51 protein-coding genes and 2 pseudogenes (1 of these 53 running past the window's edge) are annotated in these 57,671 nt (G+C 68.6%); 32 read left to right on the top strand and 21 right to left on the bottom strand.

Features of this window, described 5'->3' with window-relative positions:
* The 14 genes from fadD5 to AWB92_RS29095 all read left to right on the top strand — a co-directional run.
* Positions 1-1,005 carry the 3' portion of a fatty-acid--CoA ligase FadD5 gene (gene fadD5 / locus AWB92_RS29160; protein ID WP_085191912.1) on the top strand. 642 nt of this gene lie to the left of the window's left edge, so only the last 1,005 of its 1,647 coding nucleotides appear in the window; its start codon lies off the left edge, out of view; its stop codon occupies positions 1,003-1,005.
* A 248-nt stretch (positions 1,006-1,253) separates the two neighbouring features.
* A complete protein-coding gene (locus tag AWB92_RS29155; protein WP_067157750.1) occupies positions 1,254-2,060 on the top strand; it encodes an ABC transporter permease in 807 nt (268 codons plus the stop codon).
* A gap of 1 nt (position 2,061) precedes the next feature.
* A complete protein-coding gene (locus tag AWB92_RS29150; RefSeq protein ID WP_068176836.1) occupies positions 2,062-2,931 on the top strand; it encodes an ABC transporter permease in 870 nt (289 codons plus the stop codon).
* Between the two features lie 2 nt (positions 2,932-2,933).
* A complete protein-coding gene (locus AWB92_RS29145; RefSeq protein WP_085191910.1) occupies positions 2,934-4,280 on the top strand; it encodes an MCE family protein in 1,347 nt (448 codons plus the stop codon).
* Positions 4,277-5,317 carry a virulence factor Mce family protein gene (locus tag AWB92_RS29140; protein ID WP_068176840.1) on the top strand — a complete coding sequence of 347 codons (1,041 nt, stop codon included), beginning with the start codon at positions 4,277-4,279 and terminating at the stop codon, positions 5,315-5,317. The genes AWB92_RS29145 and AWB92_RS29140 overlap by 4 nt, the downstream gene beginning before the upstream one ends.
* Positions 5,314-6,903, top strand: a complete 1,590-nt coding sequence (locus tag AWB92_RS29135; protein WP_085191908.1) for a virulence factor Mce family protein — start codon at positions 5,314-5,316, stop codon at positions 6,901-6,903. The genes AWB92_RS29140 and AWB92_RS29135 overlap by 4 nt, the downstream gene beginning before the upstream one ends.
* Complete coding sequence (locus AWB92_RS29130) at positions 6,900-8,513, top strand: virulence factor Mce family protein (RefSeq protein WP_085191906.1); 1,614 nt, start codon at positions 6,900-6,902, stop codon at positions 8,511-8,513. The genes AWB92_RS29135 and AWB92_RS29130 overlap by 4 nt, the downstream gene beginning before the upstream one ends.
* 62 nt (positions 8,514-8,575) lie before the next feature.
* Entirely contained in the window at positions 8,576-9,727 is a 1,152-nt protein-coding gene (locus AWB92_RS29125; RefSeq protein ID WP_085191904.1) for a virulence factor Mce family protein, read from the top strand.
* The gene (locus AWB92_RS29120; RefSeq protein WP_085191902.1) at positions 9,721-11,271 is read left to right on the top strand and encodes an MlaD family protein; all 1,551 of its coding nucleotides are present in this window, start codon (positions 9,721-9,723) and stop codon (positions 11,269-11,271) included. The genes AWB92_RS29125 and AWB92_RS29120 overlap by 7 nt, the downstream gene beginning before the upstream one ends.
* Positions 11,241-12,029: an Mce protein gene (locus AWB92_RS30155; RefSeq protein WP_173817519.1), complete on the top strand. Its 789-nt coding sequence runs from the start codon at positions 11,241-11,243 to the stop codon at positions 12,027-12,029. The genes AWB92_RS29120 and AWB92_RS30155 overlap by 31 nt, the downstream gene beginning before the upstream one ends.
* Positions 12,026-13,012, top strand: a complete 987-nt coding sequence (locus AWB92_RS29110) for an RDD family protein (protein ID WP_085191900.1) — start codon at positions 12,026-12,028, stop codon at positions 13,010-13,012. Before AWB92_RS30155 ends, AWB92_RS29110 begins: the two co-directional genes overlap by 4 nt.
* A complete protein-coding gene (locus tag AWB92_RS29105; RefSeq protein WP_085191898.1) occupies positions 13,009-13,563 on the top strand; it encodes a mammalian cell entry protein in 555 nt (184 codons plus the stop codon). Before AWB92_RS29110 ends, AWB92_RS29105 begins: the two co-directional genes overlap by 4 nt.
* Entirely contained in the window at positions 13,530-14,270 is a 741-nt protein-coding gene (locus AWB92_RS29100; protein WP_085191896.1) for a hypothetical protein, read from the top strand. The genes AWB92_RS29105 and AWB92_RS29100 overlap by 34 nt, the downstream gene beginning before the upstream one ends.
* A 23-nt stretch (positions 14,271-14,293) precedes the next feature.
* Positions 14,294-14,983 (top strand): YoaK family protein, encoded by a 690-nt coding sequence (locus AWB92_RS29095; RefSeq protein WP_085191894.1) that lies wholly within the window; start codon positions 14,294-14,296, stop codon positions 14,981-14,983.
* On the opposite strand, the gene AWB92_RS29090 is transcribed toward AWB92_RS29095, so the two are convergent.
* The 4 genes from AWB92_RS29090 to AWB92_RS29075 all read right to left on the bottom strand — a co-directional run bounded on the left by AWB92_RS29090 (position 14,976) and on the right by AWB92_RS29075 (position 19,236).
* Positions 14,976-16,085 carry a phosphodiester glycosidase family protein gene (locus tag AWB92_RS29090; protein ID WP_142282375.1) on the bottom strand — a complete coding sequence of 370 codons (1,110 nt, stop codon included), beginning with the start codon at positions 16,083-16,085 and terminating at the stop codon, positions 14,976-14,978. The genes AWB92_RS29095 and AWB92_RS29090 overlap by 8 nt on opposite strands.
* Before the next feature lie 79 nt (positions 16,086-16,164).
* Positions 16,165-17,583, bottom strand: coding sequence for a YhgE/Pip domain-containing protein (locus tag AWB92_RS29085; protein WP_085191889.1), 1,419 nt, complete (start codon positions 17,581-17,583; stop codon positions 16,165-16,167).
* A gap of 47 nt (positions 17,584-17,630) precedes the next feature.
* The gene (locus tag AWB92_RS29080) at positions 17,631-18,356 is read right to left on the bottom strand and encodes a pirin-like bicupin family protein (protein WP_085191887.1); all 726 of its coding nucleotides are present in this window, start codon (positions 18,354-18,356) and stop codon (positions 17,631-17,633) included.
* 67 nt (positions 18,357-18,423) lie between these two features.
* Positions 18,424-19,236: a MarR family transcriptional regulator gene (locus AWB92_RS29075; RefSeq protein WP_085191885.1), complete on the bottom strand. Its 813-nt coding sequence runs from the start codon at positions 19,234-19,236 to the stop codon at positions 18,424-18,426.
* A gap of 105 nt (positions 19,237-19,341) precedes the next feature.
* Here AWB92_RS29075 and AWB92_RS29070 point away from each other — a divergent pair, with 105 nt between their 5' ends.
* Positions 19,342-20,475: a dihydrodipicolinate reductase gene (locus tag AWB92_RS29070; protein ID WP_085191949.1), complete on the top strand. Its 1,134-nt coding sequence runs from the start codon at positions 19,342-19,344 to the stop codon at positions 20,473-20,475.
* On the opposite strand, the gene AWB92_RS29065 is transcribed toward AWB92_RS29070, so the two are convergent.
* Entirely contained in the window at positions 20,452-21,372 is a 921-nt protein-coding gene (locus AWB92_RS29065; protein ID WP_085191951.1) for a DMT family transporter, read from the bottom strand. The genes AWB92_RS29070 and AWB92_RS29065 overlap by 24 nt on opposite strands.
* 174 nt (positions 21,373-21,546) lie before the next feature.
* On the opposite strand from AWB92_RS29065, the gene AWB92_RS29060 reads away from it, so the two are divergent.
* Positions 21,547-22,398: a LysR family transcriptional regulator gene (locus AWB92_RS29060; RefSeq protein WP_085191883.1), complete on the top strand. Its 852-nt coding sequence runs from the start codon at positions 21,547-21,549 to the stop codon at positions 22,396-22,398.
* A gap of 9 nt (positions 22,399-22,407) precedes the next feature.
* Here the strand turns inward: AWB92_RS29060 and AWB92_RS29055 are convergent, their stop codons facing one another.
* Both AWB92_RS29055 and AWB92_RS29050 read right to left on the bottom strand, forming a co-directional pair.
* Positions 22,408-23,808, bottom strand: coding sequence for an alpha/beta hydrolase domain-containing protein (locus tag AWB92_RS29055; protein WP_085191881.1), 1,401 nt, complete (start codon positions 23,806-23,808; stop codon positions 22,408-22,410).
* A gap of 2 nt (positions 23,809-23,810) precedes the next feature.
* A pseudogene (locus AWB92_RS29050) lies at positions 23,811-24,909 on the bottom strand (sigma-70 family RNA polymerase sigma factor).
* Positions 24,910-24,983: 74 nt separating this feature from the next.
* Here AWB92_RS29050 and AWB92_RS29045 point away from each other — a divergent pair.
* Positions 24,984-25,655 (top strand): TetR/AcrR family transcriptional regulator C-terminal domain-containing protein, encoded by a 672-nt coding sequence (locus AWB92_RS29045; RefSeq protein ID WP_085191877.1) that lies wholly within the window; start codon positions 24,984-24,986, stop codon positions 25,653-25,655.
* A gap of 51 nt (positions 25,656-25,706) precedes the next feature.
* Here the strand turns inward: AWB92_RS29045 and AWB92_RS29040 are convergent, their stop codons facing one another.
* Genes AWB92_RS29040 through AWB92_RS29015 form a run of 6 tightly spaced genes read right to left on the bottom strand, consistent with a single transcriptional unit; the run spans position 25,707 to position 32,269 of the window.
* Positions 25,707-27,182: an MFS transporter gene (locus AWB92_RS29040; RefSeq protein WP_206601312.1), complete on the bottom strand. Its 1,476-nt coding sequence runs from the start codon at positions 27,180-27,182 to the stop codon at positions 25,707-25,709.
* The gene (locus AWB92_RS29035; protein WP_142282374.1) at positions 27,183-28,283 is read right to left on the bottom strand and encodes an alcohol dehydrogenase catalytic domain-containing protein; all 1,101 of its coding nucleotides are present in this window, start codon (positions 28,281-28,283) and stop codon (positions 27,183-27,185) included.
* Positions 28,284-28,326: 43 nt separating this feature from the next.
* A complete protein-coding gene (locus AWB92_RS29030; protein WP_085191873.1) occupies positions 28,327-29,421 on the bottom strand; it encodes a magnesium and cobalt transport protein CorA in 1,095 nt (364 codons plus the stop codon).
* Complete coding sequence (locus AWB92_RS29025; protein ID WP_085191871.1) at positions 29,418-30,353, bottom strand: TauD/TfdA family dioxygenase; 936 nt, start codon at positions 30,351-30,353, stop codon at positions 29,418-29,420. Before AWB92_RS29025 ends, AWB92_RS29030 begins: the two co-directional genes overlap by 4 nt.
* A 9-nt stretch (positions 30,354-30,362) precedes the next feature.
* The gene (locus AWB92_RS29020; protein ID WP_085191869.1) at positions 30,363-32,081 is read right to left on the bottom strand and encodes a carbamoyltransferase C-terminal domain-containing protein; all 1,719 of its coding nucleotides are present in this window, start codon (positions 32,079-32,081) and stop codon (positions 30,363-30,365) included.
* Positions 32,078-32,269 (bottom strand): hypothetical protein, encoded by a 192-nt coding sequence (locus tag AWB92_RS29015; protein WP_085191867.1) that lies wholly within the window; start codon positions 32,267-32,269, stop codon positions 32,078-32,080. Before AWB92_RS29015 ends, AWB92_RS29020 begins: the two co-directional genes overlap by 4 nt.
* Positions 32,270-32,583: 314 nt before the next feature.
* Between AWB92_RS29015 and AWB92_RS29010 the strand changes: the two genes are divergently transcribed.
* Genes AWB92_RS29010 through AWB92_RS28995 form a run of 4 tightly spaced genes read left to right on the top strand, consistent with a single transcriptional unit; the run spans position 32,584 to position 36,827 of the window.
* Positions 32,584-33,423, top strand: a complete 840-nt coding sequence (locus AWB92_RS29010) for an alpha/beta hydrolase (RefSeq protein WP_142282373.1) — start codon at positions 32,584-32,586, stop codon at positions 33,421-33,423.
* 34 nt (positions 33,424-33,457) lie between these two features.
* Positions 33,458-34,207 (top strand): DUF2786 domain-containing protein, encoded by a 750-nt coding sequence (locus AWB92_RS29005; RefSeq protein WP_085191863.1) that lies wholly within the window; start codon positions 33,458-33,460, stop codon positions 34,205-34,207.
* A complete protein-coding gene (locus AWB92_RS29000) occupies positions 34,204-34,713 on the top strand; it encodes a TIGR04338 family metallohydrolase (RefSeq protein WP_085191861.1) in 510 nt (169 codons plus the stop codon). Before AWB92_RS29005 ends, AWB92_RS29000 begins: the two co-directional genes overlap by 4 nt.
* Positions 34,710-36,827: a beta-glucosidase gene (locus tag AWB92_RS28995; RefSeq protein WP_173817518.1), complete on the top strand. Its 2,118-nt coding sequence runs from the start codon at positions 34,710-34,712 to the stop codon at positions 36,825-36,827. Before AWB92_RS29000 ends, AWB92_RS28995 begins: the two co-directional genes overlap by 4 nt.
* A gap of 31 nt (positions 36,828-36,858) precedes the next feature.
* Here AWB92_RS28995 and AWB92_RS28990 read toward each other — a convergent pair whose 3' ends face one another.
* The gene (locus tag AWB92_RS28990) at positions 36,859-37,005 is read right to left on the bottom strand and encodes a metallothionein (RefSeq protein WP_081665563.1); all 147 of its coding nucleotides are present in this window, start codon (positions 37,003-37,005) and stop codon (positions 36,859-36,861) included.
* Positions 37,006-37,092: 87 nt separating this feature from the next.
* Between AWB92_RS28990 and AWB92_RS28985 the strand changes: the two genes are divergently transcribed.
* Positions 37,093-37,752 carry an O-methyltransferase gene (locus tag AWB92_RS28985; RefSeq protein WP_085191859.1) on the top strand — a complete coding sequence of 220 codons (660 nt, stop codon included), beginning with the start codon at positions 37,093-37,095 and terminating at the stop codon, positions 37,750-37,752.
* Positions 37,753-37,756: 4 nt separating this feature from the next.
* On the opposite strand, the gene AWB92_RS28980 is transcribed toward AWB92_RS28985, so the two are convergent.
* Entirely contained in the window at positions 37,757-38,740 is a 984-nt protein-coding gene (locus tag AWB92_RS28980; RefSeq protein WP_085191857.1) for a nitronate monooxygenase, read from the bottom strand.
* Positions 38,741-38,855: 115 nt separating this feature from the next.
* Here AWB92_RS28980 and AWB92_RS28975 point away from each other — a divergent pair, with 115 nt between their 5' ends.
* The gene (locus AWB92_RS28975; protein ID WP_085191855.1) at positions 38,856-39,296 is read left to right on the top strand and encodes an SPW repeat protein; all 441 of its coding nucleotides are present in this window, start codon (positions 38,856-38,858) and stop codon (positions 39,294-39,296) included.
* 48 nt (positions 39,297-39,344) lie between these two features.
* Here the strand turns inward: AWB92_RS28975 and ilvD are convergent, their stop codons facing one another.
* The gene (gene ilvD, locus AWB92_RS28970) at positions 39,345-41,048 is read right to left on the bottom strand and encodes a dihydroxy-acid dehydratase (protein WP_085191853.1); all 1,704 of its coding nucleotides are present in this window, start codon (positions 41,046-41,048) and stop codon (positions 39,345-39,347) included.
* Between the two features lie 75 nt (positions 41,049-41,123).
* On the opposite strand from ilvD, the gene AWB92_RS28965 reads away from it, so the two are divergent.
* From AWB92_RS28965 to AWB92_RS28945, 5 genes are all read left to right on the top strand, one after another.
* Complete coding sequence (locus AWB92_RS28965) at positions 41,124-41,414, top strand: metal-sensitive transcriptional regulator (protein ID WP_067005235.1); 291 nt, start codon at positions 41,124-41,126, stop codon at positions 41,412-41,414.
* A 120-nt stretch (positions 41,415-41,534) separates the two neighbouring features.
* Positions 41,535-42,791, top strand: coding sequence for an MFS transporter (locus tag AWB92_RS28960; RefSeq protein ID WP_085191851.1), 1,257 nt, complete (start codon positions 41,535-41,537; stop codon positions 42,789-42,791).
* Positions 42,792-42,909: 118 nt separating this feature from the next.
* A complete protein-coding gene (locus AWB92_RS28955; protein WP_241523638.1) occupies positions 42,910-43,896 on the top strand; it encodes a L,D-transpeptidase in 987 nt (328 codons plus the stop codon).
* A gap of 129 nt (positions 43,897-44,025) precedes the next feature.
* Positions 44,026-44,613: a TetR/AcrR family transcriptional regulator gene (locus tag AWB92_RS28950; protein WP_085191847.1), complete on the top strand. Its 588-nt coding sequence runs from the start codon at positions 44,026-44,028 to the stop codon at positions 44,611-44,613.
* A complete protein-coding gene (locus AWB92_RS28945) occupies positions 44,610-46,859 on the top strand; it encodes a molybdopterin-dependent oxidoreductase (protein ID WP_085191845.1) in 2,250 nt (749 codons plus the stop codon). The genes AWB92_RS28950 and AWB92_RS28945 overlap by 4 nt, the downstream gene beginning before the upstream one ends.
* 49 nt (positions 46,860-46,908) lie before the next feature.
* Here AWB92_RS28945 and AWB92_RS28940 read toward each other — a convergent pair whose 3' ends face one another.
* Complete coding sequence (locus AWB92_RS28940) at positions 46,909-48,894, bottom strand: M13 family metallopeptidase (RefSeq protein WP_085191843.1); 1,986 nt, start codon at positions 48,892-48,894, stop codon at positions 46,909-46,911.
* Between the two features lie 42 nt (positions 48,895-48,936).
* On the opposite strand from AWB92_RS28940, the gene AWB92_RS28935 reads away from it, so the two are divergent.
* Positions 48,937-49,584, top strand: a complete 648-nt coding sequence (locus AWB92_RS28935) for a hypothetical protein (protein WP_085191841.1) — start codon at positions 48,937-48,939, stop codon at positions 49,582-49,584.
* A complete protein-coding gene (locus AWB92_RS28930) occupies positions 49,581-50,270 on the top strand; it encodes a hypothetical protein (protein WP_085191839.1) in 690 nt (229 codons plus the stop codon). Before AWB92_RS28935 ends, AWB92_RS28930 begins: the two co-directional genes overlap by 4 nt.
* Before the next feature lie 4 nt (positions 50,271-50,274).
* On the opposite strand, the gene AWB92_RS28925 is transcribed toward AWB92_RS28930, so the two are convergent.
* Together AWB92_RS28925 and AWB92_RS28920 are read right to left on the bottom strand one after the other, a co-directional pair.
* Positions 50,275-50,736: an XRE family transcriptional regulator gene (locus AWB92_RS28925; protein WP_241523639.1), complete on the bottom strand. Its 462-nt coding sequence runs from the start codon at positions 50,734-50,736 to the stop codon at positions 50,275-50,277.
* Positions 50,737-50,795: 59 nt separating this feature from the next.
* Entirely contained in the window at positions 50,796-53,813 is a 3,018-nt protein-coding gene (locus AWB92_RS28920) for an MMPL family transporter (protein WP_085191835.1), read from the bottom strand.
* Between the two features lie 321 nt (positions 53,814-54,134).
* Between AWB92_RS28920 and AWB92_RS28915 the strand changes: the two genes are divergently transcribed.
* Positions 54,135-54,656 (top strand): hemophore, encoded by a 522-nt coding sequence (locus tag AWB92_RS28915; protein ID WP_085191833.1) that lies wholly within the window; start codon positions 54,135-54,137, stop codon positions 54,654-54,656.
* Between the two features lie 107 nt (positions 54,657-54,763).
* On the opposite strand, the gene AWB92_RS28910 is transcribed toward AWB92_RS28915, so the two are convergent.
* On the bottom strand, positions 54,764-55,936 hold the full coding sequence (locus AWB92_RS28910) for a YbhN family protein (RefSeq protein WP_085191831.1): 1,173 nt from the start codon (positions 55,934-55,936) through the stop codon (positions 54,764-54,766).
* A gap of 148 nt (positions 55,937-56,084) precedes the next feature.
* Between AWB92_RS28910 and AWB92_RS28905 the strand changes: the two genes are divergently transcribed.
* The gene (locus tag AWB92_RS28905; RefSeq protein WP_085191829.1) at positions 56,085-57,242 is read left to right on the top strand and encodes an AI-2E family transporter; all 1,158 of its coding nucleotides are present in this window, start codon (positions 56,085-56,087) and stop codon (positions 57,240-57,242) included.
* A 7-nt stretch (positions 57,243-57,249) separates the two neighbouring features.
* Here the strand turns inward: AWB92_RS28905 and AWB92_RS29935 are convergent.
* Positions 57,250-57,671: pseudogene (locus AWB92_RS29935) on the bottom strand (hypothetical protein); the annotation flags it as partial.

Here is a 57,671-nt window from a genome sequence, read left to right as displayed (position 1 = left end):
TACACCATGGGCGCCGATATAAATAGCGACGTCGGTTTCGTCGGTGTCCCGTTCTTCCACATCGCGGGCGTCGGCAACATGCTGACGTCGATGTTGCTCGGTGTGCCGACCGTGATCTACCCGCTGGGGGCGTTCGAACCGGGCCAGCTGCTCGACGTGCTGGCGGCGGAGAAGGTCACCGGACTGTTCCTGGTTCCGGCGCAGTGGCAGGCGGTGTGCGCGGAGCAGCGGGCGCGCCCCCGCGATCTGCGGTTGCGGGTCATGTCATGGGGGGCCGCCCCGGCGACGGACGCGCTGCTGCGGGAGATGTCGGCGACGTTCCCCGGGACCCAGATACTGGCCGCCTTCGGCCAGACCGAGATGTCGCCCGTCACCTGCATGCTGCTCGGTGAAGACGCGATCCGGAAGCGCGGCTCGGTGGGCAAGGTGATCCCCACGGTCAGCGCGCGGGTGGTCGACGAGAACATGAACGACGTCCCCGTCGGCGAGGTCGGCGAAATCGTCTACCGCGCACCGACTTTGATGAGCGGCTACTGGAACAACCCCCAGGCCACTGCGGAGGCCTTCGCGGGTGGTTGGTTCCACTCCGGGGACCTGGTCCGGATGGACGAGGACGGCTACGTCTGGGTGGTGGATCGCAAGAAGGACATGATCATCTCCGGCGGCGAGAACATCTATTGCGCCGAGGTCGAGAACGTTCTCGCTAGCCATCCCCAGATAGTCGAAGTCGCCGTCATCGGCCAGGCCCACGAGAAGTGGGGCGAGGTCCCGATCGCGGTTGCTGCGGTCACCGGCGAGGAGCTGCGGCTGGAGGACTTGGGCGAGTTCCTGGCGGAGCGGCTCGCGCGGTACAAGCATCCGAAGGCGCTCGAGATCGTCGATGCACTGCCGCGCAATCCGGCCGGAAAGGTGCTCAAGACTGAGCTACGGGTTCGCTACGGGGCCGTCAATATTAGCGAAAGCGGTTCCGCGGCAAGGGATTTAACCATGCGAGGGGAAGGCTGATGGAAACTGTAACGTTTGCCCGTTGTTGACGAAGGGTTAATTGTGCGGATGCAGTTCACACGCTCAAGACCATCGGGTACATTCCTGTGGTCTCCGTTACTACTTGCGGGTAGGGAGCCGATGGTCACAGACACATGGTCGGGGCGAGCTGGGGGTGCCCCCGACCGCGGGACGGAGAGGGGGCGGCGCGTGCGACTCGTTTCGCTGCGAACCCCCGGGGCACACGAGGTCGAGGTGAGGGGGAGCCGGTGACTTCGACGACGGATCGTCCACACCTGGTCGGCTACCTGCGCGACCAGCTGGAGACGCCGCTGACGCTCATCGGTGGATTCTTCCGGATGTGCGTTCTCACCGGTAAGGCGCTGTTCCGCTGGCCCTTCCAATGGCGCGAATTCGTCCTGCAATGCTGGTTCATCATGCGGGTGGCTTTCCTGCCGACCATCTTCGTCTCGATCCCGCTGACCGTGCTGCTGATCTTCACCCTCAACGTGCTGCTGGCCCAGTTCGGCGCCGCGGACCTGTCCGGTGCCGGCGCCGCCATCGGCGCGGTCACCCAGCTCGGGCCGCTGACCACAGTGCTGGTGGTCGCCGGCGCCGGATCGACCGCGATCTGCGCGGACCTGGGTGCGCGCACCATCCGCGAGGAGATCGACGCGATGGAGGTGCTCGGCATCGACCCCATCCACCGCCTGGTGGTGCCCCGGGTCATCGCCGCGACCCTGGTCGCCACGCTGCTCAACGGCCTGGTGATCACCGTCGGGCTGGTGGGCGGCTACCTGTTCGGGGTGTACCTGCAGAACGTGTCGGGCGGGGCCTACCTCGCGACCCTGACCACCATCACGGGCCTGCCCGAGGTGGTCATCGCCACGGTCAAGGCCGCCATGTTCGGGCTCATCGCCGGCCTGGTCGGCTGTTTCCGCGGCCTAACCGTGCGCGGCGGCTCCAAGGGCCTGGGCACCGCCGTCAACGAAACCGTGGTGCTGTGCGTGGTCGCGCTGTACGCGGTCAACGTGGTGCTGACCACCATCGGCGTCCGATTCGGAACGGGGCGCTGAAATGTCGATCGGCACCGTGACCCGGGGCGTCCATCCCCGCTTAGTCGAGAACCTCAGCCGCTACGGGGGTGCCTTCGGCCGGGGACTCGACGACATCGGCCAGATGGCCTGGTTCGGCGTGGTGGCCCTCGGGCACATCCCGCACGCGCTGCGCAACTACCGCAAGGAGACCCTGCGGCTCATCGCCCAGATCGGCATGGGCACCGGCGCGATGGCCGTCGTCGGCGGCACCGTCGCGATCGTCGGCTTCGTGACCCTGTCCGGCAGTTCCCTGGTCGCCATCCAGGGGTTCGCATCGCTGGGCAACATCGGCGTCGAGGCGTTCACCGGCTTCTTCGCCGCGCTGATCAACGTGCGCATCGCCGCGCCCGTCGTCACCGGCATCTCGATGGCCGCCACGGTCGGCGCCGGCGCCACCGCGGAGTTGGGGGCCATGCGGATCAGCGAGGAGATCGACGCGCTGGAAGTGATGGGCATCAAGTCGATTTCGTTCCTGGCGACCACGCGCATCATGGCCGGGCTGGTGGTGATCATTCCGCTCTACTCGCTCGCGATGATCATGTCGTTCCTGTCTCCGCAGATCACCACGACGGTGCTCTACGGCCAGTCGCACGGCACCTACGAGCACTACTTCCGGACGTTCCTGCGCCCCGACGACGTGTTCTGGTCGTTCGTCGAGGCCATCCTCATCACGGCCGTCGTGATGATCACCCACTGCTTCTACGGCTACAACGCCGGCGGCGGGCCCGTCGGCGTGGGCGAGGCCGTCGGCCGATCGATGCGCTTTTCGCTGGTGTCGGTGCAGGTTGTCGTTTTGGCCGCCGCGTTGGCGCTCTACGGCGTCAACCCCAACTTCGCATTGACGGTGTAGCCATGACCAACCCAGGCGCCCCCGGCAAGGTCAATCCGCCCCGCAACCCGCCGTACAAGTTGGCCGGGGTCGCGCTGATCGTCGCCGCTGCCGTGGCACTCGTCCTGGTGTACGGGCAGTTCCGGGGCGACTTCACCAAGAAAGAACACCTGACCATGGTGGCCGCCCGCGCCGGCCTGGTGATGGACCCCGGCTCGAAGGTCACCTACAACGGGGTGGAGATCGGCCGGGTGGCCAAGATCTCGGAGATCGTCAAGGACGGCAAGCCGGCGGCCAAGTTCAACCTGGACGTCTACCCGCGCTACCTCAAGCTGATCCCGGCCAACGTGAACGCCGACATCAAGGCCACCACGGTGTTCGGCGGCAAGTACGTGTCGCTGACGACGCCGAAAAACCCGTCGCCGCAACGGATCACGCCGCAGACCGTGATCGACGCCCGCTCGGTGACGACGGAGATCAACACGCTGTTCCAGACCATCACCGAGATCGCGCAGCAGGTGGATCCGGTGAAGCTGAACCTGACGCTGAGCGCCGCCGCGCAATCGCTGGCCGGGCTGGGCGACCGGGTCGGGCAGTCGATCGTGAACGCCAACGCGATCCTCGACGACGTCAACCCGCAGCAGCCCCAGGTCCGTCATGACATCCAGGCGCTGGCGGCTCTGGGCGACACCTACGCCAACGCGGCGCCGGACCTGATCGACTTCCTCGACAAGTCGGTGGTCACCGCGCGCTCGATCAACGCCCAGCAAAAGGACCTGGATCAGGCGCTGTTGTCGGCCGCCGGGTTCGGTAACACCGGGGCGGACATCTTCGAGCGCGGCGGGCCGTACCTGGCCCGCGGGGCCAAGGACCTGGTGCCGACCGCCGAGCTGCTCGACACCTACAGCCCCGAGCTGTTCTGCACGGTCCGCAACTACCACGACATCGAACCCATTGCCCGGACGTTCCTCGGCGGCAACGGCTACTCGCTCAACGCCGACACGAAGCTGCTCTCCGGGCTGGGCCTGCTGCTGAACCCGGTGTCGGCGATCACCCTCGTCGGCCTGATCGGGATCTTCGCGCTGCCCACCCAGGGACTGGCGGGCCTGGGTAACATCGCCACGCTGATCGGCGGGGCGCCCAACCCGTACATCTGGCCGGAGAACCTGCCCCGGGTGAACGCGCGTGGCGGACCGGGCGGCGCGCCGGGTTGCTGGCAGCACATCACCCATGACCTCTGGCCCGCACCCGAGTTGGTGATGGACTCCGGCAACAGCATCGCGCCGTACAACCACCTCGACACCGGTTCGCCGTATGCGATCGAGTACGTCTGGGGCCGCCAGGTAGGGGATAACACGATCAACCCATGAAAATCACCGGTACCATCGTCCGACTCAGCATCTTCTCGCTGGTGCTGCTGGTCTTCACTGTGATGATCGTCGTGGTCTTCGGCCAGATGCGGTTCGACCGCACCAACAAGTACTCGGCCGAGTTCACCAACGTCAGCGGGCTGCGGCAGGGCCAGTTCGTCCGCGCGTCCGGGGTGGAGATCGGCAAGGTCGACTCGGTGAAGCTGGTGGACGGTGGCAGGCGGGCGCGGGTGGACTTCAACGTCGACCGCTCGATCCCGCTGTATCAGTCGACGACGGCGCAGATCCGCTACCTCGACCTAATCGGAAACCGGTACCTGGAGCTCAAACGCGGTGAGGGCGAGGGCTCCGAGAAGGTGCTACCGCCGGGCGGATTCATCCCCGCGTCGCGGACGTCGCCGGCGCTTGACCTCGACGCGCTGATCGGTGGGTTCAAGCCGCTCTTTCGCGCGCTTGACCCGCAGAAGGTCAACACCATCGCGACGGCGCTCGTCACGGTGTTCCAGGGTCAGGGCGGGACCATCAACGACATCCTCGACCAGACGGCGCAGCTGACCAACCAGCTCGGCGAGCGCGACCAGGCGATCGGCGAGGTGGTCAAGAACCTGAACATCGTGCTGGACACCACGGTTCGGCATCGCCAGCAATTCGATCAGACCGTCAACAACCTGGAGGTCCTGATCACCGGGCTGAAGGGCCACAGCGAGCAATTGGCGGGCGGGACCGCGCACATCAGCAACGCCGCGGGCACGGTGGCCGACCTGCTGGCCGAGGACCGGGGGCTGCTGCACAGCACGCTGAACTACCTGGACGCCGTTCAGCAGCCGCTCATCGATCAGCGCGAGCAGCTGAACGATTTCATCCACAGGGTGCCGACGGCGCTGAACATGATCGGGCGCACCATCGGCTCCTACGGTGACTTCGTCAACTTCTATGCCTGCGACATCACGCTCAAGATCAACGGGTTGCAGGCCGGTGGCCCGATTCGGACGGTCAAGCTCTTCAACCAGCCGACGGGCAGGTGCACGCCGCAATGAGAACGCTGGAACCCCCCAACCGGATGCGCATCGGCGTGATGGGCATCCTGGTGACGCTGCTGGTCGTCGGTGTCGGCCAGAGCTTCACGAGCGTGCCCATGCTGATGGCCAAGCCGCACTACTACGGGCAGTTCACCGACTCCGGCGGCCTGACCAAGGGCGACAAGGTGCGCATCGCCGGCTTCGACGTCGGCAAGGTGGAGAGCCTCGACATCGACGGCGACCACGTCCTGATCAAGTTCAATATCGGCACCGAAAGCATCGGCACCGAAAGCCGGCTGGCGATCAAGACGGACACCATCCTGGGCAAGAAGGTCCTCGAGATCGAGAACCGGGGCACCAAACAGCTGCGACCCGGCGACTCGCTGCCGATCGGTCAGAGCACCACGCCCTATCAGATCTATGACGCGTTCTTCGACGTGACCAAGGCCGCCAGCGGGTGGGACATCGACACGGTCAAGCAGTCGTTGCACGTGCTTTCGGAGACCATCGACCAGACCTATCCGCACCTGAGCGCCGCGCTCGACGGGGTGGCCAAGTTCTCCGACACGATCGGTAAGCGCGACGAGCAGATCAAGCACCTGCTCGCCCAGTCCAACCAGGTGGCCAGCATCCTGGGTGACCGGGCCGACCAGGTCGACCGGTTACTGGTGAACACGAAGATCTTGCTGGCCGCTTTCAACGAGCGCGGCCAGGCCATCAACGCGCTGCTGAGCAACATCGCCGCCTTCTCCGAACAGATCAAAGGGTTCATCAACGACAACCCCAACCTGAACCACGTGCTGGAACAGCTGCGCACGGTCAGCGACATCCTGGTCCAGCGCAAGGACGACCTCGCCGAAGGTTTCACCGAGGTCGGCAAGTTCCTCCCGTCGCTCAATGAGGCCATCGCGTCGGGGCCGTTCTTCAAGGTGGTGCTGCACAACCTGTTCCCCGGTCAGATCGTGCAGCCGTTCGTCGACGCGGCGTTCAAGAAGCGCGGCATCGACCCGGAGAACTTCTGGCGCAGCGCGGGTCTGCCGGAATTCCGGTGGCCCGACCCGAACGGCACCCGCCAGCCCAACGGCGCGCCACCGCCTGCGCCGCCGGTGCTGGAGGGCACGCCCGACCACCCGGGTCCGGCCGTCCCGCCCGGGTCGCCGTGCTCGTACACGCCGGCCAACCCCGGCGGCAACGTCACCGTCGGCGACGAGGGTCTGCCGCGGCCGTGGAACCCGTTGCCGTGCGCGGGTGCCGGCATCGGTCCGTTCGGTGGGGTCGGCTTCCCGGCGCCGGTCGACGTCCAGACGTCGCCGCCCAATCCCGACGGCCTGCCGCCCACGCCGGGCATCAACATCGCGGGGCGCCCGGGTGACCCGCCGCCCAACGTTCCGGGCACCCCGGTGCCGCTGCCGACGCAGGCGCCGCCGGGCGCGCGCACCGAGAACCTGGGACCGGCCGGCCCGACGCCGCCCCCGTCGACGTTCGCGCCGGCCCTGCCGCCGGGACCGCCGGCACCGCCCGGGCCGGGGATCCAGCTGCCGGCGCCGTTCATCAACCCCGGCGGCACGGGAGGTAGCGGCATCACGGGAGGTAGCCAGAATTGAGCACCATCTTTGATGTTCGCAACATCCGGCTGCCGAGGCTGACGAGGACGTCGGTGATCATCGGCTCGCTGGCGATCGTGCTGGCCCTGGTTCTCGGGTACGCCGGCTGGCGGCTGTATCAGAAGCTGACGAACAACACCGTGGTGGCCTACTTCCCGGCCGCCAACGCGCTGTACGCCGGCGACAAGGTGCAGATCATGGGGCTGCGGGTGGGCGCGATCGACAAGATCGAGCCGGCCGGCGACAAGATGAAGGTCACCTTCCACTACCAGAACAAGTACAAGGTGCCGGCCAGCGCGTCGGCGGTGATCCTCAACCCCACCCTGGTCGCGTCGCGCGCGATCCAGCTGGAGCCGGTCTACAAGGGCGGCCCGGTGCTTGCCGACAATGCGGTGATCCCCGAAGACCGCACCCAGGTACCGGTGGAGTGGGACGAACTGCGCAACAGCGTCACCAACATCATCTCCAAGTTGGGCCCCACGCCCGAGCAGCCCAAGGGTCCGTTCGGTGAGGTCATCGAGTCGTACGCGAACGGGCTGGCCGGCAAGGGCAAGCAGTTCAACACGACGCTGAACAGCCTGTCGCAGGCGCTGACGGCGCTCAATGAGGGTCGCGGCGACTTCTTCGCGGTGGTGCGCAGCCTGGCCCTGTTCGTCAACGCGCTGCACCAGGACGACCGGCAGTTCGTCGCGTTGAACGAGAACCTGGCGGATTTCACCGGGCGGCTCGCGAGCTCGGACGGCGCCCTGGCCGACGCGATCCAACAGTTCGACGGCCTGCTTAAGACGGTGCGGCCTTGGTTGGACCAGAACCGCGAGGTGCTGACCCACGACATCAACAACCTGGCGACGGCGACGAACGCGCTGCTGCAACCGGATCCGCTGAACGGGCTGGAGACCGCGCTGCACGTGCTGCCGACGGCCGCGGCGAATATCAACCAGATCTATCACCCGACGCACGGGTCGGTGGTGGCCGTTCCGGCGATCACCAACTTCGCCAACCCAATGCAGTTCATCTGCAGCTCGATCCAGGCCGGGAGCCGGCTGGGTTATCAGGAGTCCGCCGAGCTGTGCGCGCAGTATCTGGCGCCGATCCTCGACGCGATCAAGTTCAACTACTTGCCGTTCGGTCTGAACATAGCCAGCACGGCCGAGACGCTGCCAAAGGATGTCGCCTACTCCGAGCCGCGCCTGCATCCGCCGGACGGATATAAGGACACGACGGTCCCCGGCATCTGGTCGCCGGACACGCCGACGTCGCACCGCAACACCCAACACGGGTGGATCGTGGCCCCCGGCATGCAGGGGCAGCAGGTGGGACCGATCACCGCGGGCCTGATGACGCCCGAGTCGCTGGCCGAACTCATGGGTGGGCCCAACATTCCGCCCGTGCAGTCGACGCTGCAGACTCCGCCCGGGCCGCCGAACGCCTACGACGAGGGCCCCTCGCCGGTGATCGGTCAGAACCCGCCGCAGGTGCCGATCCCCCCGCCACCGCCTGGGCCCGAGGTGGTCCCCGGCCCGGTCGCTCCGACGCCCGCGCCGGTCGCGGCGCCGGCGCCCAACGCCGGCGGGCCGCCGGTGGCCGCCAACCTCGGAGGTGGGCAGTGAGGCGCGCGACGAGCGCGGTACGCGCGAGGAGCAAGCCGAACCATGGGGCAGTGATCAGGGGGATGAGGCTCCTTCGGCGTCGGGCCTGGCAGGGGTTGGTGCTGCTGGTGGCCGCGCTGGTGCTGAGCTCGTGCGGTTGGAAAGGGATCTCCAACGTGGCGATCCCGGGCGGCCCGGGCAGCGGCAGCGGGTCCTACACCCTCTACGTGCAGATGCCGGACACGCTCGCGATCAACGGCAACAGCAAGGTGATGGTCGCCGACGTGTTCGTCGGCTCCATCAAGGCGATCAACCTGAAGAACTGGGTGGCGACGCTGACGCTGGGCATCGACAAGAGCGTCAAGCTGCCCAAGAACGCCACCGCCAAGATCGGCCAGACCTCGCTGCTGGGCTCCCAGCACGTGGAGTTGGCCGCGCCGCCCAACCCGTCGCCGGAGCTGCTCAAGAACGGCGACACCATTCCGCTGAAGAACTCCTCGGCATTCCCCACCACCGAGCAGACCCTGGCCAGCCTGTCGCTGATCCTGCGCGGTGGCGGCATCCCCAACTTGGAGGTGCTGCAGAACGAGGTCTTCAACATCTTCAACGGGCGGGGAAACCAGATTCGCGCCTTCCTGGGCAAGCTGGACACCTTCGTCACCCAGGTCAACCAGCAGCGCGATGACATCACCCACGCCATCGACTCCACCAATCGGCTGCTGAGCTACGTGGGTAATCGGGCGGACGTCCTCGATCGAGTGCTGACCGACATCCCGCCGCTGATCAAGCATTTCGCCGACACCAAGCAGCTGCTGATCAACGCCGTGGACTCGGTGGGACGGCTCAGCGCGGCCGCCGATCAGTACCTGTCGGAGGCGAGGGGGCCCCTGCACCAGGACCTGCAGTCGCTGCAGTGCCCGCTCAGGGAGCTCGGCCGGGCATCGCCGTATCTGATCGGAGCGCTGAAGTTGATCCTGACGCAGCCCTACGACATCGAGACCATTCCGAAACTGATGCGCGGTGACTACCAGAACATTTCGATCACGCTGGACGTCACCTGGAGCGCGATCGACAACGCGTTCCTGACGGGAACCGGGTTGTCGGGGGCGCTGCGGGCGCTCGAGCAGTCCTACGGGCGGGACCCGGAGTCGATGGTCCCGGACGTCCGCTACACGCCCAACCCGAACGACGCGCCCGGCGGGCCCTTGGTGGAAAGGGCGGACCGGAATTGCTGACTCCCTTCGTCCGACGCCAACTGATCGCCTTCGGGATCCTGACGGTCATTTCGATACTCGTGCTCGGCATCTACTATCTGCAGGTTCCGAGCCTGATCGGCGTCGGCCGCTACACACTCAAGGCCGACCTGCCCGCCTCCGGCGGCCTGTACCCGACGGCCAACGTGACCTATCGCGGCATCACCATCGGCAAGGTCACCGACGTCGAGCCCACCGAGAACGGCGCCAAGGCGACGATGAGCATCGACAGCCGCTACAAGATCCCGGTCGATGCCGTCGCGAACGTGCACTCGGTGTCGGCGGTCGGTGAGCAGTACCTGGACCTGGTGTCGACCGGCAACCCAGGCAAGGACCTCGCCGACGGGCAGACGATCACCCACGGCACCGTGCCCAGCGAGATCGGGCCGGCGCTGGACACCGCCAACCGGGGTCTTGCCGTGTTGCCCAAGGAGAAGATCGGCCAGCTGCTGGACGAGACGGCGCAGGCAGTCGGCGGGTTGGGGCCGGCCCTGCAGCGGTTGGTGGACTCCACGCAGGCGATCGTCGGTGATTTCAAGACCAACATCACCAACGTCAACGACATCATCCAGAACTCCGGGCCGGTCCTGGATAGCCAGGTCGAGTCCAACGCCGCGATCGAGCGGTGGGCACGCAACCTGAACAACCTGGCCGCGCAGGCCGCGCGGGAGGACAGCCATGTGCGCAGCGTGCTGCGCCAGGCTGCCCCGACCGCCGATCAGGTCAATGAGGTGTTCAACGACGTCCGCGACTCGTTGCCGCAGACGCTGGCGAATCTCGAGGTCGTGTTCGACCTGCTCAAGCGCTACCACACGGGCGTCGAGCAAGTCTTCGTGTTCCTGCCCCAGGGCGCCTCGATCGCGCAGACGGTGGCCGCGCCGTTCCCGAACCAGGCCGCGCTCGACCTGGCGTTGTCGATCAACCAGCCACCGCCGTGTCTGACCGGCTTCATTCCGGCTGCGGAGTGGCGGTCGCCGGCGGACACCAACCTGGCGCCGTTGCCGTCGGGCACCTACTGCAAGATTCCGATGGAGACGCCGGCCAACAGCGTGCGCGGGTCGCGCAACATTCCGTGTACCGACATCCCCGGCAAGCGCGCCGCCACCCCGCGGGAATGCCGCGACCCGAGGCCGTACGTTCCGGCGGGCACCAACCCCTGGTACGGCGACCCGAACCAGATCCTGACCTGCCCCGCCCCGGCGGCGCGCTGCGATCAGTCGGTGCGCCCCGGCATGGTGATTCCGGCACCGTCCATCAACAACGGACTCAACCCGGCTCCGTCGGACCGGGTACCGGGCACGCCGCCGCCGACCAGCGACCCCTTGTCGCGCCCGGGAAGCGGCACCGTGCAGTGCAACGGCCAACAGCCCAACCCGTGTGTCTACACTCCGAGCGGGCCCCCCGCCGCCATCTACAGTCCGCAGAGCGGTGAGCTGGTGGGGCCCGATGGAGTGAAATACTCCGTCGAGAACTCGACGAAAACAGGAGACGACGGATGGAAGGAGATGCTGGCGCCGGCCGGCTGAACCCCCCACCCATGCCGAGGTTTCGTCGACTGCGCAAGCCCTCCCAGAGATCAAGTCCGAAGATTCATCAGGAGCCGGCGGCTGCTGACGACGAGACGGCCACGCAGGTGACGGACGAGGAGTCGCCCGCGGACGTGGAGTCGCCGCAAGCCACACCCGAACCCGAGGCCGAATCTGCCGAGGCCGAATCCGCCGAGGCCGAAGCCGACGCTGAATCCGAGGCCGAATCCGCCGAGGCGCCCGCGGGCGTCGAACGTCGTCCCTCACGCTTGGGGCGCGGGTGGCTCTCGGGCATCGCCGCGGCGCTCGTGCTGTCGGCCGCCGGCCTCGGGGTCGGTAGCTACTTCGCGCTGCGTTATCACCAGGAGAGCCAGGTCATCGCGCGCAACGACGCGGCCGCGCTCAAGGCAGCGGTGGATTGTGTGTCGGCGACCCAGGCGCCCGACACCAACGCCATGGTTCAGAGCGAACAGAAGATCATCGAGTGCGGCACCGACGCGTTCCGCTCCCAGGCGCTGCTGTACACCAACATGGTCGTTCAGGCCTATCAGGCCGCGAACGTCCACGTTCAGGTGGCCGATGTGCGTGCGGCGGTGGAGCGCAACAACGACGACGGCTCGGTCGACGTGCTCGTCGCGATGCGCGTCAAGGTCGCAAGCGATCAGTCGCAAAAGGAGACCGGCTACCGCCTGCGGGTGAAGATGGCATACGCCGAAGGGCAGTACCGGATTTCCAAGCTCGACCAGGTGACGAAGTGACGGTGGTGGTCGAGGAGATTCAGGCTCGGGCACACACCACGGCGGCCACACCGGAGTCTCCGCGGGATGCCTTGGCCCCCTGGCACGTTCGCGCGGCCGCGTTCGCCGTCGACGTCGTCCCGTGCGTCGCCGTCGCGGTGACCATGGCGTTGGTCGCCTGGACCGTGGATCAGCATCCGGTGTGGTGGTGGGCGTGCGTCTCGGTCGCCGGCCTCGCCATCCTGCTGATGTTGGTCAACCGGTTGCTGTTGCCGACCGTCACGGGCTGGAGCCTGGGACGCGGCTTGTTCGGAATCGGGGTGGTGCGCCGCGACGGCGCGGCCATCGGCCCGTGGGGATTGCTGCTGCGGGACCTGGCCCACCTGCTGGACACCGTGTCTGTGGTGGGATGGCTTTGGCCGCTGTGGGATTCGCAGCGCCGCACGTTCGCCGACATGCTGCTGGGCACCGAAGTGCGCCGCGTCGAATCCGACGAGGCGCTGCCCAAGTTGCGGCGCTGGACGGCGGTGGCGGTCATGACCGCGGCGGTGGTGTGTGTCGCCGGCGCCGCGGTGAGCTACCTGGTGGTGTTCTCGCGCGACCGGGCCAGCGATCAAGCCAGGGCAGAGATCCAGGCGCAAGGGCCCAAGATGGTGGCGCAGATGTTGACGTACGACCCAAAGTCGTTGCGCGACGACTTCGCTCGGGCCCGGTCGCTGGCGACCGACAAGTACCGGGGTCAGCTGGCGGCGCAGCAGGACGTGGTCGAGAAGGGCAATCCCGTCGTCAACGAGTACTGGCCCACCGACGGGTCGGTCCAATCCGCCACGCCGGACCGGGCGACGATGCTGTTGTTCCTGCAGGGCCGGCGCGGCGTCGGGCCCGACGAGCGCGCGATCAGCGCCACCGTCCGGGTGCAATTCGCCAAAGGCCCGGACCAGCATTGGCGCGTCGACGACCTCACGGTGCTGACCAGGCCGAAACCGCCCGGGAGCGGAAAATGAGCCCCCGCCGCAAGTTTGAGCCGGGCGAGGAACCGCTGCTCGTCGCTCGCCCGGTGCCGCCGGGGCGACCCTGGTGGCAGCCGGCGGCCGGCGTGGCCGCCGCGGTGGTGATGGTCGCGTCGATCGCGGCGTGCACCCTCATGCTGATCTCGCATCAATCGCGGGTGCGCACCGCCGCCAAGGAGCGCCAGGTGCTCAGCTATGTGTCGGGATTCATGGCGCAGTTCACATCGATCGACCCGTACCATGCCAACGACTATGTGACGCGGGTAATGGCCCAGGCCACCGGCGAATTCGCCAAGCAGTACCACGAGAAGGCCAATGAAATCCTGCTGCAGGTGGCCCGGGCCGAGCCCGCGACCGGCACCGTACTGGGCGCGGGCCTGGAACGGTGGAACGACGACGGCACCGCCACCGTGATGGTGGCCACCGACGTGACCTCCAAGTCGCCGGACGAAAAGCAGGTATTCGACAACACCAATCGTTGGATGGCAACCGTCACGCAGGAAGGGAATCAGTGGAAGATCAGCAACCTGATACAGGTGATCTGACCGCCGCCGCGGCAACGACGGACGAATCCAAGAACGAGGACGTCGAAGCCACCGCCGTCGAGGCCGGCGTGGAGCCCGACGCGGAGCCCGACGAAAGCGCCGAGCCGACAACTGAATCCGCTGAATCCGCAGCGAGCGAGGGCGAGGAGGCGGCGGAGACCAAGCCCGCTCGACGCCCTCGACGCAAGATCCTGGCCGGCAAGCGGCTCGCCATCACCATCGCCGTGGCCGCCGTGCTGTTCGTCGGCTCCGCGGCGTTCGCGGGTGCGGCGGTGCAGCCGTATTTGACCGATCGCGCCACGGCCGCAACGAAATTGAAGGTGGCACGCACGGCGGCCAACGCGATCACCACGCTGTGGACCTACACCCCGGAGAACATGGACGGCCTCGCCGATCGCGCCGCCGCCTACCTCAGCGGTGACTTCGAGGCCCAGTACCGCAAATTCGTCGACGCGATCGTAGGCCCCAACAAGCAGGCCAAGGTCACCAACAGCACCGAAGTGACCGGCGCGGCGGTCGAATCGCTGGACGACCCAAACGCCGTCGTCATCGTCTACACCAACACCACGTCCACCAGCCCGCTCACCAAGAACATCCCGTCGCTGAAGTACCTGTCCTACCGGCTGTTCATGAAGCGCACGAACGGCCACTGGCTGTTGACGAGGATGACGACCATCACCTCGCTGGACCTGACGCCGCACGTCTAGCGCCCCGGATCCCCAAGCAGCCCATGGCCGTTGCGTCCCCGGTCTCCGAGCGCTCGACCGTTGCCGCGCTGCTGTTGCTGACCTTCGCCACCGGCCTTGCGGACGCGATCAGCATCCTGGTGCTCGGCCACGTCTTCGTGGCGAACATGACCGGCAACGTGATCTTCCTCGGCTTCTGGCTGGCCCCGAGAACCAGCATCGACCTGACGGCGGTCGTGGTGGCCCTGCCCACCTTCGTCTGCACCACGATCGTCAGTGGCCGGCTGGCCAGGCATTTCGACCAGCGGACGCGGTCGTGGATCAGCACGGTGCTGGCCACCGAAATCGTGTTGTTGCTCGCCCTGTCGATTCTGGCCGGCGCGGGCGTGCTGCACTACCACGACAACACCAAGCTGATCATGATCGGCATGCTCGCGGTGACCTTCGGCCTGCAGCATTCCAGCGCGCGACAGTTCGGGATTCAGGAACTGTCCACCACGGTGCTGACGTCGACCATCGTCAGCCTCGGCCTGGACAGCCATCTCGCCGGCGGCACGGGCGAGCGCGAAAAGCTGCGCTTCAGCGTCGTTTTCACGATGTGCGCGGGAGCGCTAGTCGGGGCCACGATGTCGCGATTCGTCGTCGCCCCGGTCTTCGCGGTCACGGCCGCGGTGGTGGCGACGAGCCTGCTGATCTTTCGCTACGGTCCGAAGGCGCCATCGAAGGCTAGTTGAAGGCCAGCCAGCTGGGCAGCGCGCGCTCGTGGGAGTCGCACAGCACCTGCCGGGTGTCGCACGATCCCCGCGGTGAGCCGGCGCCGGCCCACATGCCGCCGGTGTCACGCCGCAGCACGATCGCCGACGAGCCGCCGCCGTCCAGCAGGACCGCGGTGTCGCTACCCAGCCCGCGGAACAGGTCCTGGATGTTGTCCGGGGTGTAGCTGCCGCCCTCGAAGATGTACATCTCGTCTCTTTGCTTCACGTAGGCAAGGGCCGTGCGCGCCGCGCTGGGGCCGCCGTCGTTAAGCTGCCCGGTCTTGCCGGGCGACAACAGGCCGATCCCCGACACCGCGACGAACCGCTCGTCGCGGTTCAGCAGGTCGGCGACCACCGGGGTGGCGACGTCATAGTCCTGAGGGCTTCTGGCGCGCAACACATACGGCGCGCCACCGGACGGCAGGATCATCGTCGACAGGGCGCTCCAGCTCTCGCCACCGCCGGACAGGCCCTGCTTGCCCGGGTACGCGACCGTGCCGGTGACCGCCTGGTTCGCCCGGCCCTGCCCGTGCGTGTTGTCGACGAACGCGCCCAGCGGAGAGCTGCAGCCCGTCTCGCGCCAGGAGCCGCCCTTCTGCGGGCGGATGTCGAAGAAGTTGGCGTTGATCGCGATCGTCGGCTGGCCCATCCGCTGCCACGCCTGCAGCGGCGCGTAGACCTCCGACGCTTGCCACAGCCCCTCGCCGGTGCGGGCACCGGGATTGTTCTCGCAGCGCGCCTGATCGCCCTGGTGGCTGTCCACCAGGAGGTGCGGCGCGAGCCGGCCCGCCGCGTTCTTGATGACCATCAGGTGGCCACCGTTGTTCATCTCGTACCAGCTGCCGCCGGCGTTGAGCATGGGCGTGGGGTGACCGGGGCCGAAGTTGTAGACCAGGTAGGAGCCCTTGGTGGTCTCGATGGCGCTGGCGAGCAGGTCGCGGCCGTCAGCGGCGTGGGCGACGGGTTGTCCGGTGGTGCCCGCCAGCACGGCGCACGCGAGGACCGCGGTGCAGCAGGCCGCCAGCCGGCGCAAGCTGGCGAGGGGCGTCAGCACGATGGACCTTTCGGCACTGATGGCTATGCAACATAAATAGCATCAGTCACACCAGTCACACTGTCAACTTCGATAACGAACGCGTGACGCTTCGGCCGCACTCGAATTACGTTTGCCTGCTTGGGCTTTCGCTCTCGGCCTCGGCGGGGGTGTCGGTGGGAGCTTCGGCGGGCTCCGCGTCGGGGCGCTCGCGCTTTTGCACCCGCGCCTGGTGCTGGGCCTGGTGTTCCGCGGCGATTGCCAGCTCGACCGCCCCCGGGATGCGGTGGAAGCCCTTGCGGTCGTAGAGGTGCGTGACGATGCCGCCGAGCAGCAGGCCGATGGCCAGCCCGATGCCCGTCAACCACAACGCCTGGGACAGACCGGCATCCGCGCGGCCGTTGAGATAGACCAGCGAGCGCACGCCGAGGAAAACCTGGTGCATCGGCTCGAATTTGGCGGCCCAGCGGAAGAACGGCGGCGTGGCCTCCAGCGGGACGGTGGCTCCCGCGGACGGTAGCCCGAGGATCACGAAGATCAGCATGCTGACCAGCAGGCCCATCGAACCCAGCACCGACAGTATGGAACTCGACGTGATGCCCACCGCGATGATCGCGAAGACGCCGTACGCCCACAGTTGCCATCCCAGCGGGATCGGCATGCCCAAGCCGTGCGCGATGGCCAGGTACACGCCCGACGTCAGCAGCGCCAGCAGCGTCATGATGGCCCATTTCAGTTGCAGCGTCTGGAATCGCGAGATCTTGACCTGCTCGGCGAAGCGGTACACCGGGCCCCACTCCGCCGGCACGTAGCCGAGCAGCGCGTCGACCAGCGTGCTGACCACGACGCTGCCGGTGAAGCCCGCCAGCAGCAGCAAGAGCGCGAAGTAGAACGCCGACAGCCCGTTGCCGGTGCCGTTCGGCAGGGCGTTGTAGACGCCGGACTTGACGTCGATCGGGTTGGCCAGGCCCAGCGCCGACACGCCGGTCAGCGGCACGCCCCCGGTCTCGGCCGCGACGTCCGCCGAAAGCCGTTGGCCCACTCTGCCATTGGCCACCGCCATCGCCTGGGTCAGCGTCTGGCCGGCGATGCTGGCGCCGAGCGTGCCCGCCCGCGGGTTGGTGGAGATGGTGACCGAGGGACGCGTCGTGCGGCCCGGCGTGACCGCGCTGGCGCCGAACTCGTGAAGGTTGGACGAGAAGGTGGGCGGAATGACCAACTCCCCGTAGACGTGTGCGGTGTCCAGCAGTCGCTGCGCCTCGTCGTGGGACACCACCCGGACGTCGAACTTGTTCTTGTCCAACCCGGCAACCAGGCCGTCGGTAATCTGCGCGCCGGCCGGGCCGGCGTCCTCGTTCACCACGGCGATCGGGAAATGCCGGAGGTTGGTCATCGGGTTCAGGATGCCCCCGAGGTACAGCGCGCACAGCGCCGACATGAGCGCCAGCGTGACGACGATGGGGAGCGACCAGAACCGCACGGTCCGAACTGCCTTGATATTTCGCTTAGGGTTCGGCGCCGCGTGCCGCGGCTGCGATTGAGACATGCGGGCTCCTGTCTGTCGTGCCCACTCTATGTGTTGGTCGGGTGCCCTCAAACTCCCAACGCCGCGTGCATCTCCCAGATCAACAGCTCCGATGGCTCGCTCGCCGTCACCCGCGGTGCCTCGGCGCCGGCGAATCGGACCGCGTCACCCTCGGTGAGATCGCCGATTTCCGCCGCTTGGATCCGGCCTCGCGCGGCGAATAGATGCAGGTAGGGAGCCTGCGGCAGGTCAACGGAGTCGCCGGGCCGCAGCCGCGCGACATGCAGCGCGGCGTTGCGGTTGTGCAGAGTGATGGCCGCCTCATTACCCGGCATGCCTGAGGCGATGGTCACAAGTCCGGCGTCCAGCAGCCCGGGGTCGATCTCGCGCTGTTGGTAACTCGGGTCGATGCCGGCCTCGTCGGGGACCACCCACATCTGCACGAAATGGACTGGCTCGGTGCGGGAATCGTTCTTTTCCGAGTGCAGGATGCCGCTACCTGCCGACATGCGTTGGGCCAGGCCGGGATAGATGGTGCCGTGGTGACCGGCGGAGTCGCGGTGGGTCAGCTCTCCGCTCAGCACCCAGGTCACGATCTCCATGTCGCGGTGGGGGTGGGTGTCGAATCCCGTTCCCGGCTCGACGATGTCGTCGTTGTTGACCAGCAGCAGCCCGTGGTGGGTGTTGTCGGGGTCGTAGTGGTCGCCGAACGAGAACGAATGCCGGGATTTCAGCCAGGGCGTCGTGGTGACGGCCCGGTCGGCCGCGCGGCGAATCTCGACGGTGGCGGGCACGGGCTCCAGCCTAGCCAGGTGACGATGCGGTCCGCTTGCGGACCGTTGAGGAGGCTGGCAATTCGGCCTAGGCCAATATTTCCTGCGCGTGCCGCAGCGCGGAATCCAGCGCTTCCAGCGTCAACCCGGCCGGACGGCCCAGGTGGATCTCGATCTGGTACTCCGGTTGCCCGTCCCGGCCGAAGATCGGCAACACGACGAATTCCGTTGTGGCCAGTTCGGTTTCGAGTGCGTCGGTGACCGATCGCAGCGTCACCATGGTCATCAGCGTGGTCAGTTGGCGGGTCACTCGCGCGGTTGGTTCCAGCGAGGCCAGCACGTCGGCCAGCCGGTGATGCAGCGAGCGGTGGGTGTCGTCGAACCGCCACGCGCCGTAACCGCGGGTGCGGATGTCGGCCAGCACCCGCCGATGCTGGGTCACCTCGGTGCGCGTCAGCCGCGGCACGACGCGGTGCAGCCAGGCGTCGACGAATTCGTCGTCGCGCCAGGCCATGGCGACCAGGCCGAACGGCGGGTCGATCGGGAAGCGCTGCCCGACGGCGTGTTCGCCGTCGGTGCCGTGGCCGACCGCGTCGACGGTGGTCAGCTGGCGCTCGCCGATCTTCGACAATGAGCAGCCCGCGCCGAGCGCTTCGTGCAGGAGGCGCAGCGCGTCGCGCCCCCGGTCCAGCAGTGGGAACTGCGTCCGCAGCCCGTGCACCAGGCTAAACAGGCCGCTGCCCAGCACGTAGCGGCGATCCTCGTGCCGCGCCACCCAGGCACGCCGTTCCAGCTCGGCGAGCACCAGGGCGCAGGTCGACGTGCTGATCGAGCAGGCCTTCGCCAGCTGGGCCGACGTGCGCCCGTTCGGTGAATCCGCCAGGGCCGCAAGCACATCCATCACGCGTGCGGTGGGCGGTGATTTGGCGGTTGACTCACCCACGCGAAGCTCCTTACGATCCGTCCGAAATCTAAGGATAAGCGGCCTAATAATAGGAGAAACGTGGTGTTGAAGGTGGGGGTTTGGGGCCCGGGCTCCATGGGCCTGATCGCCCTGCGCGGGGTGATCGACCACCCCGAGCTGGAGCTGGTCGACGTCGTCGTGCACAGCGACGCCAAGGCGGGTCGCGACGCCGGCGAGCTGTGCGGAATCGCGCCGGTGGGGGTGGTCGCGACCCAGGACCCTTCGGCGATGATCGCCGGCGAGGCCGACGCGGTGGTGTACGCCGCCGGGGCCAACCTGCGCCCTCTGGAAGCCGTCGAGGACATGGCGTCGATCCTGCGGGCCGGGAAGAACGTGGTGTCGTGCTCGGTGGTGCCGCTGGTATATCCCGACGGGGTGGACGGCGCGTTCACCGACGCGTTGCGGCGCGCCGCGCTCGACGGCGGTGCGTCGTTCTTCACCACCGGGATCGACTCCGGCTTCGCGAACGATGTTCTGCCGCTAGTGCTTTCGGGGGTCGCCCGGGTGATCGAATCGGTGCGGGTGACGGAGATGTTCAACTACGCCACCTACCCGGACCGGGCCGCCGTCTACGAGATCCTCGGGTTCGGCAAGCCGCCGGAGTACCAGGCCTTCGCGGCGCAGCCCGGAATATTCACCTTCGGCTGGGGGCCGGTGCTGCACCAGCTCGCCGCGGGGCTCGGCGTCAAGATCGACCGCATCGAGGAGGCCAACGAACGCGTCGTCGCCACCGAGTCGTTCGACACGCCCACCGGGCACATCGCGGCGGGAACCATCGCGGCGATGCGCTCGACGCTGACCGGATATGTCGGCGACAAGGCGACGTTCGTCCTCGACCACGTGACGCGGATGCGCGACGACCTCGCGCCGGACTGGCCACAGCCGCACATCAGCATCCCGCCGAAGGACCTCGGCTACGGCCAAGCCTCCGGCCGCGGCCTGTACCGCGTCGAGATCGAGGGATCGCCCACCATGCGTTGCGAATTCGAGATGGCCGAGGATCGCGACCACGACCTCGGCGCGCGCATTGCCGGGGCGTCCCGGATGGTCAACGCGATCCCGGCGGTGTGCGCGGCCCGACCCGGGCTGCTGTCCGCGCTGGAGCTGCCGCTGATCACCGGCGCCGGGCTGGTCCGCCCGGTGCCGGGCCCGTCACCGGACAGCCGCCTCTTCTAAGCGTGGCCGCGGCGCCTCCGAGGCCCGCGGGTCGGTCTCGCGGCGCCGGCGGGACGCCCCGCTGTTGAGCCAGCACGCGAGGCCCCCGACGAGCAGGCCGATCGCGACCCCGATGTCCGGGCGCTGCCCCAGCATCAGCCAGGACAGCACCGCGGCCGCCGCCGGAATGACGGCGAACAGCATCGCCACCGCCGCGGCGCCGTGCAGGCTGATGGCGCGCAGGTAGATGCTGACCGCCAGCGTGGCGTTGATCAGCACCATGCCGGTGATCGCGACGGCGGCCTTGGTCGCGTCGTGCACGGCGAACGGGGTCAGGATCGCCAGCGCGGTCGCGGGAATCAGCGCCACGGCATTCTGCACCGCGCTCATCGCCCGGAAGTCGACGCCGGCACAATACCGCTGCTGGTACACGCCGCCGGCCGAAAGGCCAAGCAGCGCAACCACAAGCAGCGCGATCACCGGGTCGACGCCGTGCGTGCTCATCAACCGCTTGGCGCACGCGGCGAGCACCGCGACCACCCCCAGGGCCAGGGCGAACACTCGCCGCGAGCCGAGCCGCTCGCGCAGGAACATCGTGGCCAGGATCGTCGTGGTGACCGGGTTCATCGCGACGACCACCGCGCAGAGCACCGCCGGCGCGCCGAGCAGCAGCGCCTCGTAGAGGCAGCAGAACTGCACGGCCTGGATCAGCAGACCCGCGACGACGACGTGCCCGAACTGCGCCCCGCGCGGCCACGCCGCTCGGGCCAGGGCGGCCCAGCACGCCAGAATGATTGCGGCCAAACCGAATCGCAGCACCAAGACGGCCATCGGGGTCATCGCGGCCACCGCGAGCGCCCCGATGGGGTAACCGATCGCGTAGGTCAGGGTGACCGCCGAGGCAGTCGTCAACGGCATGCGCGGCAGGTCCATGCCCCCCATGTTCGTCGACGCCGACCCACGCCGTCCAACGATTATTAGCGATCGAAACCGATCACGAATGCTGATCACATCATCGGTGATCGGAACAATTTCGACGTGATCAGGTCGATCGATTGATCGTATTCGCTGATCGGACTATGGTTCGTCGGTATGGCTCAGGTGCTCGATATCGCGCCGCTGCGCAGCCTGGTGGCGGTGGCCGACTGTGGGGGATTTCACCGCGCCGCCGCCGCGCTGCACCTCAGTCAGTCCGCCGTCAGCCAGCACCTGCGCAAGGTGGAGAGCGTGGTCGGCGAACCGGTGGTCGAACGCTCCGGCCGGGGCGTCTTGTTTACCGAGGTCGGCCAAAAGGTGCTGCGGCACGCCCGGGCGATCCTGGCGGCGCACGACGCGGCGCTCGACGACCTCGGTGCCACCGAACACAGGCTGCTGACGATCGGGGCGACCGAGCACGGCGCGGACGTGATGCTGCCCGCCCTGACCAGCGTGCTGCGTGAACGGCTTCCCGAGCGGCGGCCGAGGTTCCGGCTGGACCGCAACGTCTCGCTGGCCGACGCCCTCGACCGGGGCCTGCTGGACCTGGCGATCATGCTCGACGGGTCGGGGCTCGACCGCGCCAATGCGTCGGGAGTCGTGCAGCTGGGGTGGGTTTCGGCGCGGACTTTCGCCGCTCGCCGGGGCGACCCGCTGCCGTTGGTGATCTATGCCGAGCCGTGCACGTTGCGCGAGCCGGCCTTCTCGGTCCTCGAAAGGCACGGCATCGCTTACGAAATCGCCGCCGAATGCGGTGACCTGTCGGGGCTTTACGCCGCCGTGCGCTCCGGGCTCGGGTTGGCGCTGCTGCCGATGATCGGCAAACTTCCCGACGGCCTGTGCCCGGCCGAGAGGCTGCCGGTGGCCAACTGCGCCACGGTCCTGGTGCGCGGCCGCGCCGGCATCGACCCGGACCTGCTGAGCGCCGCCGACGCAGCGGTGCGCGACGTGCTGGCCGCCGAAAGCTGAACGCCCCCTTTAGTTCTGGGGATACGTCGCGGCGGCGAGCTCGAGAATCTCGGCGCGGTCGGCCGGCAGGATGAACCCCGAGCCGATCGCGCGGTCGAGCGCCGCCGTGAAGCCGTCGAGGTATTGCGCGACGCCGCCCGGGTAGAGCCGGTCCCGGGTGGCCGCGTCGAACGGTTCGCCGGAGCCGAAGATCGCCGCCATGATGCTTTCCGCTTCGGCGAGACCGGACGTGCGGGCGATCGGCACGTCCACCCACGGGGTCCGCACGCCGCCCCGGGCCAGGCCGTGCGGATCGAGGACGGGCCGGGGCAGCTCGCCGTGCTGGACCTCGATCGGTGGTCCCACCGGTGCCGGCTCGCCGGTGCGGACCCAGGTGTGCAGCGCGTCGAGGGCCGCCTGCACCACGTAGTGGTGTTGCGGCGCGAAGTTGATGTAGTGGCCCAGCTGCTGACCCATCAGCGTGTTGGTCGGCGCGTAGGCGGCCACGATCGCCTCCAGCGGCGCGGAGCCGTTGTCGATGGGCGCCACCTGGATCGTGTAATTGTCGGCGTGTGCGGCCCCGGCGATCTCCCAGACTCGCAGCCGGTCGTGGTCGGGTTGCCTCGCGAAGTAGTAGCCCTCCCGCGGGCCGCCGAACAGGTCGGTTTCGGTGATGATCGTGATGAGCGGGACGCGCAGGTCGGAGCGGAACGCGACCGCCTCGGGCATGTCGAGGTGTGACTCGTCGAAGACGGAAACGCCGTCCAGCGGCGCGGCCGACCCGAACCGCGAGTGCACCAAAAACCCGTCGTAGCTTTGCGCGAGCGGATCGACGGCGTTGACGTAGGTCGTCAGGAACATGGCCGATTGCGACTCGCCCAGGGCGACCACGTGCCGCACCGGCAGCTCGCCCAGCGCTCCGTTGCGGACGAGGTCGCCCGCCTGGGAAAAGATGTCGTAGGAGTACTCGTCGCCCGGGTGGCTCAGGGCGGCATAGCGCGCCGGGTCCTGGCTCTTCAGGGACATGTCGAAGCCCATCAGGTTCTCGCCGCCGCCGTCCACCCCCACCTTTTGGGCCGATACCGCGACGTAGCAGTAGCCCGCGCGAAGGATCTCGCGGTGCGCCATCATCCACACGGCGGGTGCATCGATGCCGCCGCTGACGTTGAGCCATTCCACCAGCACCGTCCCGTTGAAGTGGGCCGGGTCGGTCGGGGTCAGCGCCACCATCCGCGTGGTGTATTCCGCACTGCCACTTGGTGTTACGCTCCAGTCGCCGTCGGGACCCAGCGCGGTGGTGGGCGCGTAGGACGCGGCCGTTCCGGAGACGAAGAATTCCTCGGCGACATAGCCCAACTCGGCGATGTCGAAGCCGCCCAACAGCAGCAGCGGCTTCCCGGGCGCGGGCGTGACTCGCGGGGCATTCGGCATCGTCACACGGTAGCGGGCAGCCCGAATTTCTCGAATAGTGTGTCGTCGAGGAAGGCCACCACCCGCGACACCCGGCCGTCGCTGACGTCGAGGACGTGCAGCTGAAACGGCACGTGCACGTCACCGGCGCGCATGTACATGGCCGCGCCGGGCTGGCCGTTGGCGACCACGGGGAGCAGGCGCATGTCGCCGGGATGTTCGGCCGGGCACTGCTGGTGGATGAGCGTGATGATGTCCCGCGGGCCGCGGTACCAGCCGGTGTACGGCGGCATCTCCCAGATCGCCTCGGCGGTGAACAACTCGACCAGCCGGTCGATGTCGTAGGCCTCGAACGCCGCGATGTAGCGGTCCAGCAGGTCCTGGGCTTCGGGGGAATCGGGCGGCGTCAGCCGGTCGCTGGAGCTGGGCTGGACGGCCTCGAGCTGGGTGCGGGCGCGCTGCAGCAGGCTGTTGACGGCGGTGGTGGTGGTGCCGATGGCCTCGGCCACCTCGGCCGCCTTCCACTGCAGCACGTCGCGCAGCAGCAGCACCGCCCGTTGCCGGGGCGAAAGGTGTTGCAGCGCCGCGACGAACGCCAACCGCACCGACTCGCGTGACCCGACGATGACCGACGGGTCCGCCGGGTCGTCCGTCAGCTCCGGCAGTGGCTCGAGCCAGGGCACCTCGCTCCGCTCCACCAGCTCCGCGGCGGGGTCGGAGCTCGGCGCCCCCAGCCCCGTCGGCAACGGCCGGCGTTGCCGGCCCTCCAGCGCGGTCAGGCAGGTGTTGGTCGCGATGCGGTGCAGCCAGGTCCGCATCGACGACTTGCCCTCGAAACGGTCGTAGGCCTTCCAGGCGCGCAGCAGGGTCTCCTGCACCAGATCCTCGGCGTCGTGCAGCGACCCGGTCATCCGGTAACAGTGCGCGAGCAGTTCGCGACGGTACGGCTCGGCGTCGGCCGAGAAGTCCCCGCCGAGCGCCGCGGCACCGCCAGATTTCTCTACGTCTTCGGTGAGCAGCCCCATGTCAGACGAGCCTACGCAGAGCCTCCGACACAGGCGCTACCGGCGCACTGATCCCCGAAGCCGCGGTTCGACACCGCAACGACTCAGGCCCTATCATTTAATGGAATATCCATGTTCCTTTGTTGGGGAGGTTTGTGAAGATGGTGTTGCTGTGCGAGATTCGGTTCTGAGATGGCACGCCAGGATGCGTTAGATGACACCGTGCGGCAGCCGCGGCGGCGGGCTTCGGTCAGTCCGGGCCGCCCACCCAATTCCGAGCTGGAGGCGCGCCGTCGCCACATGCTCGAGGCCGCGGCGACGGAGTTCTTGACGCGCGGCTATGCCGACGCCAGCATCGCGCGCATCGCCCGCGCCGCCGGCATGTCGAACAAGACCTTCTACGCCCGCTTCCCCAACAAGGACGCGCTGCTGCTCGAGGTCGCCGGGGAGCTGGCGGCGCTCTCGCTGGACTCGGCGGTCGGGGCGATGGCCGACGCTGCGGCCGATCCCGAACAAGGGCTGCTGGCATTCGGGCTGCAGATCGCGCGCGGCTGGCAGTCGGTACAGGTGGTGGGGCTGTACCGGCTGGTGATCGCCGAGGCCCCCCGCTTCCCGGAGCTGGCCGGCATGTATCACACCACCATGGCGCAGCTGCGCACCGCGCTGGCCGACTACCTGCGGGAGCAAACCAAACGGGGCACCCTCGACATCGCCGACGCCGACGCCGCGGCCCGCCAGTTCGGGATGCTGAGCTTCGGCGAGGTCCGGGAGAGGGCGCTGCTGGGCGAACCGTTCTCCGACACGCAACTCCGCGCCATCGTGCAGCGCGGCGTCCGGGTGTTCCTGCACGGCTACGCCCGTTGACTCCGCGCCTACTGGCGCAAAAGCGCGAGTGGACCAGCCGCCAGCGCGGAGTCAACGGCCGTACGGGAGGTGTTTTTCGCAGCGCTCGTCGGCGGGAAGCGCGAACATCAACCCGAAGGCCACGACGCTGAGGGCGGCGCTTACCGCCATGGCCATGGTCGCGCTGTGACCGAACGCCAACGCGACGCTGTTGGATACGCGGTCGAAGTGAAGCGTGCCGAACAGCACCGTACTGGCAACCGCGGTACCGATCGAGCTGCCCACTCGCTGCGTGGTGCAGACGACCCCGCTGGCCGCACCGGCATCGGCCGGTTCGACCGTGGCGACGATGAAATCGAGGTTCGCAGCGATGAATACACCATTGCCCACACCGGCAACCAGCAGCGGCGCCATCAGTTGCCAGCCGCTGTAGGAGGTGGCCGGAGTCACGGCCAGAACCAGCCACGCCGCCGTCATGCCACCGGCGACGAGGCCTAGCGCGACCACGAGCGCGACCCGCCCGAACCGGGCCGCAAAGGCGCCGCTTCGGGCTGCCCCGATGGTGATGCCGACCGCGAAAGGCATTACCACCAAACCGGATTGCAATGCGCTGTGACCGAGCCCCGCCTGCCACAGCATCGCGATGGTGAAGAAGATGCTCATAAAGGCTGCGAAATCGACGAAGCCGATAAGCAAGCCGCCGGCGAACGATCGGTGATTGAACAATCGCGGCGGCACCACCGGATCGCCGCCCAGGTTTTCGACTCGGCGTTCCCACAACCCGAACAACACGATCGCGGCGAACCCGGCGGCCATCGACAGGTAGGCGCATATCGGCCAACCCAGCTGCTGCCCCTCGATAAGGGCGGTCAGCAGTGCGACCAGCCCGGCCGAGAGCAACCCAAGCCCCGGCCAGTCCGCGGCGATACCGCGATTCTCGGCCGTCCCGGGAAGCAACACCATCGCGGCGACCACGGCGAGCACGCCGATCGGGATGTTGATTGCGAATATCAGCCGCCACCCCGCACCGGCGCCGAAAGCCTGAATGATGAGACCGCCCGCCAGCGGGCCGCAGGCCATGGAAACGCCGATCGTCGCAGCCCTGAGCGAAAAGGCGCGTCCCCGTTGCCGATCAACGAACATCAACTGGATCAATGCGTTGATCGGCGTGTAAAACACGCCACCGGCGAGTCCCTGGACCGCGCGGGCGGCGATGAGCTGTCCGTCCTCTTGGGCCAGGCCGCACGCGAGGCTGGAGAGCGTGAACAACGACAGGCCGCCGATAAAAACCCACTTATGCCCAATCCGGTCACCGATCCTCCCGGCGGGGACCAGCGCCAGGCCGAACGCGAGCGCGTAACCGGAAACGATCCACGACAGCGTCGAATTCGAAGCCCCAAGACTGGTGCGGATCGTCGGGACCGCGACATTGACAATGGTGCTGTCGAGCAGCGCCATGAAGGCGCCGGCTAGCAGCACCGCCAGCGCCAACGAGTTATTTCCAGCGGTGACAGTGTGTTTCGGGGTCTGCCCGATAGTAGTCGTCACTTAGGCAACCCGGCGGAAGGGGTCGTCCTTCACGCGAACGGTGCTCGAGTGGCAGCAGCGTTCAGCGTGGGCTAAGCGGGGAGACAGAAAGGTTTTGAAGTGCTCACCGACGTCCTCGGCGGCAAACACGTCGGCGAAGTCCCCCAACGGGTGGGTGTCGCCGAGCAGGTCGGCGATCTCATGGCGCGCCAAGAACTCCAGGGATTCACGGAACTTCCCGTATGACACCGCCTCGAATCGGAGCTCCTTGCGTAGGACGGCCGTCAGATCGATTGCCACCGGGGCCGGGGGTCGGCTCTTGAGGATGATCCGACCGCCGGGGCGGAGAATCCGGATCAACTCGTCGAAAGCCTCGCGGGTGGGCAGGGTTTCGATAGCGAAGTCGTAGGCATCCGTCTCCAGCCGCGCCGATTCGTCCATCCCGTGTATCTCGACTGCTGGAAATCCCACCGTTGACAGGACGCGTTTGGTCAGCCCCGTGATCCGGTTGTCGCCAAAAACCAGGCCGCGCTCTCCGGGTTGGATGCCGGCTTTCAGCACGGCGAGGGAGGCGCATACCGGCTCGGCGTAAGCGCCCTCCTTGAACGAGAGCGAGTCAGCCAGGTGGTACACCACCTGAGCGGGTACCGCGATGTACTCGGCGAAGGCTCCGTGCCGGCTTACCCCAAGAAATTGAGGCCGCGCACAGCATTCCGCCATGCCGCCGGCGCATCGAGGACATCTGTCGCAGGGGATCGCGGGCATCGCGGCTACCCGGTCCCCAGGAGCAAAGCCGCGGACCTCGGGTCCGACGGAGGCGACAACACCGGCGAACTCGTGCCCGAGAATCACCGGGTCCGCGCACGCAAGCTTCCCCTGCGCGACGTAGACGTCGGTGCGGCACACCCCCGCAACTTCGACGCGGACCAGGACGTCCCTCGGGCCCGGCTCAGGCACCGGCACCCAGGACATCTGCACCGAACGTCCTTGTTTGAAAACGGCGCGCATCTGGCTCGGCACCGTGGTGGCAAACGACATGTGGTTTCTCCTCGTCGGAATGCGATTGGGCAGGGCCGCGCAGTTGTCATATTCATTAAAGGAACAAAACTGTTCCTTTGTCAACGGTTGGTTTTGATGTTTTTGCGATGCGAGTTGCCGGGGACGGTCAAAGCCAGTGTCTGCGGCGAAACAGCGCGTACAGGAACCCGCATATCGCCAGCATCAGCAACAGCGAGGCGGGATAGCCCCAGAACCAGTGCAATCCGGGCATGGCGTCGAAGTTCATGCTGTAGATGCCGGTCACCACCGTCGGGACGGCGGCCATTGCCACCCAGGCCGATATCTTTCGCATATCCATGTTCTGCTGCGTCGCGACTTTGCCGAGCGCTGATTGCACCAGCGAGCTGAGCAACTCGTCGTAGCCGGTGATCCGGTCGGCGGCCTGAACCGTGTGATCGAGAACGTCGCGGAGGTACCGGCGTACCTCGGTGGGGATGAAGCCATTGGCGTCGTTGCCGAGCCTGCCAAGCGTCAGGGTCAGCGGAACGACGGCGCGTCTAAGCTCGACGATCTCACGCTTGAGCAGGTAGATGTGCTCCATGGCGGTCGGATTGGTGGGGGAGAAGACGTTCTCTTCGATCAAGTCGATGTCGGTCTCGAGCTGGTCGGTGACCTTGAGGTAGGTGTGCACGACATGGTCGGCGATGGCGGGCAGGACTGCGGACGGGCCAAGCCGCAACCGGTCCGGGGCGGCGTCCAGCTGCGCGCGCACGTCGGCCAGTCGCACGTGGCCGCCATGGCGGACCGTCAGCACGAAGTCCGCGCCCATGAAGGTGACGATCTCGCCGCCCTGAATGATCTTGCGCACCGTCGCAAGGGACTCATGCTCGACGTAGTTGACCGTCTTCAGCACGAAAACCAAGGTGCTGTCGTCGAATTCGAGTTTCGGCCGCTGGTGTGGCTGCATCGATTGCTGCACTGTCAGCGGATGTAAGCCGAACGCATGGGCCATCGCGGTCAGCTGTTGCTGGTCGGGTTCGTCTAGGCCGGCCCAGGCGAATCCGCGGCCCAGCTCGCGGACCGTCGCCAGCGCCGCGTCATAGGTGTAGGTTCCGGGCAACCGCTTGCCATCGACATAAACGGCGCACTCTACCGCCGGACCGAGCGCCACGCCCGTGCGAGCCTCCCAGACGCCGACGTCGGGATGTTCGGAAAACTGGCGCGGTGGCGTCGTCACCGCCACATCGAGCTGCTGATTCATTGCGCCCAGCGCCGTTTCGCGTCAAGCATCGCCTCACGCCAAGCCGCTGAGCGAGTAATGCCAACCCGCTTGATCCACCGGTCCGCACCGTCGTAACGGGCGGTGAACGGCCGCCGACCGTGGGCCGCCAGGTGGTTGTCGATGAATACGACCTCCCCCGGCCGCAGCGTGATCGACTCTTCCGCCGAATACAGCGCCGCCACAAGGGCTTCCAGCGCCGCGCGCGCCGGTTCGTCACCCGGCAGCGGGTCGGTGAAGTGGTCGTCGATTCTGAGGAAGGGTCGGCTGCGATCGCCCCACAGCAGCGCAATCGGTTCGTGCCCCCCTTGGTGGTGGTGCGTGTCGTCGGCTCTGATCGTGAAGCGCCGCTGGAACAGCACGTCGACGAGCTCGCCCGATATCCGCTCGAGGTCGAGTTCGGCGTAACTCGTCGGCACCAGGTCGTCGTTGCGTAGACACATCAAGCCGAGGTAGTCGCAGCGGCGGGAGGAGAACGCGTCCTCGGTGTGCAGATCGAGCAAACTGCGGCTGCTGTTTCCGCTCTTCGTCTGCTCTTCGCCGGGCATGGGTACCAGGTCCTGCACCGGCCTGCCACCTTGCAGCGCTGGAAACGAGAACACCTCGCCCAGGGCGCCGGCGAGCGTCAGCAGGAAGCGCTCGTAGATCCCGGTTGATGCCCGGCCGACCGCGTCGCGCCAGTCCGTCGGCGTCGGGCCGATCTCGACGTCGTCGACCGGAAACCCCCGCACCAGCAGCGCGCCCGCCGCCGTGACGCGCCCAGTGCCTTGCAGGTAATCAAGCAATGGCCCCGGCAGACGCCGCGTCATGTCCCGCGGCCGGTTGCTGTCCCAGGAATCGACGAGGCACCCGCGGATCTTGGCGACTTCATCCTCGGAAAGTTGGTAGCACGGCACTGTCGGCGTTGTGGTCATGTTCGCCTCCTATGCCGCGTCACCGAGCTCGTCGGCGACCTGGCGGCGCACGATGTGGTCGCCTAGCACCAAAGCGTCGATCCGGGTCGAGGAGAACGTGTGCAGGGCGTCGGCCGGGCTGCACACGATTGGCTCGCTGTCGTTGAACGACGTGTTGAGCAGCATCGGCACGCCCGTCCGTTCGTAGAACTTCGAAATTAAGGCGTGGTAGCGGGGATTCGACTCCCGGTGCACCAGCTGGACGCGAGCCGTGCCGTCCTTGTGCGCAACGGCCGGGATTCGGTCGGCCAGCCCCTCCCTGATCGGCACCGCGCAGAGCATCAGGTCCAGCGCTTGTGACGGGCGGCCGAGATCGAACCATTCGTCCGCATGCTCGGCCAGGACACTGGGCGCGAACGGGCGGAAGTGCTCACGGTGTTTCACCTTGTGGTTCAACAGTTCCCGCATCTGGGGATCGCGCGGATCGGCCAGCAGGGAGCGGTTGCCGAGTGCGCGCGGGCCCAGCTCCATCTTGCCCTGGAACCATGCCACCACGGCACCACCGCAGAGCAGATCGGCCACCTCCGTGACGAGCTCGTCCAGATTGTCGGCGCGGTAATGCGCATCGACGCTGTCCTGCAACGCATTTGCGATATCGCGATCGGAATACGCCGGCCCGAGGTAGGGGGTGTGCGTGGCGCGACCGCCGTCTCCATTGAGCGCGGCCACCTGCAGGGCCGCGCCGATCGCCGTTCCGCCGTCGTGCGGTGCGGGCGGGAAGTAGAGCTGCTCGAATGGCCCTCTTTCCTTGAGCACGTAGTTGGTCGAACAGTTGAGCGCGACACCGCCGGCCAACCCGAGTGCCTTGGACGGGTGCAGGTCGTACAGCCGCCGAACGAGGCCGAGCATGATCTCGTCGGTCAGCTCCTGCAGCGTCGCCGCGATGTCGGCATGGCGCTGTGCGATGGGCCCGCCGGACCGTGGGGGTCCCAGCAGTGTCTGGAGCGGCTCGAAGGACGGCAGCCGGAACCGGAGCACGTCGAGATTGAGCGCGTAGGTCCCGTCGTGATTCACCTGGACGAACTGTTTAAAGGCGCGCCGGTGTGCCCGCGGATGGCCGTATGCGGCCAGGCCCATGACCTTGCAGGCGTCATACGGGCTGAAGCCCAGAAACGCGCTGATCCGTTCCCACAGGAAGCCGATCGAATGCGGATAGCAAGTCTCTTCAAGGATGTTCAGGCGCTCTGTGTCCCCGCCGAGCAGCACGCTCGCGGCGTTTTCGCCGATGCCGTCGACCACCAGCACCGCGGCGTCGCGCGGGCAGAACGGGTGATACACCGACGCGGCGTGCGCGAGATGGTGGCGCACCCACCCAATGGGCACTCGCCTGCCCAGCAGCGCGGTGAGGGCTTGCGGCACCCGATCGAGCGAGTCCCAAAACGTGTTCTCACCGGTGATGCTGCCCCAGCCGCCCTCGACGCTGAGGTGATCTGGGACAAATGTCTGCCGCCGCAACGCTGGATCGTAGGAGTATCCGATCGCGTCGATGTCCGCGGCGGACACCCGGGCCTGGTCCATGCAGAACTTGATGGCCGCGACGGGCAGCACGTCGGCGTTATCGACATCGGCCGGCTTGGCGTGTTTCCGTCGGTTAAACCGCTCTTCCTCGGCCGAGGCGACGACGCGGCCGTTGACCACGATGGCCGCGGACGACTCGTGGAAGACGCTGTTGACACCAAGAATGATCATTTCCGCGCAATCCCTTTCCGTGAGCGGCGTGCGAGGCCGTTGGCCAGGGCGCCGACGGCCGCGGCGATCGCGTACCGGCCTTGGCGCGGCGCGATCAGGTCCGCGTCGGCAGAAAGCCGATCCGGGCACCTGTCATCGGGCATGCGGGTGACCACGCCCGCCGCGTCCGCTGAGTAGACGTCAGTCATCGAGAGTCCTTTCGGGTTGCCCGGGGCCGGCGAATGCCGACCTCGTCCGGGGAATGCGTCTATTAAAGGAACACAACTGTTCCTTTGTCAAGGGTGATTTGACGGGCGAGCCGCGTCGGTGCGCCGTGGCGGATCGCCGCCGCGAAAACAGTCGAGGGCCTGCGACCCCAAAGCCATTCGCTGTCAGTGGAATTCGAGCCCGGCCGTCGATGTGACTGCAACGATCGCCGGCTGGTGGGGAACCGGTACGCGCTCCGCGCGGCGCCGCATGTTGAACACGCTGCGCGAGCTTCCGCCGAGCCATTACGCTTCCTGTGATGACTACGCGCACTGAACTGACCTTCGACGGCCTCGGCGGCGTGCGCATCGTCTACGACGTCTGGACGCCGGAGGTCGCGCCCCGGGCGGTGGTCGTGCTCTCGCACGGCCTGGGCGAGTACGCCCGCCGCTACGACCATGTCGCGCAATGCTTCGGCGCCGCCGGGCTGGTCACCTACGCCCTAGACCACCGCGGCCACGGCCGCTCCGGCGGCAAGCGGATGCTGGTGCGGGACATCTCCGAGTACACGGCGGATTTCGACACCCTGGTCCGCATCGCCACCCGTGAGCACCCGGGCCTGAAGTGCAACGTCCTCGGGCACAGCATGGGTGGTGGGATCGTGTTCGCCTACGGCGTCGAACGCCCGGACAACTACGACATGATGGTGCTGTCGGCCCCGGCGGTCGCGGCGCAGGAGCTGGTATCCCCGTTCATGATCCTGGCCGCGAAGGTGCTCGGCGTGGTCGTGCCGGGCCTGCCGGTGCAGGAACTCGACGTCGCCGCGATCTCGCGGGATCCCGCGGTGGTGGCGGCCTACAACGCCGACCCGCTGGTGTACCACGGCAAGGTCCCGGCCGGCGTCGGGCGCGCGTTGCTGGAGGTCGGGCAGACCATGCCGCAGCGCGCGCCGGCGTTGACGGCGCCGCTGCTGGTGGTGCACGGCTCCGACGACCGGCTCATCCCCGTGGACGGCAGCCGCCGTCTGGTCGAATGCGTGGGTTCCACCGACGTCGAGCTGAAGATCTACCCCGGGCTGTACCACGAGGTGTTCAACGAGCCGGAGCGCGACCAGGTGCTCGGCGACGTGGTCTCCTGGATCACCAAACGGCTGTAGGCGGGATGTCGTATCGCTGCCGTATTTTGGCGACATGACAGACGACAAGATGCTCGCTCGCATCGCCGCGCTGCTGCGCCAGGCCGAGGGCACCGACAACTCGCACGAGGCGGACGCCTTCATGAGCGCCGCGCAGCGGCTGGCGACGGCGGCCTCGATCGACCTGGCGGTGGCGCGCTCGCACGCGGCCAAGCGCTCGCCGGTGCAGGCCCCGACGCAGCGCACCATCACCATCGGTGCGGCGGGCACCCGGGGGCTGCGGACGTACGTGCAGCTTTTCGTGCTGATCGCCCTGGCCAACGACGTGCGCTGCGACGTGGCGTCGAACTCGACGTTCGTCTACGCGTACGGGTTCGCCGAGGACATCGACGCGACCCACGCCCTCTACGCCAGCCTGGTCGTGCAGATGGTGCGCGCGTCGGATGCCTACCTGGCCTCCGGCGCGCACCGCCCCACGCCGACGATCACCGCCCGGCTCAACTTCCAGCTCGCGTTCGGGGCCCGCGTCGGTCAGCGCCTAGCGGAGGCCCGCGAGGAGGCCAGGCGCGAGGCCACCAAGGACCGCCGCCGCCCGCCCGGCACCGCGATCGCGTTGCGGGACAAGGATGTTGAGCTGCGCGACTTCTACCGCGGCGCGTCCAAGGCGCGCGGCACTTATCAAGTCAGCCGCGCGACGGCGGGGTATTCGTCGGCGGCGCGCCGGGCGGGGGACCGGGCCGGCCGGCGGGCGCGGCTCGGGAACAGCGCCGAACTGCCGGGCGCGCGGAGCGCATTGCGCCAGTGACTCGGGCCGGTGGGGCCCGCGATTCGCAGCGCGCCAAGGTTTATGCGGCCGAGGACTTCGTCCGGACGTTGTTCGACCGCGCCGCCGAGCACGGATCGCCCTCCGTCGAATTCTTCGGCACGCAGCTGACGCTGCCGCCGGAGGGGAAATTCGGGTCGGTCGCCACCGTCCAGCGCTACGTCGACGAGGTGCTGGCGCTGCCGTCCGTGCGGCGGCGCTGGCCCGGCGTGTCGCCGCTGCGGGTGCGGCCGCGGCGGGCCGCCACCGCGGCGCACTACGAAAACCGTGACGGCGCCGGCACTATCGCGGTTCCCGACCGTGACACCGCCGACTGGGCGCTGCGCGAGCTGGTGGTGCTGCACGAGGTGGCGCATCACCTGTGCCGCGCCGAGCCGGCGCACGGCCCGGAGTTCGTCGCGACCATCTGCGAGCTGGCGGAGCTGGTGATGGGCCCCGAACTCGGGCACGTGCTGCGGGTTGTGTACGCGAAAGAGGGTGTGCGGTGAGCGATCCGGACGCGCGGGCCCGCGAAGTCGAGTCCCAAATGACCGACGACGAGCGGTTCTCGCTGATCCTCGCGGTGATGGGCGCCGGCGAGCTGTGGCCGCAGCGCGACGAACGCATCCCGCCGGGCGTCCCGATGAGCGCCGGGTACGTGCCCGGGATTCCGCGGCTCGGCGTCCCCGCGCTGCTGATGAGCGACGCCGGTCTCGGCGTCACCAACCCCGGTTACCGCCCCGGCGACACCGCCACCGCGTTGCCGGCCGGCCTCGCCCTGGCCGCCGGCTTCGACCCCGCGCTGGCCCGCGCCGCCGGCGAGGTGATCGGCCGCGAGGCACGCAGCCGCGGGTTCAACGTGCAGCTCGCCGGCGCGATGAACCTGGCCCGTGACCCGCGCAACGGCCGCAACTTCGAATACCTTTCCGAGGACCCGCTTTTGACGGGATTGATCGCCGCCGAGTCGGTCAACGGCATCCAGGAGCAGGGCGTCATCTCGACGGTCAAGCACTTCTCGCTGAACTGCAACGAGACCAACCGGCACTGGCTGAACGCGGTCATCGATCCCGGCGCGCACCGCGAATCCGACCTGCTGGCCTTCGAGATCGCCATCGAGCGCTCATCGCCCGGCGCGGTGATGGCGGCCTACAACAAGGTCAACGGCGACTACGCCGCGGCCAACGACGCCCTGATCAACGGGGTACTGAAAGGTGACTGGGAATACCGCGGTTGGGTTATGTCCGACTGGGGTGGGACGCCCAGTTGGGAATGCGCGCCGGCCGGCCTCGACCAGGAGTGCGGGGCGCAAATCGACGCGCTGCTGTGGCAATCCGAGGCGTTCGGCGAGCCGCTGCGGGCCGCCCACGCCGCCGGGGCGCTGCCCTCCGAGCGCCTGTCCGACATGGTCCGGCGAATCCTGCGGTCGATGTTCGCGGTCGGCATCGACCGGGCCGAGGCCGTGCCCGAACCGGATATGAACGCGCACAACGACATTGCGTTGCAGATCGCGCGGCGGGGGATCGTGCTGCTGGCCAACCGCGGCGTCCTGCCCATCGCGCCCGAGTCCGCGGCGCGCATCGCCGTCATCGGCGGGTACGCGCAGCTGGGCGTCGCCGCGGGCTACGGTTCGAGCGCCGTCGTCCCACCCGGCGGCTACGCCGGCGTGATCCCGCTCGGTGGCCTGGGCCTCGAGGCCGGGTTGCGCAACCTGTACCTGCTGCCGTCGAGCCCGCTCGCCGAGCTGCGCAGCCAACTTCCGCGCGCGCAGATCGACTTCGATCCCGGCGCCAGCCCGGCCGAGGCGGTGCGGGCGGCGCGGCGCGCCGACATCGCGATCGTCTTCGCCGTCCGCGCCGAAGGGGAGGGCTTCGACGGCGCGGACCTCACGCTGCCGTGGGGCCAAGACGCGGTGATCGCCGCGGTGGCGGCCGCCAACCCGAACGCCGTCGTGGTGCTGGAAACCGGCAACCCGGTGGCCATGCCATGGCGGGACTCGGTGAACGCCGTCGTGCAGGCGTGGTATCCGGGCCAGGCCGGCGGCAGGGCGATCGCGGAAATCCTTGCCGGGCGGGTCAATCCGTCGGGCCGGCTGCCGATCAGCTTCCCGGTGGACCTGGGCCAGACGCCGCGCCCGGAGCTGCCCGAGCCGGACGCCCCGTGGGGGGTGCCGACGACCATCGACTACTTCGAAGGGGCCGACGTCGGCTACCGCTGGTTCGCCAGGAACGGCCTGGCACCGATGTTCGCGTTCGGTCATGGCCTGTCCTACACCAGCTTTGAATATCGGGACCTGGTGGTGACCGGCGGCCAGAGCGTCACGGCGAGCTTCACCGTCGCCAACGTCGGCGACCGCGCCGGGGCCGACGTCCCGCAGCTGTACCTCACCGCTCTACCCGGCGGACGATGCCTGCGGCTGCTGGGATTTCAGCGCCTGGAGCTCGAGGCCGGCGCGACCTGCAGGGTGACCATCGAGGCCGATCCGCGGCTGCTCGCCAATTACGACGGTGCCGCGCAAACCTGGCGCATCGAACGCGGCGGTCACGCGGTGGCCGTGGGCGCGTCGGCCGGCGCCCTCCGGCTGGAGGGCCGGGTCGAGCTCGCCGGTCGCGCGTTCGGGCGCTGATCACGCGGATCCGCGCGACCGGCCGGGGCGGCTACTCCACTGGCCTCAGCTCGTCGCCGCAGGTGCAGCGGTACGGCTCGCCCGCGCCCGAGCAGTGGCAGGGAACCTCGATGCGAACGCGACATCCGCAGCCCTCGTGGCCACAGCTGAGCAACGTCCCCGCGTCGTATTCGGCCATTCAGATCACCCTTTCTGTCGTCGTGGACACCGCGACTATATACCCCCTATGGGTATGTAGTAAACAACCCGGCCTAGCGTTGGCGGCATGACGGAAAACCCGACCCCGCAAGACGTGGACGCATTCCTGGACAACACACTCATTGGCGACGAGCCGGCCCTCGCCGCGGCCCTACAGGCCAGCGACGCGGCCGGGTTACCCCAAATCGCCGTGTCGGCGCAGCAGGGCAAATTCCTTTCCCTGCTGGCGGGCGCCATCCAAGCCCGCCGCGTCCTCGAGATCGGCACCCTGGGCGGCTTCAGCACCATCTGGCTGGCGCGCGGGGTGGGACCGCAGGGACGGGTGGTGACGCTGGAGTACGAGCCCAAGCACGCCGAGGTCGCGCGGGCCAACCTGCAGCGTGCCGGTGTGGCCGACCGTGTCGAGGTCATCGTCGGCGCCGCGCTCGACACGTTGCCGACACTCACCGGCGACCCCTTCGACCTGGTGTTCATCGACGCCGACAAGGAGAACTACGCCGCATACCTCGAGTGGGCGGTGCGGCTGGCTCGTCCCGGCTCAGTCCTCGTGCTGGACAACGTCGTTCGCGAGGGCCAGATCCTCGATCCCGACTGCGATGACGAGCGGGTGCGGGCGACGCGGCGGACGCTGCAGCTGATGGGCGAGCGTCCGCGGCTGGACACCGCGGTGATCCAGACGGTCGGCGCCAAGCATTGGGACGGTTTCGCCTTCGCGTTGGTGCGGTAGTGCCTCAGCGCGGGGCGAGGTCGGCGACCGCTTGCGCGGCGGACGTGAGTTCGCTTATGCGCAAGGCGGTTTCGCCGGCATACAGGGCGGCGCTGTCCAGCCAGGAATCGGGCACCCCGGCCACCGGAGCCAGTGGGGTGAAGAACGGGCGGCCCGGCGATTGCAGCCGCATCAGCGCGCCGGCGTCGAAATAACCCAGCACCGCCAGCGGGCGGCTCGCCGCGTTGAGGGCGGCGGGCAGGGCCTTGGCCTTCCCGTCGTCGCCGCACCAGCGCCGGGTCGCCGCGTTGGGCACGACACGGTGACGCAGCGGCCAGCTCAGGCCGAACAGGTCCGTCTCAATGGTCCTGTCCGCGTTGATGACTCGCCGCTGGTACTCGCGACTCGCGTTGGCCTCGTGCGTCAACAGGAACCGCGTGCCGGCGATGACGCCGCTGGCCCCGGCGTCCAACGCGGCGCGCGTGTCGGCGGCGGTGGCGATGCCGCCGGCCAGGAACACCGGTCGCTTCCCGGCCGCCCGCAGGGCCCGGGACAGGAAGTCCAGCGCGGGCATGGTGCCGACGAGGTGGCCGCCGGCCTCGCGTCCCTGGGCGATCAAACCGTCGGCGCCCCAGGCGATCGCGGCACGCGCCCGCTCCTCGGTACCGACCATCACGAACACGAAGATTCCCGCCTCGCGTAGGTGCTCGACGAGCCCGCGCTTTTCGCCGAACGCCAGCACGACGGCGTCCACGTGGGCGTCGACGCAGACCGTGACGTGGTGGCGATGGACGAAGTGCATCAACAGATTTACCGCGACCGCGCGCCCGGGCGCCCGCTCGCGCACCTGATCGATCGACGCGCGTAGCTGGCGGGCGGTGGCGATGCCGAGGGTGCCGAGGCCGCCGGCGTCGGCGACCGCGGCGGCCAGCGGCGCCTGCGCAATGCCGCCGCCCATTCCGGCCTGCCCCACCGGCACGTCGAGCCGCAGCCGGTCGGCGATGTCCATACCCACGACGCTACGCGGTCTCTCGAATTGGGTGACGTCCGAGCGTAATCTTGACAGCGGATGGATGGGTGCAGTCAACCTCAAAAGGCTTGCTGCATAACAGAAAGGTCACAAAATGAGTACGGTCCATTCATCAATAGATCACCACCCCGATTTGTTGGCTCTGCGCGCGAATTACGAGCGCGTCGCCGAGTCGATGAGCGCGCACGTCACCTTCGGTCTGGCCCTGCTGACGGGCCTGTACGTGGCGGCGTCACCGTGGATGGTGGGATTCAGCGCGACGGGATCGCTTGCCACGTCCGACCTGATCGTCGGCATCGCGGTGGCGTTCTTGGCGTACGGTTTCGCAACTGCGCTGGATCGCGCGCACGGCATTACGTGGACGCTGCCGGTGCTCGGCGCGTGGCTCGTCGTCGCACCGTGGGTGCTGCCCGGATTCACCGCAACCGCCGGCATGATCTGGTCGAACGTCGTCGCGGGCGGGTTGCTGACAGTCCTGGGCCTGAACGCCACCTACTTCGGCGTGCGCACGCGCGAGGCGGCCACCCACGCATAGCTGTTGGGGCGCAATAGAATAGGCGGCTAGCCGCATTGCAAATGGCGGCTAGCCGCAGACCGCGCCGATTGCCGCCGAGCTCACCAACTTGACGTACTTGGCCAGCACGCCGGTCTTGTAGCGCGGCTCCGGGGGCGTGAAATCCCTTCGCCGCGCCTCGAATTCGGCCGGTTCGGTCAACACGTCGAGGGTGCGGCCGGCCACGTCCAGCCGGATGCGGTCGCCGTCGCGCAGCAGCGCGATCGGTCCGCCGTCGACCGCCTCCGGGGCGATGTGGCCCACGCACAGACCGGTGGTGCCGCCGGAGAACCGCCCGTCGGTCAGCAGCAGCACGTCCTTGCCGAGCCCGGCGCCCTTGATGGCGCCGGTGATAGCGAGCATCTCGCGCATCCCGGGCCCGCCCTTGGGCCCCTCGTAGCGGATCACGACGGCGTCGCCCCCGGTGATGGTCCCGTCCTCCAGGGCGTCCAGCGCGGCCCGTTCGCCGTCGAAAACCCTTGCGGTGCCTTCGAACACGTCGGAGTCGAAGCCGGCCGTCTTGACCACGGCGCCCTCGGGCGCCAGCGATCCGCGCAGGATCGTGATCCCCCCGGTCGGGTGGATCGGGTCGGCGAGCGCGCGCAGCACCTTGCCGTCCGGGTCGGGCGGGGCGATCGCGGCCAGGTTCTCGGCCACCGTCTTGCCGGTCACCGTCAGGCAGTCGCCGCGCAGCAGGCCCGCGTCGAGCAGGGCCTTCATCACCACCGGGACGCCGCCGATGTGGTCGACGTCGGACATGACGTGGCGGCCGAACGGCTTGACGTCGGCCAGGTGCGGCACCTTCGAACCGATCCGGCTGAAGTCGTCGAGGGACAGCTCGACGTCGGCCTCGCGCGCGATGGCCAGCAGGTGCAGCACCGCGTTGGTCGACCCGCCGAACGCCATCACCACGGCGATCGCGTTGTCGAAGGCCTCCTTGGTGAGGATGTCGCGGGCGGTGATGCCGCGCCGCAGCAGCTCGACGACGGCCTGGCCGCTGCGCCGCGCGAACCCGTCGCGGCGGCGATCGGTCGCCGGCGGGGCCGCGCTGCCCGGCAGCGACATGCCGAGCGCCTCGGCGGCGCTGGCCATGGTGTTGGCGGTGTACATGCCGCCGCACGCGCCCTCGCCCGGGCAGATGGCACGCTCGATCGCGTCGACGTCCTCGCGGGGCATCAGGCCGCGGGCGCAGGCGCCCACCGCCTCGAACGCGTCGATGATCGTGACCTCGCGTTCGCTGCCGTCGGACAGCTTGGCCACCCCCGGCAGGATCGAGCCGGCGTAGAGGAACACCGCCGCCAGGTCCAGCCGCGCCGCCGCCATCAGCATCCCCGGCAGCGACTTGTCGCACCCCGCCAGCAGCACCGAGCCGTCCAGGCGCTCGGCCTGCATCACGGTCTCGACGCTGTCGGCGATCACCTCGCGGGACACCAGCGAGAAATGCATCCCCTCGTGCCCCATCGAGATGCCGTCGGAAACCGAGATGGTGCCGAACTCGAGCGGGTACCCGCCGGCCGAGAACACCCCCTCCTTGACCGCCTTGGCGAGCCGGTCCAGCGACAGGTTGCACGGCGTGATCTCGTTCCACGACGACGCGACCCCGATCTGCGGCTTGGCGAAGTCCTCGTCCCCCATGCCTACGGCGCGGAGCATGCCGCGGGCGGCGGCCTTCTCCAGGCCGTCGGTGACGTCACGACTACGGGGCTTGATGTCAGGGGCCTTGTTAACGGACATCGTGTAAGTATGCGTGGCGCGGCCAAGCCGATATTTGCCGGCATACCCCGTCGGGGTACCAAGTACCATGGGTGTATGACGACCGAGCACGGATACTCGCAGCAGAAGGACAACTACGCCAAGCGGCTGCGACGCATCGAGGGCCAGGTGCGCGGCATCGCGCGGATGATCGAGGAAGACAAGTACTGCATCGACGTCCTCACCCAGATCAGCGCGGTCAACAGCGCCCTGCGCTCGGTGGCGCTGAATCTGCTCGACGAGCACCTGAACCACTGCGTGACCCGGGCCGTCGCCGAGGGCGGGGACGAGGCGGACGACAAGCTGGCCGAGGCCTCGGCCGCCATCGCGCGCCTGGTCCGTTCCTGATCACTTCTCGGTAGGCGTGTTGAACCGCTAACTGCGGGGAACCTATTGTTGCGGTGCGTACGGTAGGTGCAGCGTGATTTCGCCAACCAGCCATGCCCGGCCGATTGCGTACCAGATCCTATGACTGTCGAAGCCGCCACCACTGCCGCGCGAACGTGGACGCCACGGGTCGCGGCGCAGCTGGCGGTGCTGGCGGCCGCGGCCTTCACCTACGTCACGGCTGAAATCCTGCCGGTGGGCGCGCTCTCGGCGATCGCGCGCAACCTGCAGGTCAGCGTCGTGTTGGTCGGAACCCTGCTGACCTGGTACGCGCTGGTGGCGGCGCTGTCGACGTTCCCGCTGGTGCGCTGGACGGCGCACTGGCCGCGCCGGCGGGCGTTGGTCGTCAGCCTGGTGTGCCTAACCGTCTCGCAACTCATCTCGGCGCTGGCGCCGAACTTCGCCGTGCTGGCCGTGGGGCGGGTGCTGTGCGCGCTCACCCACGGGCTGCTGTGGTCGATCATCGCCCCGATCGCCACTCGGCTGGTGCCGCCGAGCCACGCGGGACGCGCCACCATGTCCATCTACATCGGCACCAGCCTGGCGCTGGTGATCGGCAGCCCGCTCACCGCCGCCCTGAGCCTGATGTGGGGCTGGCGGCTGGCCGCGGTCTGCGTCACCGTCGCCGCGGCCGTCGTGACCGTGGCGGCCTGGCTGTTGCTGCCCGAGCTGGTGCTGTCCGCTGACCAGCTCAAGTGTGTCGGCCCGCGGGCGCGGCATCACCGCAATCGCGCCCTGATCGTCGTCAGCCTCATCACCATGGTCGGCGTCACCGGCCATTTCGTGTCGTACACCTACATCGTGGTGATCATCCGCGAGGTCGTCGGCGTGCGCGGACCGAACCTCGCCTGGGTGCTGGCCGCCTACGGCGCCGCCGGGGTGGTCGCGGTGGGCATGGTGGCGCGCCCCCTGGACCGCCGCCCCAGGGGCGCCGTGTTGATCTGCATGGCGGGGTTGACCGCCGCGTTCGTGGTGCTGACCGCGCTCGCGTTCGGCGGCGGACGCGGCGTGGCCCCCTATTCGGTCGCGCTGATCGGGATTGCGGCCATCGTGTTGTGGGGGGCCATGGCCACCGCCGTCTCGCCGATGCTGCAGTCCGCCGCGATGCGCAACGGGGCCGACGACCCCGACGGCGCCTCGGGCCTGTACGTGACGGCGTTTCAGGTGGGCATCATGGCCGGCTCGCTGGCCGGCGGACTGTTGTACGAGCGGAGCGTCGCGCTGATGCTGACCGCCTCCGCGGGCCTGATGGGCGCCGCGCTGGCGGGCATGGCGGCCAATCGGCAGATGCTGGACCCCCAGCAGGACGTTGCCGCGGCAAGCTCACGCAATTCATAGCTGCCCAGGTCAGGGGCGAGATCCGGGCCGCGCATCGGTGCGCCGCCCGCTGTGGAGTAGGTAGCTGGGGTATGCCCTATGCCACACTATTTCGGAGTAAGCGACCGAAGGGATGCATATGTTCGCGGCTCTGAAGGCAGCCGGATTGGCCTCCATCTTGAGCGGGGCACTGGTGCTGGGCGCGGTTCCCGCGCTTGCGGACCCGGATCAGGCACCCGGTGACCCGGGGACCGTCGCGGCGCCCGCGGACCCACCCGCGGCGCCCGCGCCCCCGCCCGTCGCGGCGCCGCCGCCCGCCGACCCGCTCGCGCCGCCGCCGTTCACCTTCCCGGGCGCCCAGCCGGCGGCCTCGGGCCCGGCCGCCGGGCAGAACCCGACACCGTTCACCGGCACCGCACCGTTCGGGGCGCCCTCGATCGTCCCGAAGAACGGCTCGACGGTAGGCGTGGCCCAGCCGATCATCATCAACTTCCCCGGGCGGGTCGACGACGCGGGCGCGGCCATCGACGCCGTGCACGTGATGTCGACCCCGCCGGTGCCGGGCAAGTTCTACTGGATGACCCCGACGCAGCTGCGCTGGCGCCCGCTGAGCTTCTGGCCTGCGCACACCGCGGTGACCGTCGACGCGGGGGGCACCGTGTCCAGCTTCCAAACCGGTGACACGCTGGTCGCCACGGCGGACGACTCCACGCACCAGCTGACGGTCACCCGCAACGGCACCGTGGAGAAGACCATCCCGATGTCGATGGGCATGACGTCCGGCAACCACCAGACCCCCAACGGCACCTACTACGTGCAAGAGAAGATGCCCTCGGTGGTGATGGACTCCTCCACCTACGGGGTCCCGGTCAACTCGACCTACGGCTACAAGGTGACCGTCGAGCTGGCCGTGCGCTTCGACAACGTCGGCGACTTCGTGCACAGCGCGCCGTGGTCGGTGGACGACCAGGGCAAGCGCGACGTCAGCCACGGTTGCATCAACATCAGCCCGAGCAACGCCCGGTGGTTCTTCGACAACTTCGGGCCCGGCGATCCGATCATCGTGAAGAACTCCACCGGCGGCGACTACCAGAAGCACGACGGCTCCAGCGACTGGATCAACTAGCGCCAGCAGTCCCCCGCAAGCGGGAGGTACCCCCGGCAAAATCGTCCATTCCGGCTGGGAATAGGGCGATTTTGTTTCTTCTCGCGCGGGGTCTTCTGTGCGCCGCGGATTATGTATAGCATCATACATATGCGTAGCCCCCGCGAGCGGATGGTGGTTTCGGCCGCGCTGCTGATCAGGGAGCGCGGCGCGCACGCCACGGCCATCTCCGACGTTCTCGAGCACAGCGGCGCGCCGCGTGGTTCGGCCTATCACTACTTCCCGGGCGGGCGCACCCAGCTGCTCTGCGAGGCCGTCGACTACGCCGGCGAGCACGTGGCCGCCTTCATCACCGAGGCCGCGGGCAGCGCCGAGCTGCTGGACGCGCTGATCGACAAGTACCGCCGCCAGCTGCTCGACAGCGACTTCCGCGCGGGATGTCCCGTCGTCGCGGTGTCCGTCGAGGCCGGCGAGCAATCCGACCGCGAGCGCATGACGCCGGTAGTCGAGCGCGCGGCCGCGGTGTTCGACCGCTGGTCCGACCTGATCGCCGCGCGCTTCGTCGCCGACGGGATTGCCGCGGATCGGGCGGGCGAGCTGGCCGTGCTGGCGACCAGCGCGCTCGAGGGCGCGATCGTGCTGGCCCGGGTGCGGCGCGACCTGACGCCCCTTGATGTCGTGCACCGCCAGCTACACCGACTGCTCGCGGCCGAGCTCTCCGAGAGGAATTCGCAATGACCACCACCGACTGGCAGCCCACCGCGTGCATCCTCTGCGAATGCAACTGCGGCATCGTCGTCCAGGTCGAAGATCGCCGCCTGGCCCGCATCCGCGGCGACAAGGCGAACCCCGCCTCGCAGGGATACACCTGCAACAAGGCGCTGCGGCTGGACCACTACCAGAACAACCGCGCCCGCCTGACCTCGCCGATGCGGCGCCGCGCCGACGGCACCTTCGAGGAGATCGACTGGGACACCGCCATCGTCGAGATCGCCGAGGGCTTCAGGCACATCCGCGACGCCTACGGCGGCGACAAGATCTTCTACTACGGCGGCGGCGGGCAGGGCAACCACCTGGGCGGCGCCTACAGCGGCGCGTTCCTGAAGGCGCTCGGGGCCCGCTACCGGTCAAATGCGTTGGCGCAGGAGAAGACCGGCGAGGCCTGGGTCGACGGGCACCTCTATGGCGGTCACACCCGGGGCGAGTTCGAGCACGCCGAAGTGTCGGTGTTCGTCGGCAAGAACCCGTGGATGTCGCAGAGCTTTCCCCGCGCCCGGGTGGTGCTCAACGAGATCGCCAAGGACCCGGCCCGGTCGATGATCGTGATCGACCCCGTCGTCACCGACACGGCCAAGATGGCCGACTTCCACCTGCGGGTGCGGCCCGGGACCGACGCCTGGTGCCTGGCCGCGCTGGCCGCCGTCCTCGTCCAGGAAAACCTTTGCAACGAAGCGTTTCTCGCCCAGCACGTGCGCGGCGCCGACGTCGTCCGGGCCGCGCTGCGTGACGTCCCGGTCGGCGACTACGCCCAGCGCTGCGGGGTCGACGAGGAGCTGTTGCGCGCGGCGGCGCGGCGCATCGGCGCCGCCGAGAGCGCGGCGGTGTTCGAGGACCTCGGGATCCAGCAGGCGCCCAACAGCACCCTGTGCTCCTACCTGAACAAGCTGCTGTGGATCCTCACCGGCAACTTCGCCAAAAAGGGTGGGCAGCACCTGCATTCGTCGTTCGCGCCGCTGTTCAGCCAGGTCTCCGGTCGCACGCCCGTCACCGGTGCGCCCATCATCTCCGGGCTGATTCCGAGCAACGTGGTGCCCGAGGAGATCCTCACCGATCACCCGGACCGCTTCCGCGCCATGATCGTCGAAAGCGCCAATCCCGCGCACTCGCTGGCCAATTCGGCGGCCTGCCGCGAGGCCTTCCAGGCGCTGGAGCTGATGGTCGTCGTGGACGTCGCGATGACCGAGACCGCACGGCTCGCCCACTACGTGCTGCCCGCGGCGTCCCAGTTCGAGAAGCCCGAGGCGACCTTCTTCAACTTCGAATTCCCCGGCAACGCTTTTCAATTGCGCCGGCCGCTGCTCGAGCCGCTGCCCGGGACGCTGCCCGAGCCGGAGATCTGGGCCCGTCTGGTGCGCGCGCTGGGCGTGCTCGACGAGGCCGACCTGCGCCCGCTGCGCGAGGCCGCGCGCCGGGGCCGCCAGGAGTATGCCGAGGCCTTCCTCGGTGCGGTTGCGACCAATCCCACTGTGGCGAAGCTGGTTCCGTACGTGCTCTACGAGACCCTGGGGCCGACGCTGCCCGACGGATTGGCGGGCGCGGCCGCCGCGTGGGGCCTGGCCCAGAAGACCGCCATGGCCTACCCGGAGGCGGTACGGCGGGCCGGCCACGCCGACGGCAACGCGCTGTTCGACGCGATTCTCGACAACCCGTCCGGGGTCACGTTCACCCTGCACACCTACGAGGACGACTTCGCGCTGATCAGCCACGCCGACCACAAGATCGCGCTGGAGATCCCCGAAATGCTGGACGACCTAAGGGCTTTGGCGGCGGCACCGCCCCAGCTGACCACGCCGGATTTCCCGATCGTGCTGTCGGTCGGCGAGCGGCGCGCGTACACCGCCAACGACATCTTCCGTGACCCGTCCTGGCGCAAACGCGACGCCGACGGGGCGCTGCGCGTCAGCGTCGAGGACGCCCAGGTGCTGGGGCTCGTCGACGGGGGACGGGCGCGGGTCAGCACCGCGGCCGGCAGCGCCGAGGCGACCGTCGAGGTCACCGAGACCATGCTGGCCGGGCACGCCGCGCTGCCCAACGGTTTCGGGCTGGACTACGTCGGCGAGGACGGGCGCACCGTTGTCCCCGGGGTCGCGCCCAACTCGCTCACTTCCACGGAATGGCGCGACCCCTACGCGGGCACGCCGTGGCACAAGCACGTGCCGGCGCGCATCGAAGCATGCCGAGCGGACGTTAAAGCTCCCGTTTAGGGCCGAAACTAGGGGCTTTTGCGTCTGCTGGCGCCAAAAAAGGGGGGCCCTAGTTCCAGATCCTGACCCGGTTCGCCGGCGCCAGGTACAGCCCGTCGCCCTCGGCCACGCCGAAGGCGTCGTAAAACGCGTCCATGTTGCGGACCACGCCGTTGCAGCGGAACTCCGGCGGGGAGTGCGGGTCGACCGCCAGCCGCCGGATCGCTTCCGCCTCACGTGATTTGGTGCGCCATACCTGCGCCCAGCCGTAGAACACGCGCTGCACGCCGGTCAGGCCCTCGATGAGGGGCGCGGGCCGGCCGTTCAGCGACAGCTGATAGGCCAGCAGCGCGATGGACAACCCGCCCAGGTCGCCGATGTTCTCCCCGACGGTGAAGGCGCCGTTCACGTGGTGGCCGTCGCCGAGGCCGCGCGGCACGTACGCGTCGTACTGCTCGATGAGCGCCTTGGTGCGGGCGCCGAACTCGGTGCGGTCCTCGTCGGTCCACCAGTCGACCAGGTTGCCGTCGCCGTCGTACTTGGCGCCCTGGTCGTCGAAGCCGTGCCCGATCTCATGGCCGATCACCGCGCCGATCCCGCCGTAGTTGGCGGCGTCGTCGGCGTCGGCGTCGAAGAACGGCGGCTGCAAAATGGCTGCGGGGAAGACGATTTCGTTCATCCCGGGGTTGTAATAGGCGTTGACGGTCTGCGGCGTCATGAACCACTCGTCGCGGTCCACCGGGCCGCCGAGCTTGGCCAGCTCGCGGTCGTGGTTGACCGCATACCCGCGCCGGTAGTTGCCGTACAGGTCGTTGCGGTCGATGACCAGCTTCGAGTAGTCACGCCACTTCTCCGGGTAGCCCACTTTGGCGGTGAACTTCTCCAGCTTGGCCAGCGCGCGCTCGCGGGTCTGCGGTGTCATCCAGTCCAGCTCGCCGATGGACTGGCGGTATGCCGCCTTCAGGTTGTCCACCAGCGCGTCCACGCGGGCCTTGGCGCCCGGCGGGAAATGCCGCTGCACGTAAAGCTTTCCGACGGCGTCGCCCATCAGGCTTTCCACTAGGGCCACCGCCCGCTTCCAGCGATCCCGGATCTGCTCGGTGCCGGTCAGCAGGCGACCGTAGAAGTCGAAGTCCGCGGCGACGACGTCGTCGGTGAGCCAGGCGGCGCGGGCGCGGATCAACCGCCAACGCGCCCACCGCTTCCAGTCCTCGAAGTCTTCGCTGTCCCACAGCGCCGCGAACGAGGCCAGGTAATCCGGTTGGCGCACAACAACTTCCGCGAGCGAGTCGGGATTGCCGCCCAGCGCGGTCGCCCAGCCGTCCCAGTCGAAGCCGGAAGCGTCGGTCCGCAGCTCGGCGAACGTGCGCAAGTTGTAGGTGAGGTCGGCGTCGCGGCGCTTGACGACGTCCCAGTGGGCGGCGGCGAGCTTGGCCTCCAGCGCCACGATGCGGGCCGCGGTGTCCGCGTGGCTCTCGGGGTCGCCTCCGTAGACGAGGCCGAACATCCGCGCGATGTGTCCCGGGTAGGCGGCCAGCACCTCGGCGTGCCGCTCCTCGCGGAAATAGGACTCGTCGGGCAGGCCGATGCCGGACTGCGCGAAGTGCGCCAGGTAGCGGGCCGAGTTCTTGGCGTCGGTGTCCACGTACATCGCCACACCCCCGCCGACGCCGGTGCGCTGCAGGGCGCCGACGGCGGCGGCCAGGGCCGCGGTGTCGGCGCAGTCGTCGATGACCGCCAGCTCGTCGAGCAACGGCTGGACGCCCCGGCGCTCGACGGTGTCCTCGTCGAGGAAACTGGCGTAGAGGTCACCGATGCGTTGCTGATCCGTCCCCTCGGCGGCGCCCTGCTCGCTGGCCTCCACGATCAGATCGCGCACCTGCTCTTCGGCCCGGTCGTACAGCGCGCGAAAGGCGCCGTCGGTCGCCCGGTCCGGGGGAATGTCGTAGTCCGCCAGCCAGCGGCCGTTGACGTGGCCGAAAAGGTCGTCTTGGGGGCGTGTGTTCGCGTCGACAAAGCTCAGGTCGACGCCCGATCGGATGGCCTCTACTGTCACCCCGCCATCCTTCCATCTTCTTTTGGATGCGACGATCGGCCCATGTCAGACCTGGAATCCGAAGCCGACGGGGAATCGGAGGATGTCGAAACCGAAGACGACGTCGAATCCGAAGACGAATCCGAGCCTGCGGGCGGGCGAATCTTCTCGATCTACGGCATCGCGTCGACCGTTCTCGGCGTGCTGGCGGTCGCCGCCGTCGTGCTCGGCTACGTCATCTGGTCCGCGCACCGCGACGAGATCGCCGAACGCGTCTACCTGAGCCGCGTCATGGCGACCGCCGCCGAGTGGACGGGCGTGCTGATCAACATGAACAGCGGCAACATCGACGCCAGCCTGCAGAAGCTGCACGACGGCACGGTCGGGGAACTCAACACGGACTTCGACGCGGCCGTGGACCCGTACCGGCAGGTGGTGCAGAAGCTGCAGTCGCAGAGCGCCGGCCGCATCGAGTCGGTGGCCATCGAGACGATGCACCGCGACCTGGACACCCAGCCGGGCACTTCCCGTCCGGTCGTCACGACCAAGCTGCCGCCGTTCGCCAGCCGGATGGACTCGGTGATGCTGGTCGCGACGTCGGTGAGCGAGAACGTCGGCGCCAAACCGCAGGTGGTGCACTGGAACCTGCGGCTCGAGGTCTGCGACGTCGACGGCAAGCTGATGATCTCCGGGCTGGGTTCCATCCGATGAGGAACATCTGGCGGCTGCTGGCCTTCGACATCGCGGCCCCGCTGGCCGCGATCGCCGCGCTGTGGATGATCGGGGTCGTCCTCGGCTGGCCGCTGTGGTGGGTGTCGGCGTGCTCGGTCCTGGTGCTGCTGATCGTCGAGGGAGTGGGCGTCAACTTCTGGCTGCTGCGCCGCGATTCGGTCAGCGTCGGCACCGACGACGACGCCCCGGGGCTGCGGCTGGCCGTCGTGTTCCTGTGCGCGGCCGCCCTGTGCGCGGCGGTGGCGACCGGGTACACGCACTGGACGCGCACGGACCGCGACTTCAAGAACGACACCCGCGAGGTGGTCCAGGTCGCCTCGGGCATGGCCGAGGCGATGGCGTCGTTCACCCCGAGCGCTCCGACCAGCTCCATTGACCGGGCCGCGGCGATGATGGTGCCCGACCAGGCGGGCGCGTTCCGGGAGCAGTACCGAAAGTCCAGCGCGGACCTGGCCCAGCACAACGTGACGGCGCAGGCCGCGACGCTGTCGGCGGGGGTCGAGGCGCTGGGTCCGACGGCGGCCAGCGTCGCGGTGATCCTGCGGGTTACCCAGAACACCCCGGGGCAGCCGCCCAGTCAGGCCGCGCCCGCGCTGCGGGTGGCGCTGGCCAAGCGCGGCGACGCCTGGTTGGTGTCCAACGTGACGCCGATCAACGCCCGCTGACTCCTCAGTTGGATTCGGCCGACCGCGCGGACTTCACCTTCACGAATCGATCCGACAGCCGGCGCATCCGGATCATCAGCGCGGAGGTGGGGCTGACGCTGCCGTCGAGGTAGGCGCCCAGGTCCTGCGCCGACACCCCGATGCGCGACGCGAATTCCTGTTCGCCCAGGCCCGAGCGGTCGATCAGCAGCCGGATGTGCCGGGCCACCTCCGCGCGCTCGTTGGCCTCCAGGTGGGTGCGGGCGCGCTCCAGCACCTCCCACAGCGCTTTGGCGATGCCGTAGGGCCGCGTCCCCTCGAGCACCTCTTCGACCTGGCGGGCCGTCCGGCCGTACGGGTCGCGCTTCAGCGCCGCGGCGATGCGCTTCCAGGTGTCGATGTCGCCGCCCTGCAGCGCCGAACGGATCGCGGACGTGGGCCAGAACTCGACGGGCTGGTCGGTGTCGGCAACAGGGACACCGTCCATGCGTTGCTCGCCGGCGGGCCGCTCGGGCGGCGGTGCCGGGCGCCGTTCGGATGCCAACGTCACCTCGCCTCCTCCAGCATCGCCACGGCCACCGACAGGCAGCGCTGCCTGACGTCGTCCCAGTCCGCTTTCGCGTCGGAATCCGACCATTCGTCGCTGAAATCGGAGGGATGGGGGTCCGCGAGCCGGCGGACCAACTGGGTGGCCATCCATTCCCGCCTGGGTGTTTGACAACAGTAATACCTGTCCATGCCGGCCAGCACCACCGCGGCGGTCTCCGGTTCCACGTTGTCAACCATGTCTGCAAATTCGGCGTAATCGCGGCTGCTGTTACGGCACATGATCAAGTAGCCCTTGAGGCGCAGCGCCTCGGCGCCGGTCGGCACGAGCAGCCGATCGCCCGTGGGCAGTTGCACGTTGGTGGTCTCCACCGGGCTGCGCCGCTCGTACTGGGGACAATCGACCGCGGAGGCGTCGGTCTCCAGCGCGTCGATCGCGACGGACAGCCGGCCCCGCCACAGCGTGACCGGATGAACCGGCCGGTCCCCGGCGATCGCGCGGGCGATCCCGTTGCGCGACGGCAGGCCGCCGACTCGCTTCTTGGCGGGCGGGTGGCCGTTGCTGCCGTCCCTGGCGGGGTTCGCCCCGCCCCCCGCGCCGCCGTCGTCGATGTCGACCTGGTGGGGGATCTGGCCGGGGCCGAGGCCGCGGGTGTCGGCCGGGGCCGAGGGCGCGGTCTTGCCGTTGCGCCCGCAACCGGTGAAGGCGAGCGGGTCGGCCACGCAGATGGCGTCGGGCGCCAGGTGCTTGAGCTTGGCGGACGACTTGAGCACCATCCGCAGGTCGGCACTGGGCGCGGCCAGCGCCGAGATGTCGTCGGGAATGACCACCACGTCGCCGAGGTCCACCTGGGGCAGCGGCCGGTCGAAGTCGACCGACGGCAATACGCGGCGCAGCCACCGAGGCATCCACCAGTTCCACTGGGCGAACATCGCCATTAGCGCCGGGACGAGGACCAGCCGCACCACCGTGGCGTCAACCGCGATCGCGACGGCGCACGCGACACCGATCTCGGCGACCAGCGGCATGCCGGCGAACGCGAACCCGATGAACACCGCGATCATGATCAGGGCGGCGCTGGTGATCGTGCGCGCGCTGGTGCTCACGCCGTAGGCGACGGCGTCGCGGGTGTTGCCGGAGTGCAGGAAGCGTTCCCGGATCCGGGTGAGCAGGAAGATTTCGTAGTCCATCGACAGCCCGAACGTCATCGCCAGCACCAGCGGGGGCACCGTGCTGTCGATCGAGCTGATCTGGGTGAAACCGAGGTCGCTCAACCAGCCCCACTGGAAGACCACGACCAGGCTGCCGTAGGCGGCGGCGACCGACAGCAACGTCATCAGCACGCCCTTGAGCGCCAGGAAGATCGAATGGATCGAGATCAACAGCATCACGAACGCGATCAGCGCGACGAAGAGCAGCACCAGCGGCTCGGTCTGCGACACCCGGTCATCGAAGTCCTTGATCAGCGCCGTCGGGCCGCCCACGTCCACGCGCGCGGTTCCCGCGTCGGGAATTTTGGACAGCTGCGCGCGCATCCAGCCGACGGTCTCGCGGGCCTTCATGTCCTCGGGGTCGACCGACAACACCGCCGACAGCAGGGCGCTGCCGTTGTCCTCGGCGAACTGCGGGGGCGACACCGAAACGATGTTGGGCGCCTCCGTCATTCGCTGCCGGATCGCGCTGACCGTCTGGCTGTGCTCCGGCGACGCCGCGCCGCCGTCGGGAAACGTGACCAGCACCCGGATCGGCCCGAGCGCGCCGGGCCCGAGCGCCTGCGCGGCCGCGCCGACACCGGCGCGGATCTCATGGGACGAGTCGAACTGGCGCAGCAGGCTGTTGCCCAGCACCATCGACGCGGTCGGCACCGCCATGACCAGGAGCACCACCGAGGCCGCCACCGCCGACGCCCACGGCCGCCGCATCACCGCTGAAATCCACCGGATCCAGAACCGGGACTGCCCGCCCTCCGGCTGGCGCGACCAGTGCAGCAGGCGCGAGCGCTTGGCGGCCGCCCGGCCGAACGTCGCCAGCGCCGCCGGCGTCAAGGTGGCCGACGTCAGCATCGCCACCGCCACGGCCAGGATCGCGCCCGTGGCCATCGACTTCAGCGCCGGGGTGTTGATGATGTAGATCCCGGTCAGCGAGGCGATCACGGTCATGCCGGACAACACCACCGCCAGCCCCGACGTGGCCATCGCGGCGTCCACGGCCTCGTTCTGCTGGCGCCCGGAGCGCAGTTCCTCGCGGAAACGCATCAGGATGAACAGCGAATAATCCACCGCCAGCGCGATCCCGAACATCGACACCGTCGACGTCACGAACACCGACATGGTGGTGTACGCCGACAGGAAATAGACCAGGCCCATCGTGACGACGACCGTGCAGATGCCGAGGGCGAGCGGGATCGTCGCGGCGGCCAGCGAACCGAACACCGCCAGCAGGACGACCAGAATGATCGGCAGGTTCCACTTTTCGGCGGCCGCGATGTCGTGCTTGGTGTTCGCCGCGGCGGCGGTCGACAGGGCGCCCTGCCCGATCACGTAGAGCCGCACCCGGCCGTTCGCCGTCTGGCCGGACTGGTCACCCTTGATACCGACCTTTTGGCGCAACTGCTTGGCGAGGTCGCTGGTACCGGCGTTGCGGGCGTCCATCCGCAGCGAGATCACGTACGGCCGGTCGGGCTGCGGCGGCCGCTGGGTGGGGTTGGGGACCTCGGTGACGCCGGGGAACTCGCCGGCGATCTGCCGCAGCTGCGCGACGGCGTCGTTGATGTCGGCGTAGCTGGCGTCGGGGCGGGGGGCCGCCACCAGCGCAAGCGACGACGCTCCCTGGTCGTGGTAGAGGTCCTCGAGCTGATCGTGGACCGCCAGCGACTGGGAGCCGGCCACTTCGAAACCGCCGCCGGTGAGGTTGCCCGACTGCGTCAACGCCAAATAGACCGCCGGCACCAATGCCAGCAACCAGCCTGTGAAGACCAACCAGCGGTACTTACGCAGGCTGCGGCTGAGGCGCATCATGAACTGCTGGATTTCTTCACTCCCCGGGTTCTCACGCAATGCGTGCAGGCGAGAATACCGCAGCAGCCTGTGGATTATGTCGGCTTATCAGCATCCTGAGCTGCAACGACACGGATGTTGCCAAGACGCTGCCCAGTTGTTGTGAACCAGTGACCCAGCGGTGTGGGTCACACGAAGTAGCAGGGGCGGTGTCCGGATGGCAGGATGTCGGGTGGCCGCGCGGGGGAGCGGGGAACCCCGTCACGAAGAGCCGTTCATGCCAACCGTTTTGCGATGTGCCCCCAGACGCCGCGCGCGTTCGCAAACTCCTAGGAGTGACCCATGACGACAGGCACCGCGACCAGGCGCCGCAGAATCTTCGCCGGGCTGCTGGCCACCACGGTGCCCGCCGCGGCCGTCGCCGTCCTCGCCGGGCCGCCGGCGACCGGCGCCAACGACCCGTGCGCCGCCAGCGAGATCGCCCGCACGATCGGCTCGGTCTCCAAGTCGATGGGTGACTACCTGGACTCGCATCCCGAGACCAACCAGACGATGACCTCGATGCTGCAACAGCAGGCCGGCCCGCAGTCGCTGACCGGGCTCAAGTCCTACTTCGAGGCCAACCCGAAGGTGGCCGGCGACATGACGTCGATCGCGTCGCCGCTGACCAGCCTGTCGACGCAGTGCAAGTTGCCGATCAGCATCCCGCAGGCGATGGGCATGCTGCAGCAGGCGCAGGGCGCGGCCGGCGGCCTGCCGGGCGGGGTGCCCGCGCTGCCGGGCGGCGGCGCCCCGGGCGCCTCCCCGGTCGGTAGCGCCCCGGCCCCGCTGCTGCCCGGCGTGACGATCGGCGGCGCGCACTAACCGGAAATGGCCCAAGCCGAGCGCTGAGTGTGAACTACACGACGCGTTCTCGGCGTGTTGCGTCGTAGGATTCACGCTCGGCCGGCCGAACGGCCGAAAAGCGTTGCCTAGCGGCCGATTTCGTGGCTGGGCTCCGGCGGCGGCAGCGGACCCTGCAGGGCGGTCTCGGTCGGGTCGGTGGACGCGCCGGGGTCGCGCACGACGGCCAGCGGGCCGGTGATGGGGTCGTCGTCGTCGGAATCGCCGACGTTCTCGGTGCGGAACACGAAGAAGAACACCACCCAGCCGATGGCGGCGATGAGCAGCCAGCTGATCAGCCGGTAGAGCAGCATGGCCGAGATCGCGCTCGGCAACGACATCCCGCTGGAGACCAGCCCGGGCACCAGCACCGCCTCGACCACCAGCAGGCCGCCCGGCATCAGCGGGATCGTGCCGACCGCGCGGGCGGCGGCATACGCGACCGTCAGCCCGGCGACCGACGCGTGGTCGCCGGCGGCGTACGCCGCGAACCCCAGGCAGGCGACGTCGGCGATCCAGTTGAACATCGACCAACTGAACGCCACGCCCAGGTCCCGACGGCCCAGGCTCACCGACTCGAGCTGCATGAGGGTCTCGCGCCACTTGTCCAGGCCGGCGTCGGCCGGCCTGCCGCGAAGCGAATTGACCCACGACAGCACCCGGCTGCCGATGCCCTCGATCAGGTCCGGGCGCGACGCGACCGCCTGGGCCAACAGCAGCAACGCGACGAACCCGCCGAGCGTGAACAGCAGCGAGAACGGGTTGTTCTTGGCCCCCAGGAAGAAGGCACCGCCCAGGCCGAGCAGCGCCAGCCCCACCGCCTGCAGCACGCCCGACATCACCAGCTGCCACGAGGCCACCACCGTCGAGGCGCCCCAGAGCCGCTGCTGCCGGAACAGAAACGTCGCCGACAGCACCGGCCCGCCGGGCAGCGTCGTGCTCAACGAGTTCGCGGCGTAGAACGCGGCCTCCGATCGCAGCTGCTTGACATGCACGCCGGCCGACTTCAGCAGGGTGCGCTGGATCTGGGCGAAGCTGTGCATGGACGCGGCCGCCGCCACCACCGACGCGATGAGCCACCACCAGTTGGCCTCGTACAGGCTCATCCAGGCTTTCGCCAACTGGTGCCAGCCCAGTGCGATCTCCACAGCAAGCACGATCGCGACGATGCCGAGGATCACCCAGCGCACCCACCAGTACCTGCCGCGCGGGGTCTCTTCGCGCGTCAGGTCCAGCTTGCGGGCGGGTGCGTGGTGCGGCACGTGCTTTAGGGTAACCGCGCAGGTGGCGCGGCCAGCGAGGCGAAGCTCCGACTGTGTCGCGGTCGTAACCGGATCGTGCCGGGTCCGGTGGCGCCGGGGACGCCGTCACGGCCGATCGGAGCGCACCGACGCCAGATAGGCTGGGCTGATGCCGGCAAACCCCGAACGAGCCGCGGAGGCCTTCGAGGCCGCGTCGGTCGAACCCCTTGTCCGAAAGGCCGCCGCCTGGGCGTGGCGTTTGCTGGCCATCCTGGCCGCGGTGCTCGCACTGCTCTGGGTGGTGCAGAAGCTCGAAGTCATCGTGGTTCCGGTGTTGCTGGCGCTGATGGTCAGCGCATTGCTGGTTCCGGCCGTCGACTGGATCGACAAGCGGGGCCTGCCGCGCGGGGCGGCGGTGGCGCTGGTCATGCTGGGCGGGTTCGCGATCTTCGGCGGCATCCTGACGTTCGTCATCATCCAATTCGTCTACGGTCTGCCCGACCTGACCGAGCAGATCAGCCGCAGCATCGACTCCTCCCGCCGGTGGCTGATGGAGGGCCCGTTGCATCTGCGCGGCGAACAGATCTCCAACGCGGGCAACGCCGCGATCCAGGCGCTGCACAACAATCAGTCCAAGCTGACCAGCGGCGCGCTGTCCACCGCGGCCACGATCACCGAGCTGGTGACGGCCGCGGTGTTGGCCCTGTTCACGCTGATTTTCTTCCTCTACGGCGGGCGCAACATCTGGCAGTACGTCACCAAGATCTTCCCGGAGAACGCCCGGGACCGGGTGCGCGAGGCGGGCAACGCCGGATACGGGTCGCTGATCGGCTACGTGCGGGCCACCTTCCTGGTCGCCCTGACCGACGCCGCGGGCGTCGGCACCGGGTTGGCGATCATGGGCATCCCGCTGGCGCTGCCGCTGGCCTCGGTCGTGTTTCTCGGCGCCTTCATTCCCCTGATCGGTGCCCTGGTCTCGGGGCTGCTGGCGGTGGTGGTCGCGCTGCTGGCCAAGGGCATCGTCTACGCGCTGATCACGCTGGGTTTGCTGATCGCGGTGAACCAGCTCGAGGCGCATTTGCTGCAGCCGCTGGTGATGGGCCGCGCGGTCTCGATCCATCCGCTCGCGGTGGTGCTGGCGATCTCCACCGGCGGCGTGCTCGCCGGGATCGTCGGGGCGCTGCTCGCTGTTCCGACGGTCGCGTTCCTCAACAACGCGATTCAGGTGCTGCTGGCCAAGGATCCCTCCGCCGAATCCGAAAAGCAGACCGAAGAGGCCGAGGAGGCGGGGGTCGTCGTCCAGGCGGAACCGGACCAGCCCGATTGAGCAGGCTTTAGAGCCGTCCCTCGCGACGCAGCAGATCCTGGGCGCTGACGCCCCCGCCGGCGCCCCTGCGGCGTCGGTCGCCGTTGTCGCCTTGCCCCCGGGCGTCGAGCTTCTCGGTGGTGGGCTCGGCGTCCGGCATGTCAGCGGGGTCCGGCGCGTCACCGGAATGGTTGCTGGGGACCGGAATGGCCCGCGTCTGACCGCTGGACGGCGTCGGCGGCGCCGGTGGCCGCGGTGCCGCCGACGGCCAGGGGGCTGAGTTGGCGGGTGCCGAGAGGCGCGCGGTCTTGGGCTCTGATGGCTGGGCCTGCAGGCGGGTGGTGCTCGCGGCGGACGGCGTGCTGGGCGCCACTTCCCGGGCGGGCCTGGGCTCCAGCTGGTCGGGGTGCGCCGCCCGCGACGGCTCCAGCGAGCCGGGGTGGGTGGGGT

The organism is Mycobacterium sp. IEC1808 (genome assembly GCF_002101935.1).
Lineage (GTDB): Bacteria > Actinomycetota > Actinomycetes > Mycobacteriales > Mycobacteriaceae > Mycobacterium.
Note: the sequence above shows the minus strand (reverse complement) of the source record. Positions and strands in the feature narration are given on the sequence as shown.

Coding starts and splice junctions, on each gene's coding strand:
- AWB92_RS28930 (WP_085191839.1), top strand. CDS start 49,581: ATGAGGAACATCTGGCGGCTGCTGGCCTTCGACATCGCGGCCCCGCTG.
- AWB92_RS29060 (WP_085191883.1), top strand. CDS start 21,547: ATGGCTCAGGTGCTCGATATCGCGCCGCTGCGCAGCCTGGTGGCGGTG.
- AWB92_RS28935 (WP_085191841.1), top strand. CDS start 48,937: ATGTCAGACCTGGAATCCGAAGCCGACGGGGAATCGGAGGATGTCGAA.
- AWB92_RS29095 (WP_085191894.1), top strand. CDS start 14,294: ATGGCCGTTGCGTCCCCGGTCTCCGAGCGCTCGACCGTTGCCGCGCTG.
- AWB92_RS29045 (WP_085191877.1), top strand. CDS start 24,984: ATGGCACGCCAGGATGCGTTAGATGACACCGTGCGGCAGCCGCGGCGG.
- AWB92_RS28960 (WP_085191851.1), top strand. CDS start 41,535: ATGACTGTCGAAGCCGCCACCACTGCCGCGCGAACGTGGACGCCACGG.
- AWB92_RS28985 (WP_085191859.1), top strand. CDS start 37,093: ATGACGGAAAACCCGACCCCGCAAGACGTGGACGCATTCCTGGACAAC.
- AWB92_RS28920 (WP_085191835.1), bottom strand. CDS start 53,813: ATGATGCGCCTCAGCCGCAGCCTGCGTAAGTACCGCTGGTTGGTCTTC.
- AWB92_RS29085 (WP_085191889.1), bottom strand. CDS start 17,583: ATGTCTCAATCGCAGCCGCGGCACGCGGCGCCGAACCCTAAGCGAAAT.
- AWB92_RS28945 (WP_085191845.1), top strand. CDS start 44,610: ATGACCACCACCGACTGGCAGCCCACCGCGTGCATCCTCTGCGAATGC.
- AWB92_RS29015 (WP_085191867.1), bottom strand. CDS start 32,269: ATGACTGACGTCTACTCAGCGGACGCGGCGGGCGTGGTCACCCGCATG.
- AWB92_RS30155 (WP_173817519.1), top strand. CDS start 11,241: ATGGAAGGAGATGCTGGCGCCGGCCGGCTGAACCCCCCACCCATGCCG.
- AWB92_RS28990 (WP_081665563.1), bottom strand. CDS start 37,005: ATGGCCGAATACGACGCGGGGACGTTGCTCAGCTGTGGCCACGAGGGC.
- AWB92_RS28925 (WP_241523639.1), bottom strand. CDS start 50,736: ATGGACGGTGTCCCTGTTGCCGACACCGACCAGCCCGTCGAGTTCTGG.
- AWB92_RS29055 (WP_085191881.1), bottom strand. CDS start 23,808: ATGCCGAATGCCCCGCGAGTCACGCCCGCGCCCGGGAAGCCGCTGCTG.
- ilvD (WP_085191853.1), bottom strand. CDS start 41,048: ATGTCCGTTAACAAGGCCCCTGACATCAAGCCCCGTAGTCGTGACGTC.
- AWB92_RS28975 (WP_085191855.1), top strand. CDS start 38,856: ATGAGTACGGTCCATTCATCAATAGATCACCACCCCGATTTGTTGGCT.
- AWB92_RS29145 (WP_085191910.1), top strand. CDS start 2,934: ATGACCAACCCAGGCGCCCCCGGCAAGGTCAATCCGCCCCGCAACCCG.
- AWB92_RS29030 (WP_085191873.1), bottom strand. CDS start 29,421: ATGAATCAGCAGCTCGATGTGGCGGTGACGACGCCACCGCGCCAGTTT.
- AWB92_RS29025 (WP_085191871.1), bottom strand. CDS start 30,353: ATGACCACAACGCCGACAGTGCCGTGCTACCAACTTTCCGAGGATGAA.
- AWB92_RS28915 (WP_085191833.1), top strand. CDS start 54,135: ATGACGACAGGCACCGCGACCAGGCGCCGCAGAATCTTCGCCGGGCTG.
- AWB92_RS29125 (WP_085191904.1), top strand. CDS start 8,576: ATGAGGCTCCTTCGGCGTCGGGCCTGGCAGGGGTTGGTGCTGCTGGTG.
- AWB92_RS28955 (WP_241523638.1), top strand. CDS start 42,910: ATGTTCGCGGCTCTGAAGGCAGCCGGATTGGCCTCCATCTTGAGCGGG.
- AWB92_RS29020 (WP_085191869.1), bottom strand. CDS start 32,081: ATGATCATTCTTGGTGTCAACAGCGTCTTCCACGAGTCGTCCGCGGCC.
- AWB92_RS29150 (WP_068176836.1), top strand. CDS start 2,062: ATGTCGATCGGCACCGTGACCCGGGGCGTCCATCCCCGCTTAGTCGAG.
- AWB92_RS28905 (WP_085191829.1), top strand. CDS start 56,085: ATGCCGGCAAACCCCGAACGAGCCGCGGAGGCCTTCGAGGCCGCGTCG.
- AWB92_RS29140 (WP_068176840.1), top strand. CDS start 4,277: ATGAAAATCACCGGTACCATCGTCCGACTCAGCATCTTCTCGCTGGTG.
- AWB92_RS29105 (WP_085191898.1), top strand. CDS start 13,009: ATGAGCCCCCGCCGCAAGTTTGAGCCGGGCGAGGAACCGCTGCTCGTC.
- AWB92_RS28980 (WP_085191857.1), bottom strand. CDS start 38,740: ATGGACATCGCCGACCGGCTGCGGCTCGACGTGCCGGTGGGGCAGGCC.
- AWB92_RS29005 (WP_085191863.1), top strand. CDS start 33,458: ATGACAGACGACAAGATGCTCGCTCGCATCGCCGCGCTGCTGCGCCAG.
- AWB92_RS29075 (WP_085191885.1), bottom strand. CDS start 19,236: ATGGATGTGCTTGCGGCCCTGGCGGATTCACCGAACGGGCGCACGTCG.
- AWB92_RS29135 (WP_085191908.1), top strand. CDS start 5,314: ATGAGAACGCTGGAACCCCCCAACCGGATGCGCATCGGCGTGATGGGC.
- AWB92_RS28965 (WP_067005235.1), top strand. CDS start 41,124: ATGACGACCGAGCACGGATACTCGCAGCAGAAGGACAACTACGCCAAG.
- AWB92_RS28950 (WP_085191847.1), top strand. CDS start 44,026: ATGCGTAGCCCCCGCGAGCGGATGGTGGTTTCGGCCGCGCTGCTGATC.
- AWB92_RS29065 (WP_085191951.1), bottom strand. CDS start 21,372: ATGCCGTTGACGACTGCCTCGGCGGTCACCCTGACCTACGCGATCGGT.